This is a genomic window from Pseudomonas sp. PDM02, from assembly GCF_014852285.1.
GTDB classification, from domain to species: domain Bacteria; phylum Pseudomonadota; class Gammaproteobacteria; order Pseudomonadales; family Pseudomonadaceae; genus Aquipseudomonas; species Aquipseudomonas migulae.
The window spans coordinates 226,143-283,813 of sequence record NZ_JACVBL010000002.1; the positions used below are offsets into that span (position 1 = coordinate 226,143).

The following is a 57,671-nucleotide window of genomic DNA, read 5'->3' on the forward strand; positions in this document are numbered from 1 at the left end:
CACACCGCATTCGCGAGCAAGCCCGCTCCCACAGTTGTTTTGCGAGGCGGCAAGTTAGCGGTAAACGCCGTCCTTGCCGTGCGCAGTCGTTGCGCGGTTACTGCGCACGCTGATCATCAACTTGATATCAATCCAGTCAATGCCCTGAGCTTTCAGCTTCGGCAACTCGCGCTCCAGCACTGCCAGCGTCTGCGGATACGGATGCCCGATCATCACCGCCGAACCCTGTTTATGCGCCAGATTGATCGCGGTCTGTAGCTGGGTGAAGATCGCCGCTTCAGTTCGCTCATCATCCAGAAACACATCCCGCGAAACACTCGCCAACCCAATCTTCTGCGCTTCGGCCGCTGCCACGGTTTGCGCGCTGGTGCGGCTGTCGACGAAGAACTTGTGCCGCCGCTGCAACTCCGCCATCAACCAGGCCATGGCGGGTTGCTGTGCGGTCATGCGACTGCCCATGTGGTTGTTGATGCCGCTTGTGTACGGGACCATTTTGAATGCCGCGTCGAGGCGCTTCGCAAGCTCTTCGATGGGCAGCTCGGGATGCCAGGCGAACGGCCCCGTGGCGGGGTCCATCGGCATGTGCAGGATGACGATCTTGCCGGCGCGATGAGCTTCGCGAGCGAATTCGGTGGCGTGGGGTGTGTCGGGCATGATCGCCGTGGTCACGGGGCCGGGCAGGGCCAGCACGCGGCGATCCCGGGGCAGGTTCTGCCCCAGGTCATCGATGATCAGGCTGATGTAGGCTTTTTGAGGGGCGGGCGCCGCGTGAGCAACACCCGCCAGACAGCACAGCAGACCGAGAACCAACCGCAGGCGCATCTCAGCGGCCGGAGGTGATGCTCAACCCTTTGAGCAGGCTCAGGGCTTGGGCCAACTGGTAGTCATCATCCTGCGGCATCGCCTTGGCCTTGGCGCTGGAGCCGGTCGGTTTGTCGGCGCCGCCGTTGCCATTGCCCAGGTGACCTTGCAGATCGGCTTCCTTGAAGTATTCGCCGTCCTGCTCGCTGGTGATCTTGGCCTTGCGCACTTCGATGTCCGGGACGATGCCCTGGGCCTGGATCGAGCGGCCGTTCGGCGTGTAATACAGCGCCGTGGTGATCTTCAGCGCGCGGTCGTTGTTCAGCGGCAGCACGGTTTGCACCGAGCCCTTGCCGAAACTGGTGGTGCCCATGACCACCGCGCGTTTCTGATCCTGCAGGGCGCCGGCCACAATTTCCGAGGCCGAGGCGCTGCCGCCGTTGATCAGCGCAACCATCGGCACCGCTTCGCTTTCGTCTTTGCCGGTGGCGGAGAAGCGCAACTCGGAGTTGGCGATGCGGCCCTTGGTGTAAACGATCAGGCCCTTGGTGATGAAGTGGTCGACCACTTCCACCGCTGCCTGCAGCACGCCGCCCGGGTTGTTACGCAGGTCGAGGATGATGCCTTTGAGCTTCTTGCCGTTGTCCTTGCGCAACTTGGCCAGGGCCTTGGAGACTTCTTCGCCGGTCTTGACCTGGAACTGAGTGATGCGGATGTAGCCGTAGCCGGACTCCAGCAACTGGCTCTTCACGCTCTTCACCTGAATGATGGCGCGGGACAGGGTCACGTCGAACGGCGTGCCGCCATCGCGAACCAGGGTCAGGGTGATTTTCTGGCCGATCTTGCCGCGCATCTTGTCCACGGCTTCGGTCATGCTCTGGCCGCGAGTCGGCTGGCCGTTGATCTTGACGATGAAGTCGCCGGCCTGAATGCCGGCCTTCGAGGCGGGTGTGTCATCGATAGGCGAAACCACCTTGATGAAACCGTCTTCGGCGCCGACTTCGATGCCCAGGCCGCCGAATTCGCCGCTGGTGCTTTCCTGCAACTCAGCGAAGTCTTCCGGGCCCAGGTAGGCGGAGTGCGGGTCGAGGTTGCTGAGCATGCCCTTGATGGCGTTTTCCAGCAGGGTCTTGTCGTCCACCGGTTCGACATAGGCTGCCTTGATCCGGTCCATGACCTCGGCAAAGGTGCGCAACTCTTCCAGCGGCAACGGCGCCTTGGTCGTCGCAGCAGTGCCCGCAGGCGCGACCGCCGGAGCCGGTTGAGCAGCGAACGCCAGAGGCGCGCCGATCACCAGTGCGATCGTCAGGGCCAGCGAGGTAAGACGGGACAAATGCAGCATGTCGAACGAACTCCTAATGTAGGTGACTCAACGCCTATCCTTGCGCGCGGCACCATTGCGCCGGATCACTCGGGTGACCCTGCTGACGAATTGCGAAATACAGTGCTGGAGTGTCCTGCCCGCCGCTGTTACCGACAGTGGAGATGGACTCACCGGCTTTCACCACGTCACCCGCAGACTTGAGCAGCGTCTGGTTGTGACCGTAAAGACTCAAAAAACCGTTGCCGTGGTCAAGGATCACCAGCAAGCCGGCACCGCGCAGCCAGTCGGCAAACACCACGCGACCACCATGCACGGCATGCACCTGGCTGCCGGCGGAGGCGCTGATCATCACGCCGTCCCATTTGGTGCGGGCGTCGTCGCCACGGGTTTCGCCAAAGCGTGCCAGCAGTCGACCATCAACCGGCCATGGAAGTTTTCCCCGGCTGGAAGCAAACGGGCCGCCAAACGTCTCGCCTGAGCTTGATACCAGGGCGCCGGGTGTCGATTTAACGGGTTTGCGTGGGGCGTCAGTGGCGTCTGCATCTGCTGCCGCCTGAGCCTCACGTAAACGCTTTTTTTCGGCTTCCTGCTGGGCAATCAGCGCTTTTTGCCGCGCTTCTTCTGCCTCACGAGCCTGGCGGGCCAGGGTTTCTTCGATGGTTTTAAGGACTTTAGACAGGTCTGCCTGATCCTGCTCGCGGGCGGCCAGTTTCTGATCGCGAGCCTTTACGTCATCGCTGAGCTTGGCGAGGACCTGCTGGCGTTCCTGACGGACTTTGTCGAGTTCATCGCGCTGGCTGTCGAGGCTGCTCTTTTGCACCAGCAACTGCGCTTGTTGTAGGGCGATGTCTTTTTCGACATTGGCCAATTGACGCAAGGTTTCGTTGAAACTCTTCAACTGCTCCAGGCGGGCCTGGCTCAGGTAATCGTAATAGGTGAGGGTGCGGGCGAATTTTTCCGGATTCTGCTGGTTGAGCAGCAGCTTCAAATACTCCTGACGGCCGTTCTGATAGGCCGCGCGGGCCTGAATGGCGATCAGTCTTTGCTGTTCAATGCGCGCGCTCTGGAGTTTTTTTTTCTCACCATCGAGACGCTGCAGCTCGGATTCGCTTTTTTTCAGCTCTTTTTGCAGGGCTTCGACCTGCTTCTCGAGCTTGCCCATCTCGGTCTCGGTGCCCTTGAGGTCTTTCTGCACCCCGGATTTCTCTTCCTGGAGCTTGCCCAGCAGTTTTTTCAGCTCGGCGATGTCCTGACGCGTGGCGTCCAACTGTTGTTGGGTTTGCGCGCGCTCGTCAGCAAAGGCCGGTTGGAGCAGGCAAGTCAGGGCAAGGGCTATCAGGACGCGAAGCATAGAGGCGGGCGACACCAGGGAAAGGGACGGCCTAGTATGCCCGCCCCACGCTGCAAAAAAAACGCCCAATTGGGGCTGTGTGATAACCGGCCCGAAAAACCACGCAATACCAATGTGGGAGCGGGCTTGCTCGCGAATGCGGTGTGTCAATCAAGGTTGATGTCGACTGACACACCGCTTTCGCGAGCAAGCCCGCTCCCACAGGGTTTTTCGGTGTTTGAGCGACCGGGTTACACCAGGATCGAAGTCCCGGTCATTTCAGCCGGTTTTTCCAGGCCCAACAGCTTCAGCATGGTTGGCGCCACATCCGCCAGCACGCCGCCTTCACGCACCTTCAGGTCACGCTTGCCGACATAAATGAACGGCACCGGCTCGGTGGTATGTGCGGTATGCGCCTGGCCGGTGGTTTCGTCGGACATCTGCTCGACGTTGCCGTGATCCGCTGTGATCAGCGCTTCGCCGCCGACTTTGTCCAGCGCATCGACGATGCGGCCGACGCACAGGTCCAGGCATTCCACGGCTTTCACCGCTGCTTCGAACACGCCGCTGTGGCCGACCATGTCGCCGTTGGCGTAGTTGACCACGATCACGTCGTAACGCTGGTTTTCGATGGCGTCGACGATGCGGTCGGTGACTTCCGGCGCGCTCATTTCCGGCTGCAAGTCATAAGTAGCGACTTTCGGCGACGGGATCAGGATGCGTTCTTCGCCCGGGAACGGTTCTTCACGGCCGCCGGAGAAGAAGAAGGTCACGTGGGCATACTTCTCGGTTTCGGCGATGCGCAGCTGCGTCTTGCCGTTTTTCGCCAGGAAGTCGCCGAGCACGTTGTCCAGGCTGCCGGCGGCGAAGGCCGATGGCGCGGGGATGCTGGCGGCGTATTGGGTGAGCATGACGAAACCGGCCAGTTTTGGCTGGCGCGCACGTTCGAAATCCTTGAAACCGTCTTCGACGAACACGCGGGTGAGCTCGCGGGCGCGGTCGGCGCGGAAGTTCATGAACACTACGGCGTCGCCGTCTTCGACTTTAACCGGCTCACCGATGGAGGTGGCTTTGACGAATTCGTCGCTCTCGCCACGCTCGTACGCGGCTTGCAGGCCTTCCTGGGCGGTGGCGGCGTTGAATTCGCCATTGCCGTCGACAATCAGGTTGTAGGCTTGGGACACGCGGTCCCAGCGGTTGTCGCGGTCCATGGCGAAGTAACGGCCAATAATGCTGGCGATCCGGCCTTTGCCGAGGGCCTGGAAGGTCGCGTCGAGCAGTTCGATCGACGACTGGGCGCTTTTCGGCGGCGTGTCGCGGCCATCGAGGAAGGCGTGCAGGTAGATTTTTTCCGCGCCGCGTTTGGCAGCCAATTCGGCCATGGCAACCAGGTGATCCTGGTGGCTGTGAACGCCGCCATCGGACAGCAGGCCCATGAAGTGCACGGCTTTGCCGGCGGCAACGGCTTTATCCACAGCCGCGCAGATGGTCGGGTTCTCGAAGAACTCGCCGTCGCGGATCGATTTGGTCACGCGAGTAAAGTCTTGATACACAACGCGGCCGGCACCGAGGTTCATGTGGCCGACTTCGGAGTTGCCCATCTGGCCATCCGGCAGGCCGACGTCCATGCCACTGCCCGAGATCAGACCGTTCGGCACGGTGGCCCACAGACGGTCCAGTACGGGCTTCTTCGCCGCATAGATGGCGTTGGATTCAGGGCTCTCACTGTGACCGAAGCCGTCGAGAATAATCAGGACCAAAGGTTTAGGCGTGGTAGTCATGGATTCCACTCGTGGCTGAGTTAAAAGAGGGCAATGGAAAAGGGAGTGGCAGTTTAAAGCGAAGTTCCGACGGCGTCACCGCCGGACGGGGTTTGGCCCACCATAGTGGCTGTGTATACTGGCCGACATTTTAACGCCCTGGAACCTCCTTCGATGGTTGCTCACCTGATTGAATTTGCCACTAACCACTATCTGCTCGTCGGTATCTTCGTGGTACTGCTGGCGTTGCTGATCGCCTATCAGATGCAAGGCGGCGGCCGCAGCCTGAGCACCGGTGAACTGACCGGCCTGGTCAACAAGGACGCGGGCGTTGTGATCGACATTCGTCCGGTCAAGGATTTCGCCGCCGGTCATATTGTTGGCGCGTTGAACATTCCTCACGACAAACTGGCCGCTCGCGTGGCCGAACTGGAAAAGCACAAGGCCAAGACCATCATCCTGGTCGACGCCATGGGCCAGACCGCCGGCACTCACGCTCGCGAACTGATGAAGTCCGGCTTCACCGCCGCCAAGCTGTCCGGCGGTATTTCCAGCTGGAAAGGCGACAATCTGCCGCTGGTGAAGTGATATGAGCAACGTCGTCGTCTATTCCAGCGATTACTGCCCTTACTGCTCGCGAGCCAAGTACCTGCTCGAGAACAAAGGCGTGGCCTTCGAAGAGATCAAGGTCGATGGCAAGCCGCAGGTGCGCGCCGCCATGGCCCAGAAGGCCGGGCGCACGTCCGTGCCGCAGATCTGGATCGGTGAGCGCCACGTTGGCGGTTGTGATGATTTGTTTGCCCTTGAGCGCGCCGGCAAGCTCGACGCCATGCTCAAGGCCTGAATGCCTTCCCTATAAGACCCCAAGATCAGAAAGGATCTGAGATGACTGACCAACAGAACACTGCAGCTAGCGAAGAAGAAACCGCACCGCAATTCTCCTTGCAGCGCATCTACGTACGTGACTTGTCGTTCGAAGCCCCGAAAAGCCCGGCGATCTTCCGCCAGCAGTGGGAACCAAGCGTCGGTCTGGATCTGAACACCCGCCAGAAGGCACTGGAAGGCGACTTCCACGAAGTCGTGCTGACCCTGTCCGTGACCGTGAAAAACGGTGAAGAAGTAGCGTTCATCGCTGAAGTGCAACAGGCCGGGATCTTCCTGATCAAGAACCTGGACGACGCTTCGATGAGCCACACCCTCGGCGCGTTCTGCCCGAACATCCTGTTCCCGTACGCTCGCGAAACCCTGGACAGCCTGGTGACCCGTGGTTCGTTCCCGGCCCTGATGCTGGCTCCGGTGAACTTCGACGCGCTGTACGCACAAGAACTGCAACGCATGCAGGCGGCTGGCGAGACTCCAACCGTTCAATAAGCTGCGCAGCGACACCCGTGTGGGAGTGAGCCTGCTCGCGATGGCGGTGTGTCAGATGACTTCAATGTCAGCTGACACACCGCCATCGCGAGCAGGCTCACTCCCACATTTGTTATGGGGTGTTACTTGAATCCGAGCTGGCGCCAGCCCTCGTAGACGGCAACCGCCACAGTGTTCGACAGGTTCAGGCTGCGACAGCCTTCGCGCATCGGCAAACGCAGGCGTTGTTCGCCGGGCAGGGCATCCAGCACTTCCGCCGGCAAGCCTCGGCTTTCCGGGCCGAACAGAAAGGCATCGCCCTCGGCGAAGCTCGCGTCATGGAACGGCCGCGAACCCTTGGTGGTAAACGCGAACACCCTTGGATGACCAAGGCTCTCCAGGCAACTGGCGAGGTCCGCATGGCGTTGCAGGGTGGCATACTCGTGGTAATCGAGGCCGGCCCGGCGCAGGCGCTTGTCGTCCATCTCGAAGCCCAGCGGTTCGATCAAATGCAGGTGGCAGCCACTGTTGGCGCACAGCCTGATAACGTTGCCGGTATTCGGCGGAATTTCTGGTTGAAAAAGGATGACGTGAAACATGCACGGCTCCGAAGGTAAAGATGACGGGCATTCTACGCCGCAAGCGGATCCCCGTTCGAAACTATTCCCGCGCGTGATGGGTTCGCTGGCGATTGTCGGGGTAATGGTGGGGCTGATGATCGGTCGCCTGACCACGCCCGACCCCAGTGAATTGCAGCAAATCGAAGTGACGAACGACGGCCTGGTGGTGTGGTTCAACAACGAACCCAAGTCCCACGGCGAGTTTATCGACGGCAGCCTGGCGTTGCTGTTCGAGGCGGAGGGCAAGACGCAGAAAGGTCAGCTCAAGCTCAACGACAAGAACGTGAACTGGCGGGTGCGATTGAGTGATGGGGGGTTGTTGCTGTCGGTGGTGGCGGCCCGGCCACTGCAAGGCGAGTGGGCCGGTAGCGAGGTCGATGACCGCTGGCGGCTGGAGATCCATCTCCGGGAGCAATAAAAGAGGGAATCCCCGGCCTGCCTGTACCAAGGTTCCCAAAACGGCAGGGCTCGCGCATTGCATCGTGAGCCCGGTGTAAAGAAGGAACCCCTGACCTGCCTGTATCAAGGGCCCCAAAACTGTTTGGGCTCGTCGCAAGTGCGGTGTGAGCCCGATGTAAAGAGGGGAATCCCCGGCCTGCCTGTACCAAGGTCCCCGAAACCGGGTAGTGAACTGAATCACTGAATGGACTATTGCAGGGGGCGTGCCAGGTTTTAACAGCTTGAAACAATCTCGCGCTCTGAAACGCCGAAAGCCCTGTATTGCGGGGCTTTCGTGTTTTTTCGTCAGGGGTTCGATTGTGAACGCAGGTGGGGTTTTGGATCGGTTGGTGTGCGCGATTGCGGTTCACGGTGCATTCAGGCGGTGCACGTTGGCCCCAAAAGCTTCGCGGGCAAGCCTAGCTCCTACAGGATTTCTACCAACCTGTAGGAGCGAGGCTTGCCCGCGAATGGATCTATGCAACGATGATGATCTAAAGGCTAATTAACCCTCATCCCCCTCATCATCATCCCCACCATCCACCTTCATCCCCAGTTCCTTGATCTTGCGCGTCAGGGTATTACGCCCCCAACCCAGCAAAACCGCAGCATCACGACGGCGGCCAGCGGTGTGCTTGAGTGCAGTCTCGATCATGATCCGCTCAAACGCCGGCACCGCGCTGTCGAGCAGGCTCGACTGACCACGCGCCAACGCCTGATCGGCCCACTGGCGCAGCGCTTGCTCCCAGTTGGTCACCGGCGCCGAATCCTGCGGCAGGCTCAGCAGCTCTGGCGGCAGGTCGCTGATGTGCACTTCGCGACCCGAAGCCATCACCGTGATCCAGCGGCAGGTGTTTTCCAGCTGACGGACGTTGCCGCCCCACGGCAGGTTCTTCAGGTATTCCTCGGTTTCGCTTTTCAACAGCTTCGGCTCGACCGCCAGTTCTTGCGCGGCGCGGCTGAGGAAGTGTTTGGCGAGGGTCGGGATGTCTTCGCGACGGTCCGACAACCGTGGAATATGAATGCGGATCACGTTGAGGCGGTGGAACAAGTCTTCACGGAATTTCCCGGCGTGCACCAGGGTTTCCAGGTTCTGGTGAGTCGCGGCGATGATCCGCACGTCGACTTTGACCGGCACGTGGCCGCCGACGCGGTAGAACTCGCCGTCTGCCAGCACGCGCAGCAAACGGGTCTGCGTGTCCGCCGGCATGTCGCCGATTTCATCAAGGAACAGCGTGCCGCCATCCGCCTGTTCGAATCGTCCGCGACGCAGGTTGGCCGCACCGGTGAACGCGCCTTTTTCATGGCCGAACAGCTCGGATTCCATCAGGTCTTTCGGGATGGCCGCCATGTTCAGCGCAATGAATGGCGAAGCCGCCCGTGGACTGTGACGGTGCAGGGCATGGGCGACCAGCTCTTTACCCGTACCCGATTCACCGTTGATCAGCACGGTAATGTTGGAGTGGCTCAAGCGCCCGATGGCGCGAAACACTTCCTGCATCGCCGGCGCTTCGCCGATGATTTCCGGGGTGCGGGTCAGGGCGACCGGGACTTCCAGGCCTTGCTGTTCCTGGGCGTGCTGGTTAGCGCGCTTGACCAGGGACACCGCTTCGTCGACATCGAACGGCTTGGGCAGGTATTCGAACGCGCCGCCCTGATAGGACGCGACAGCGCTGTCCAGATCGGAGTGCGCAGTCATGATGATCACTGGCAGCCGTGGGTGTTGCTCGCGAATCCGCGCCAGAAGGTCCAGACCGCTGGCACCCGGCATGCGAATGTCGGAGATGATCACGTCCGGCTGCTGGCGCGCCAGGCGGCTCATCACGCCATCGGCGCTGTCGAAGCTTTGCGTGGTCATGCCTTCCTGCTGCAAGGCTTTTTCCAGGACCCAACGGATAGAACGGTCGTCATCGACGATCCACACGGTTTCACTACGGCTCATGTCGATGTGGCTCCTTGTTCCAGTGGCAGAAAGATCGAGAAGGTGGTGTGGCCTGGATGGCTGTCACATTCGATCAGGCCCTGGTGCTGGCTGATGATGTTCTGGGTAATGGCCAGGCCGAGCCCGGTACCGTCCGGGCGCCCGCTGACCATGGGAAAGAAGATGGTTTCCTGAAGTTCCGCAGGAATACCGGGGCCGTTGTCGATGATTTCGATCTTGGTCACCAGGCGATGGCGCACGTGGCCGATGGTGAACTGGCGCATGGCGCGGGTGCGCAGGCTGATGCGACCCAGGCGCAGCTCGTTCTGGCTGCTGATGGCCTGCATTGCGTTGCGCACGATATTCAGGACGGCCTGAATCATCTGTTCGCGGTCGATCAACACGTCGGGAATGCTTGGGTCGTAATCGCGCACCAATGTGATGCAGCCCTGGCTTTCGGCCTCGACCAAGTGGCAGACGCGTTCCAGCACTTCGTGGACGTTGCACATGGCCAACGATGGCAACTTGTTGGAGCCGAGCATGCGATCGACCAGGTTTCGCAGGCGGTCGGCTTCTTCAATGATGACGTTGGTGTAGTCGCGCAGGCTTTCTTCCGGCAGCTCGCGGGCGAGCAGCTGGGCCGCACCGCGAATCCCGCCGAGCGGATTCTTGATCTCGTGAGCGAGGCCGCGCACCAGCATCTTGCTGGTTTCCTGCTTCGACAGCTGCGCCTCTTCCTTGGTGATCCGCAGCAAGCGGTCACGCGGGTGGACTTCCAGCAGCAGCATGGTGGCGCCGTTGGCCAGGATCGGTGTGACCGCGTAATCGACGGTCAGCGTCTGGCCGGTCAGGGCGGTGAGCATCGCTTCGCGTTTGGTGAACGGATGCGCCTGCTCGACCGCCTGGCGCAGGGAATTCAGGGCTTCGGTGGATTCGGTGAACAACTCACTGATGAACTGCCCATGGCTGCGCTGGCCACTGATGGCCAGCAGCATCTCCGCCGCCGGGTTCATGTACTCGAGGCGCAGTTCGGCGTCGAGCAGGATGGTGGCGGTGGTCAGGTTGTCGAGCAGCAATCGATGCAGTGCGTCGCTAATGGTCATCAGGACCTCTTTTGGAGCAGGGCATGCGCGTGAATAACGCGCCGATATCAGGAAAATGCAAAAACCAAACCAAGGCTCCGAAAAGAAGCGTTAAAGGCCTGAAACGGGCGTTTGACGCTCGTTTGCGTGGCGTTCTGCCAGCTTTTGCGGGTACTTTCGAACCAAAATGGGTTGATATTTGGGTACGGTGCAACCCATTGCACCAATATAGTGCGCAAAGCTGAACGTGGTTAGAAGAAACGCAGGAAGGGATTTTTGGGCTCGATGGGCTTGTCCTTGAGCGGACATTCCGGTCGTTGGCCGTAGTCGGTCAGCGCGCAGGGTTTGACCTGGCGTTTTTGTGCGAGGGAAATGCGCAGCATATGGAAGGGTTGACTGGCGGTGCGCTCGACGATGCGGCCGTGTTCGTCGAGGATTTCCACGGACAGGTTGTGGCTGCCACGATCGATGTTGCTCAACGCGAACACAGGGCTCGGACCAGGTTCAGCCGTGGGCTGCCCGTCCAGCAACAAGCGGTAGCGATGGCCTCGTTGCAGGCCGGGTTCGCTGGTGATGCTGACGATCAGTTCGCCGGCGCTGCTGCGGATTGTGGCGTCGGGCTCGGGCACCAGCACTCGCAGCATGTCGTAGCGGAACAGGGGTTTGGTTTCGGTTCGCTTCTCGGCAATCACCGGCGCTGCGCCGGTCGGGTTGGCGGACATGCGGTTGCTCGTCGCCAGCGGCACGCGTCTGGCGTTGCCGGAGCCAGGCTGGTCGGTGAAGACCCGATTGCCCTGTGCGTCGATGTAAGTGAAGACTTCGGCCGATGCGGACAACGCGATCAGGCAGGCGGCCAGCAGCCATAACCTCACGGCTTGTGCACCCGCTGAACCGTGAAGGTTACGGTCGGACTCTGCTGCACGATATCTTCCCCGTCGATCACCTGCACCGCGAGGCTGTGAGTGCCGCGATCAATGTTGACCAGTTGCAGGATCGGCACGTTGCTCGGCTGGCCGTAAGGCTGGTCGTCCAGCAGCAGCCTGAAAAGATGCGGGCCTTGCAAGCGCGGTTTGATCAACACGTTGACGGTGAAGGTACCGTTGTTGGCTCGCAGCGCTTCGGTGGTGGGCAGGTTGGTCAGCTCCAGCACCTCGTAGGCGCTGCGAGGTTGTTCGCCGCTGGTGGCTTGTGCGGGTGGGGTGGGAGGCGCTTGGCGCTCGACGCTGTTGAGCGGCGGCAGTTCGACCGGCTGAGCCTTCACACCGTCGGGTGGTTGATTGCTGTAGGCAGTGTTGCCGGCGGCGTCGGTGTACTTATAAATCTGCGCGGCGGCGGGCAGGGCGATCAACAGCAGGATGAACAGAAAACCACGACCCATAAAATCGACCAGAAACGAACGCGTTGGGTTGCAGCATAGGTCAGGGTTGGTGATTGACCCAAGTTGTAAACATTTGGGCATGATTTGCCGTCATCTCCCAAGCGCAACGAATCCCCTGTGGGAGCGAGACCGGCTTGCCGGCGATGGCGGCGGATCATCCAGCATCAGTGTTGAAGGAACGAATGCTATCGCCGGCAAGCCGGTCTCGCTCCTACATTGGTTTATCGCTGGTTGCGAAATCAGCGAATGAATTTTTGCATGCGTCTTTCCATTTCAGGCGTCGGCGGCGCGCAGCGTTCCGGTATTTCCTTGCCTGTTTCGTCATAACGAATCGTGCAGCCTAGAAAGCCCCGATCGAAAAAGTAGCGGCTACTGACGACACCGTTAGGGTAGAAACACAACTGTTCGCCGTACAGTTCGGCGCCGTCATAGTTTTTAACCGACTGCTGGTTGATGGTCATCAGCGTGAAGCCTTTTTTGGCCAGCCTGCATAAGCCGCCGTCAGAGCCATAGTTGTTAACCGTGACCTGATCGTCCTCGCCGATAATCATTTCCTGCGTTTTTTTCCCCGTTTCAACGTTGTATTCGACGTAGTTTTGTCTGCGCCCGTACAGGTACTCGCTTTCGCTTTGCAGTCTCCCTTGCTTGAAAACACGAAACTTCCCACAGAGAGCGACCTTCGGCCCATTCTCGTCGAAGCTGCACGAGTTCGTTTCCAAAGCGACGGCGCCTTTGGCATCACGATCTATCCAGGTCCCGAGGAATTGACCATTCCTATACGCGCCCTCGCTCGCGAGTGTGCCGTCGTCGAGGTAGTCGCGATAAGGGCCGTCGAGTACGCCGTCGCGCCAGGTCATCTCTTTAATGAGGCGGCTGCCATCAGCGCTGAAATGCTGTGCCGGTCCGTGCGGTTTTCCATTTTCATACTGCTCACGGAAGGTGGGCTTGCCATTCGCGGCGTAGCCTTCTCGAACTCCTGCAAGCATGTTGGCCTTGTAGTGCTCCACCAGCGTCAGCGTGCCATTGGCGTCGGTATCACGCAGCTCGCCTTCCTTCTTGCCATCGATGAAGTTCACACGTTGCGTATGCCCCTCTTTGGTTCTGAGTATCCAGGGACCACTTTGCAGGCCATTTTCATAGGTGCCTTCACCCGCACCGGTCAGCCAGGGGCCTTGGCGTTTGTCGTTCTGATAGTCGCCACGCTCAGTGACCACGCCATTGCGGCGCTGTTCGCTGGCCCCCTGAAGTTGGTCATGCAGATAGGTGACGAAGCCGCTGGACTCGGGCTCATCGTCTTCGGGCGGCGCGGTCCGCCAGCGACCTTCGCGCAAGTCATTTTCGTAATTGCCGACTTGCAGTTCCTCTGGCGTCCAGATACTCCATCGGCCGTGACGTTTTCCGTCGACGTAGGGGCCGCTCGAGCGATTCTCCCAGCCTTTCTGAAAGGTCCACTCACCGGTCCGCAGATTGTTTTTGTACTGGCCGATGGAGCGCAAAAGTCCAGAGTTAAAGGTCACGGCATAGCCATCACGCGTGGCGTCATACTGAGTCGGATCGGTTTCCCAGGCGATGCTGTAGATCTGATAGTTGTAAGCCGTCCGGTCGCCATAGTCGCGAACTGGTTTATCCGTGCCGCGCCAGTAGGTCACTGTCAGGAAGCGCCCGTCTTTCTTCTGAAAGGTTTTTTTGTAGGTACTGATGCTGTCACTGGCTGGATCATCGGGGACGGGCTTTTTCTGCTCATCGAAATAGCTTACGAGCGTGCCTGCAGTGTGATCGATTTGGTCAAATTCGGTGACCCCGGATTCTTCATAGTTAATGCGGTAGTCAAACGGGCTCAGCTTTGCCAGCGCCTTGCGGACCATTAGCACATTAAGGTTTTTCTGATCTTTGGCAATGCGGTCGAGAGCGGGTTGCAGGCGGTCAAGTCTGACGTAGATCTGCGGGCTTTCGTAGAAGCGGTAGGCGCGAATGCCATAGCGGTTTTTAGTCTTGAACAGCACGAACATCGTGGTGTGTTCGTTGTCCAGCGCGGTATTGAATACGGCCTCGATGGAGGCGTCGCCATATGTGTCGAGCGCTTGCGGCTGGCTGTCTGGGCTCTGACAAAGGCAGTAATACCCGGTGACGCCGGCGGTTTCCTTGATGAAGGCCAGCGTTGCCTGACTTTCCTGGAGGCTGTCGATCACTGGGTGCGCCAGCGGCTTTCCCTCATAAAAAGACGCCGATTGCGCGGAACTCAAACACAGGCTGGCAAGCAGGCAGAGGTAACACAGCCACTTCATACGAATCCCTTCGTCAAGGCGCCGGGCGGGCGCGAGAGCGGCGGATTATCCATGGATGTGTGTTCAGGGGAAACGAGCACCCACAAAAAAGGCCTCCCGAAGGAGGCCTCTTTTTTGTCACGCCGCTTGCGCAGGCGCTACCGGATCAGCAGCTGTAGTACAGCTCGTATTCCAGTGGGTGTACGAAGGTACGTACCTTGATTTCTTCTTCGCTTTTCAGAGCGATGTAAGCGTCGATGAAGTCATCGGAGAACACGCCGCCTTTGGTCAGGAACGCACGACCTTTGTCCAGCTCTTCCAGGGCTTCTTTCAGGCTGCCGCAAACTTGTGGGATCTCTTTCGCCTCTTCAGGCGGCAGGTCGTACAGGTTTTTGTCAGCTGCATCGCCAGGGTGGATCTTGTTCTGGATACCGTCCAGGCCAGCCATCATCAGTGCTGCGAAGCACAGGTATGGGTTGGCAGCTGGATCCGGGAAGCGTGCTTCGATACGGCGGCCTTTCGGGCTCGACACGTAAGGAATACGGATCGAAGCGGAACGGTTACGGGCCGAGTAGGCCAGCATCACTGGAGCTTCGAAGCCTGGAACCAGACGCTTGTAGGAGTTGGTCGCCGGGTTGGTGAAGCCGTTCAGGGCCTTACCGTGTTTGATGATGCCGCCGATGAAGTACAGAGCGGTATCGGACAGGCCGGCATAGCCTTCACCTGCGAAGGTGTTCTTGCCGTCTTTCCAGATGGACATGTGCACGTGCATGCCCGAGCCGTTATCGCCGTACAGAGGCTTAGGCATGAAGGTAGCGGTGCGGCCGTAGGCATCGGCCACGTTGTGCACGACGTACTTCAGGGTTTGGGTTTCGTCGGCTTTCTTCACCAGGGTGTTGAACTTGACGCCGATTTCGTTCTGGCCGGCAGTTGCCACTTCGTGGTGGTGAACTTCGACGGTCAGGCCCATTTCTTCCAGTGCGTTGCACATGGAGGTACGGATTTCGTGGTCGTGGTCGAACGGTGGAACCGGGAAGTAACCGCCTTTGATGCCTGGACGGTGGCCACGGTTGCCGCCTTCCACGTCCTGGTCGGACATCCACGAGCCTTGTTCAGAGTAGATCTTGAACATGGAGCCGGAGATGTCGGACTTGAACTTCACTTGGTCGAAGATGAAGAACTCTGGCTCCGGACCGGCATACACAGTGTCGCCGATGGCGGTGGATTTGAGGTATTCCTCTGCGCGCTTGGCGATCGCACGTGGGTCGCGATCGTAGCCTTGCATGCTCGAAGGTTCGATGATGTCGCAGACCAGGATCAGGGTCGGCTCTTCGGTGAACGGGTCCAGTACGGCAGTGCTGTCGTCCGGCAGCAGGATCATGTCGGAGGCTTCGATGCCTTTCCAGCCAGCGATGGAGGAACCGTCGAACATCTTGCCGACTTCGAAGAAGTCTTCATCCAGCGCGTCGCGAGCCGGCATGGTCACGTGGTGCTGGGTGCCTTTGGTGTCCGTGAAGCGCAGATCAATCCACTTGACGTCATGATCTTTGATGAGTTGAACCGACTTCGACATAGTGTCCTCCGGGTGGCTTCGGGCTTAGTAGTGGATGCCCTTAGAATGTGGGTGATGCCGGCGCGAATACTCTGCCAAGGCAACCTGCCTCACAAGGGAGCAAATTGCATGCCAGTGCCCCACCATGGGTTTTTTGCCCCAATATCACGCTTATAAAGGTGTAATGCGCATTAATGGAGAAAATCCCGCCCTACAATGTGGCGCTAAAATCAATAAATGACCTGTTTTGGTGCATGCAAAACCTTCTGCACATTAACTGGTTAAACCTTGAGCAATTTCCGCTATAATCCGCGCCCCCCTTTTTCGGCAGGCCTCGCGCGCGCTGTTTCCATGAAATTAATCGTAAAAGTCTTCCCAGAGATCACCATCAAGAGCCGCCCGGTACGGATGCGTTTCATCCGCCAGTTGGCCAAGAACATCCGTGCCGTGCTCCGCGATCTGGATCCGGCCGTGGTGGTGAACGGCGTGTGGGACAACCTCGAGCTGGAAACCCGCGTCAGCGATCCCAAGGCTCTGAAGGAGATGGGCGAGCGTCTGAGCTGCATGCCGGGCGTCGCGCACTTCCTGCAAATCGATGAGTACCCGCTGGGTGATTTCGACGACATCGTTGAAAAATGCAAGCAGCACTACGGTGATGCGCTGGCCGGCAAGATTTTCTCGGTGCGTTGCAAACGCGCCGGCAAGCACCCATTCAGCTCGATAGATATTGAGAAATACGTCGGCAGCCAGTTGCGCCGCCAGTGCGGTGCCGCCGGGATCGACCTGAAAAAGCCTGAAATCGAAGTCCGAATCGAAGTTCGCGACCAACGGTTGTTCGTGATCCACAGTCAGCACAACGGCATCGGCGGTTATCCGCTGGGTGCACTGGAACAGACACTTGTGCTGATGTCCGGCGGCTTCGACTCCACTGTGGCGGCCTACCAGATCATGCGTCGCGGCCTGATGGCCCACTTCTGCTTCTTCAATCTGGGCGGAAGGGCCCACGAGCTGGGCGTGATGGAAGTCGCGCACTTCATCTGGAAGAAGTACGGCAGCTCCCAACGCGTGTTATTTGTCAGTGTGCCGTTCGAGGAAGTACTGGGAGAAATTCTCGGTAAAGTCGATAACAGTCATATGGGCGTAGTATTGAAGCGTATGATGTTGCGCGCTGCGACCCAAATTGCCGATCGACTGCAAATCGAAGCGCTGGTGACCGGGGAGGCGATCTCCCAGGTGTCGAGCCAGACATTGCCGAATCTGAACGTGATCGACTGCGTGACCGAGAAGCTGGTGCTGCGCCCGCTGATCGCCAGTCACAAGCAGGACATCATCGATCTGGCCAACGAAATCGGTACCGCCGATTTCGCCCGGCACATGCCGGAGTATTGCGGGGTCATTTCAGTCAACCCGAAGACGGCTGCCAAGCGCCACCGGGTGGAGCATGAAGAGAAAGAATTCGACATGGCAGTCCTTGAGCGTGCGCTCGAGAACGCCAAACTGGTGCCGATCGATCGCGTGATCGACGAATTGGGCCAGGATTTGCAGATCGAAGAAGTCAGCGAAGCACTGGCGGGCCAGATCATCATCGACATCCGTCACCCGGATGCCGCTGAAGACGAGCCGCTGGAACTCGGTGGCATTGAGGTACAGACGATGCCGTTTTATGCATTGAACGCTCGTTTCAAGGAACTGGACCCTACTCGCCAGTACCTGCTGTATTGCGACAAAGGCGTGATGAGTCGCCTGCATGCCCACCATTTGCTCAGTGAGGGGCATGCCAATGTGCGCGTTTATCGACCGAGCTAAGAGCCCGGGGCTGTTTGCCTGTGGCCTGCGTCATCGGCCCCCCGACTCTGCCGTCAAGCTGTAACGGCAAGGCCTGACTCTACTGTTAATCGCTGCCAAGACTTGTCAGCACACCGAATCCTCTGATCGAGATACACAAGTGATCGAAAATCTACGCAACATCGCCATCATTGCTCACGTTGACCATGGTAAAACCACCCTGGTAGACAAACTCCTGCGTCAATCCGGCACTCTGGAGCGCAACGAGCTCAACGACGAGCGCGTGATGGACTCCAACGACCAGGAAAAAGAGCGCGGTATTACCATTCTGGCGAAAAACACCGCCATCAACTGGAACGGCTACCACATCAACATCGTGGACACCCCGGGCCACGCCGACTTCGGCGGCGAAGTTGAACGCGTAATGTCGATGGTTGACTCCGTTCTGCTGCTGGTTGACGCTCAAGACGGCCCTATGCCGCAAACCCGTTTCGTGACCAAGAAGGCTTTCGAAGCCGGCCTGCGTCCGATCGTGTGCATCAACAAGGTTGACCGTCCAGGCGCGCGTCCGGACTGGGTTCTGGACCAGATCTTCGACCTGTTCGACAACCTGGGTGCCACCGAAGAACAGCTGGACTTCAAAGTCGTCTACGCCTCGGCCCTGAACGGCATTGCCGGTCTGGACCACACCGACATGGCTGAAGACATGACCCCGCTGTACCAGTCGATCGTCGACAACGTACCTGCGCCGAAAGTTGACCGTGAAGGCCCGTTCCAGATGCAAATCTCGGCACTGGACTACAACAGCTTCCTGGGTGTTATCGGTGTTGGCCGTATCGCTCGTGGTAGCGTCAAGCCGAACACTCCGGTTGTCGCCATCGGCGCCGACGGCAAGAAACGCAACGGCCGTATCCTGAAGCTGATGGGTCACCACGGTCTGCACCGTATCGACGTTGAAGAAGCGTTTGCCGGTGACATCGTGTGCGTGAGCGGTATGGACTCGCTGTTCATCTCCGACACCCTGTGCCAGCCGGACAACGTCGAGGCGATGAAGCCTCTGACCGTTGACGAGCCAACCGTTTCCATGACCTTCCAGGTAAACGACTCGCCATTCTGCGGTAAAGAAGGCAAGTTCGTGACTTCCCGTAACATCAAGGAACGTCTGGACAAAGAGCTGCTGTACAACGTTGCACTGCGCGTTGAAGAAGGCGACTCGGCTGACAAGTTCAAGGTTTCCGGCCGTGGTGAGCTGCACCTCTCGGTACTGATCGAAACCATGCGTCGCGAAGGCTTCGAAATGGGCGTTGGTCGTCCTGAAGTGATCATCCGTCAGGTTGACGGCGTGAAGCAGGAACCGTTTGAAAACGTCACCATCGACACCCCTGAAGAATCCCAGGGCAAGGTCATGGAAGAGATGGGTCTGCGTAAGGGCGACCTGACCAACATGGTGCCGGATGGCAAAGGCCGTGTGCGTCTGGAATACAACATCCCTGCTCGTGGTCTGATCGGTTTCCGTAACCAGTTCCTGACCCTGACCAACGGTGCAGGCATCCTGACCTCGATCTTCGATCGCTACGACACCATGAAGTCCGGCGACATGTCCGGTCGTCAGAACGGTGTTCTGGTATCGGTAGAAACCGGCAAGGCTCTGACCTACTCCCTGGAAACCCTGCAGGCACGTGGCAAGCTGTTCGTTGAACACGGTCAGGAAATCTACAACGGTCAGATCGTTGGTCTGAACAGCCGTGATAACGACATGGGCGTCAACCCAACCAAAGGTAAGAAGCTCGACAACATGCGTGCTTCGGGTAAAGACGAAACCATCGCTCTGGTTCCACCTGTTCGCTTCACCCTGGAACAGGCCCTGGAATTCATCCAGGACGACGAGCTGTGCGAAGTTACGCCTAAGTCGATCCGCCTGCGTAAGAAGATCCTGGACGAAGGCGAGCGTACCCGCGCTGCCAAGAAAGCCAAGAACTGAGTTTTAGTTCAGGCTGAATGAAAACGCCCCCGGTCGAAAGGCCGGGGGCGTTTTTGTTTGTCTGCGATTTGTGTGGTGTTTTCACCGGCCCCTTCGCGGGCAAGTCGGATCGCCGCATCGCTCGCTCCTACAGGTTATGCGCTGCCCTTGTAGGAGCGAGGCTTGCCCGCGAAGGCGCCCGTTCAGGCGCCCATATTCCGGATCAGAATTTCTCGAGAGGCCGACGGCTGCTGCTGGTCTCGCGCGCCACTTCCTTCGGCTTGTAAGCGCAATACCCCGGTCGCGGCCCGATCTTCGGGTGGTTGCGGCAAGTATCCGGGCGCTTTTCATAAATAGTGCACAGACGGCTCTTACGATCCAGGTACAGGCAATCGTTGTTGCTCATGCGCTGGAGGGTGAAGATCTCGGTCTTCTGGCTGTAACGCTCGACGATCCCTTCCTTCTGCAAACGCTTGGCGATGTTCTTCGCCGGTTCGCCGCGCTCGAACTCGTCGACGATGCCGATGCGGATCAGATCCTTGATCTTGACCTCGACCGGCAGGGTGCAGCAGCTGGATATGCAGGAACCGCACATCGGCGCAGAGTATTTGGCCCAGGTATCGAGACGATCGATCTCTGCGGCGGCGATCAGGTTGGGCTTCATCATCGGTTGTTACCAGCGTGTGCATCAGGGCGCGCGATCATACCGGGACTGGTGGATTTTTGAACAACCTTTCGCCAGATTTTTTTAACTGCGGTCAACAACACGTGAATTCCGGCACGGCCCCTGCATTGATTCAGGTACACGACAAGGTAATGCCGACCTATCTCGCACTAACAGGAAAAACTGCCGAACCAGAGCCTCTACCGCCTGTCAGACCGTCTAGGCTCAGACAACTCAAAGCTCGCTCGAGGTCTTATCGATGACTCAAGAACCACTTGTTCGCGAAGCAGAGGTGGCCGCATTCCGCGACGCCGTCTTGACCAAACTCACCTACGCGGTGGGTAAAGACCCGGATCACGCCTTCGACCACGACTGGTTCGAAGCCATTGCGTTGGCGGCGCGCGATCACATGGTCGAGCACTGGATGGACCACACCCGGCAGATCTACCGCAAAGGTCAGAAGCGGGTTTATTACCTCTCCCTGGAATTTCTCATCGGCCGGCTGCTCTACGACAGTTTGAGCAACCTCGGCCTGCTCGACGTCGCCCGCGAAGCGCTGACCGAGCTCGGCGTCGACCTCGAACGCATCCGCCTGCTGGAGCCCGACGCAGCCTTGGGCAACGGCGGCCTCGGTCGTCTGGCGGCGTGCTTCATGGAAAGCATGTCGACCCTCGGCATCGCCGGCCACGGTTATGGCATCCGTTACGAACACGGCTTGTTCCGCCAGGCGATTGTCGATGGCTGGCAGCAGGAACAGACCGAACACTGGCTGGATTTCGGCAACCCGTGGGAATTCGAACGGCCGGAAGTGGTTTACCCGATCGGTTTCGGCGGCAGCGTCGAAACCGTGACCGACTCAAACGGCAAGTCCAAGCAAGTCTGGTCCCCGGCGGAAACCGTGCGCGCCATTGCTTATGACACCCCGGTAGTCGGCTGGCGCGGGGCGAGCGTCAACACGCTGCGCCTGTGGCGTGCCCGCGCGATGGAAGATTTGCACCTTGAGCGCTTCAACGCCGGCGACCACCTCGGCGCGGTCGCTGAAGTGGCGCGGGCGGAAAGTATCTCCCGCGTGCTGTACCCGGCGGACAGCACCGAGGCCGGCCAGGAACTGCGCCTGCGCCAGGAATACTTCTTTGTCGCGGCATCTCTCCAGGATTTGCTGCGCCGTCATCGCAACATGCACACCTCGGTGCTGACCCTGGGCGACCACGCGGCAATCCAGCTCAACGACACTCACCCGTCCATTGCCGTGGCCGAGCTGATGCGCCAATTGGTCGATGTCTACGACGTGGCGTGGGACGCCGCGTGGCAGGTCACCGTCGACACGCTTTCGTACACCAACCACACGCTGTTGCCGGAAGCGCTGGAAACCTGGCCGGTCGGTTTGATGGAGCGGATGCTGCCAAGGCACATGCAGATCATTTACCTGATCAACGCCCAGCACATCGACTCGCTGCGCGCCAAAGGCATCCATGATTTTGACGTGCTGCGCGCGGTATCGCTGATCGAAGAGGACAACGGTCGCCGTGTGCGCATGGGCAACCTGGCGTTCCTTGGCTCCCACAGCGTCAACGGCGTGTCCGGGCTGCACACCCAACTGATGCGCAAAACCGTGTTCTCGGAACTGCACAAGCTCTACCCGGAGCGGATCAACAACAAGACCAACGGCATTACTTTCCGCCGCTGGCTGTATCAGGCCAACTCGGAATTGACCTCGATGTTGGTCGATGCCCTCGGCCCTGATCTGTTGGATAACCCGGAAGAGCGCTTGCTCGATCTGGAGCCGTTCGCGGAAAAAGCCGCGTTCCGCAAGGCCTTCGCCGAACAGCGCCTGCACAGCAAAAAAGCGCTGGCGTACATCATTCACGAGCGCCTTGGGGTTGCGGTCAACCCGGCGGCGATGTTCGACGTGCAGGTCAAACGGATCCACGAATACAAACGTCAGCTGCTCAACTTGCTGCACACCGTCGCGCTGTATCAAGCGATTCGCGCCGAGCCGGAAATCGACTGGGTGCCGCGAGTGAAAATCTTCGCCGGCAAGGCCGCCGCGAGTTATCACCAGGCCAAGCTGATCATCAAACTGACCAACGATATCGCCCGGGTGGTGAACAACGACCCGACCGTGCGCGGCTTGCTCAAAGTGGTGTTCCTGCCTAACTACAACGTCAGCCTGGCGGAGAGCATCATTCCGGCGGCGGATTTGTCCGAGCAGATTTCCACCGCAGGCTTCGAAGCGTCGGGCACCAGTAACATGAAGTTCGGCCTCAACGGCGCGCTGACGATTGGCACGCTGGACGGTGCCAACGTGGAAATGTGCGAGCGCATCGGCGCCGAGCACATGTTCATCTTCGGCCTCAGCGCGCAGCAGGTTGAAGCGCGCAAACAGAATCATGAGTTCAATGCGACGCCGGATATTGCCGCGTCCCATCGGCTGAATGACGTGCTGCAAGCGATTCGTGGCGGGGTGTTCTCGCCGGATGATCCATCCCGTTACACCGGCTTGATCGATTCGCTGATCGACTACGACCGCTTCCTGGTCTGCGCCGATTTTGATTCCTACTGGGACGCGCAGATGCGTGTTGAAGCCCATTGGCACGATTCGAACGAGTGGTGGCGTTCGGCGGTGTTGAACACGTCCCGGATGGGCTGGTTCTCTTCTGACCGGACCATTCGCGAGTACGCGACGGATATCTGGAAGGCATTGGAGTAACTTTTAGCCACAAATGTGCGCAAGGTCCGACGGTTGTTGGACCTGACCGATATACTAAGCACCAGTTTGCCAGATGTTTCAGTGATGTCCTTGCGGGCATCTTCGCGGGCAAGCCTCGCTCCTACAGAGTTTTCGCATAACCTGTAGGAGCGAGGCTTGCCCGCGAAAGCATCAGCGCAGACACCGCAAGGCAATGGGCCGCTTAGGGATATCGACCATGCAATGGATGTTCATGCTGATTGGGCTGGTGCTGGGCTGGATACTCGACGAGTCGTTCAGCGACGCGCTGTTGGGGGCGTTACTCGGGTTGGGTATCGGCCAGGCCATTCGCATCGGCCGTTTGGGTTCGCAGGCGGCTGAACAGCGCGCTTTGCTGGAGCAGGCGCAGGTGGCGCTGAATGCGGTCCAGCAACGCCTGGCCACGCTGGAGGTGTCTGGCGTCAAGGCGCCTGAAACCAGCGAGCCGCTTGCCGAGGAACCGCTTGCCAGCGAACCGGCCCCGTCCCCCGTATTCATTCTCGAAGAAGTCCCTGTCTCGACCCCGGAGATGGTCTGGGAACTCCCGCCCGAACTCGACCCGATCACCGCGACAGCGACGCAAACCAGCCGCCCGCTGCCCGACGATGCCTGGAAGCCCGAGCCGGTTGCCCGCGAACCCGCCGTCCCGCGTGGCCCGAACTTCATCGAGCGCGCCATCAGCGGTGCCCGTAACTGGCTGTTCGGTGGCAACACCGTGCTGCGGGTCGGTGTGGTGCTGTTGTTCCTCGGTCTGGCGTTTCTGCTGCGTTATGCCACCGAAGGCATGGTGGTGCCGATCGAACTGCGTTACGCCGGGGTGGCGGCGGCTGCGTTGGCCCTGCTCGGTCTGGGCTGGTGGCTGCGTCATCGCAACACTAACTATGCGTTGATGCTACAAGGCACCGGGATCGCTGTGTTGTACCTGACGGTGTTCGCGGCCATGCGTTTGCATCCGCTGCTTGATCCGACGGCGGCGCTCGGGCTGCTGGTGGCGGTGACGGTGTTCTCGGCCATTCTGGCCATCACTCAAGACTCGCTGGCACTGGCGTGCGTCGCCGCGTTGGGCGGTTTCGCCGCGCCGATCCTGACGTCCACCGGCGCCGGCAACCATGTCGCGCTGTTCAGCTATTTCGCCTTGCTCAACACCGGCATTCTCGCCATCGCCTGGTTCAAGGCCTGGCGGCTGCTCAACCTGATCGGCTTTGTCGGCACCTTCGGCATCGGTTTCGCCTGGGGCCTGCGCTCCTACACGCCGGAGCTGCTGTGGAGCACCGAGCCGTTCCTGATTGTGTTTTTCCTGATGTACCTGGCCATCGGGCTACTGTTTGCACGGCGCAAGTTACTGGAAATGAGCGACGCGCCCGAGGACGACAGTCGCAAGGCGCTGCTGCACTGGTCGGCGCGCAAAGGCGACTACGTCGACGGCACGATGCTGTTCGGCCCGCCGCTGGTGGGTTTCGGTTTGCAGTTCGCGCTGGTCCAGCATCTGGAGTTCGCTGCCGCTTTCAGTGCATTGGCGCTGGGCATGATTTACATGGGCCTGGCCCGCCTGCTGATGGGTGGCCGAGCGTTGTTGCTAGCGGAAACCTGTCTGGCGTTGGGCGTGATCTTCGCCAGTCTGGCGATCCCGTTGGGGCTTGATGCGCGCTGGACAGCGGCCGCTTGGGCGGTGGAAGGTGCCGGGATTTTCTGGCTCGGATTGCGTCAGCAACGCCCGCTGGCGCGCGCCTTTGCGTTGCTGCTGCAACTGGGCTCGGCGTTGGCGTTCCTCAGTGAGCTGCGGTTCGGCGAAAGCAGCCTGCTGGAAGGTGCGCCGCTGGGCGCGTTGATGCTCGGCGTGGCGCTGCTGTTCAGTTTCTACCAACTGCGCAACGCCTTGCCTGAGCAGACGTTGGCGTGGGAGCGCAAAGGCTTGCCGGTGCTGGCCTGCCTCGGTTTGACCTTCCTCTATCTGCTGGCGCCGCTGTTCTTCTTTACCCACGGCACGGCGATCAGTTGGGCGCTGGCCGGCCTGGCGACGTTGTTTGTCGGTCTGCGTCTGCAATCGCGCACCTTCCTCTTCACCGCGTTCGCTGTGCAATTACTGGGCGGCGCGTTGTTCCTGCTGCGCCTGCAAGGTGCGAGCGGTGAGTCTGGCGCGGTGTTCAGCGCGGGTTGGAGCGGTTTGCTCAGCGCGTCGCTGATCGGCCTGGCGTTGATCGCCGGTATGTTGCTGGCCGCCCGCGATGACATGGTGCGCAGCGATGCTCGGCTGTTGCGCGGTTTGTCGGTGGTGTTGCTGGCCGGCCTGGTGCTGATCAACCTCGCTGTTCTGTTCGTGCTGCCATGGCAAACCGCAAGTGCGGTGTGGGCGGCCAGTGGTCTGTTCATTATCTGGCTGAGCCTTTATCTGAAGCAGCGCGTGAGTTTCGTCTTCGGTCTGCTGTTGCAGGTGATTGGCGGGGCGGCGTTCCTGTTCGCCGGGCCGGACCTGCTGGGGCCGCTGGCCAGCGAAGGGTTGAAACCATTGGCGCATAGCGGATTCTGGACGCCGTTGGTGCTGGGGCTGGCGGCGTTGGTCGGCGCCTGGCGCTTGCAGCTCGGCAACCATGCTTCGGCGTTCGATGTCCTGAGTTTGCAGCGTTTGTCCGAAGTGCTGCTGGTGTGGGGCGCGGGTTGGTGGGCGTTGGCGTGGATCAGTGAAGTGCTGCGTTTTGCACCGATGAATCTTCAGGCGACGTTGCTGCTGGCAGTCGCGGCGCTGAGCGTCGCGCTGTGGGCCGTGTTGGCGTTGCGCCTGAAATGGCCGTCGCTGGGTTTGCTCTGCACTTTGCTGATTCCTGTGGCGGGTGTGGTATTGCTCGGGGCATGGCACGCGCGTTACCACCCGGCGGCTGACTTCGGCTGGCTCGCCTGGGCGGCGGTGTTCGTCGTGCATTTCATCTCGCTGCGGCGTCTGGCGCCGATGTTGCCGGCTCGTGCCCTGAGTACGGCTCATGTGCTCGGTTGCTGGCTATTGATCGGTGTACTGGCGCTGGAGTTGCGTTACGGCTTGCTGCTGTTGTCCGAGCAATACAACGCCTGGCGTTGGCTGGGTTGGGCGATTCTGCCGAGTGTTTATCTGGTGTTGATGGCCGCACCGCGTGCCTGGCCGTGGCCGGTGTCGGCTTATCCGCGCGAGTATCGACTGTACGCGGCGGCACCGCTGGCCTTGCTCATGCTCGGCTGGTTCTGGCTGGCGAACATTGTCAGCGACGGCACCGCCGAGCCGCTGCCCTATGTACCGCTGATCAATCCGCTGGAGTTGGGGCTGCTGTTTGCGCTGTTCGGCGTTTACGTGTGGGCCCGCAGCGCCGTGACGCAATTGGCACTCCGCAAGGACATCTTCGATCACGCCACGCAGCTGATCGCGGGTGTTTCGCTGTTCGCGTTTTTCACCGCGCTGGTGAATCGCACGGCTCACCATTGGGGCGGCGTACCGTTCGAGCTGGATTTGCTGCTCGCGTCGATGCAGGTGCAGGCCGGTCTGTCGATCGTCTGGACCTTGATGGCGCTGAGTCTGATGATCGGTGGCCATCTGCGTCATCGTCGCGAAGTCTGGCTGATTGGCGCGGCGCTGATCGGCGTGGTGGTCGCGAAACTGTTCTTTGTCGAATTGAGTAACCGTGGCGGACTCGCCCGGATCGTCTCGTTTATCGGTGTTGGCGTGTTGCTGTTGGTGGTGGGCTATTTCGCCCCGTTGCCGCCCAAGCGCGTCGATGCTGCGCCGGAATCTGAAAAACCGGCCCCGGAAACCGAAGGAGTGTCGTCTTGAGTCAGAAGCTGAACCTGGTCTGGTTGGGCGCTGTTGCGTTGGGCGTGGCGCTGTCGGCCAACGCGCAGGAAAAACCGGCGGACTTCGCCACGCAAGTGCCGTTGACCGTGAGCGGCGAAGGTCCGTGGTATCGCCTCGAATTGCCCTTGGCCGTGCAGCTGAATGCGCGACAAACCGACCTTAGCGATGTGCGCGTGTTCAACGCGGCCGGTGAGGCTCAGGCCTACGCCGTGGCGCGGGAGACCGCGAAAACCGGCGAAACCCCCACCCTGACCGACGTGAAATGGTTCCCGTTGTACAACTCGGCGGACGCCACCGAGCGCGCGCCGAGTGTGCGGGTGCAATCGAGCGCCAATGGCACGCTGGTCGAAGTGCAGCCGTCGAGTCAGCTGGAGGTGGGCGAAGAAGTGCTGAGCGGTTGGCTGCTCGACGCCAGCGGCATCAAGGCACCGTTGCAGCAATTGATCCTCGACTGGACCAGCGAACGCGATGGCTTCCAGCGTTTCAGCATCGAAGCCAGCGACGATTTGCAGCATTGGCAGTCGTGGGGTGACGGGCAGGTGGCGCGGCTGACGTTTGCCGACGAGCGGGTCGAGCAGCATGAGGTCGGCTTGCCGGGACAATCAGCGCGTTATCTGCGTTTGTTGTGGAGCACGCCGCAATCGGCGCCGATATTGACCTCGGCGCAACTGCAAAGCGCCAGCACGCGCAGCCTGCCGCTGCCATTGGTCTGGTCGCAGCCGTTGGCGGGCGCCAGCGTGAAGGCGGGTGAATACACCTGGCAATTGCCGATGGGGTTGAACGTCGAGCGCGTGCAGGTCGAGCTGAATCAGCCAAACAGCCTGGCGCCGGTGACGTTGTCCGGTCGTCGGGAAAGCAGCCTGCCGTGGCAGCCGTTGAGCAGTGGTTTGCTCTATCGCCTGACCCAGAGTGGCCAGGACGTGGTGCAGAACGAATTGCAGTTGCCGGGGCAAACCGTGCAGCAGTTGAAGTTGACGGTGGACGAGCGCGGCGGTGGCTTGGGCGCTGAGGCGCCGACGGTGCGTTTCGCTGTGCGTTCGACGCAACTGGTGTTCCTGGCGCGCGGCGCCGGGCCTTATACGCTGGCGTTGGGCAATGCGACGGTGAAAGCGGCGAACCTGCCGCTGGCAACGCTGATTCCGGATTACAGCGCGGCGAAGTGGGCGGCGTTGGGCAAGGCGACGGTGTCGGGCGGGGTGGTAGAGACGCCGAGCTCCACACTCACATCCGTTGCACAGGCTGAACCGAACTGGAAGAAGTTCGGGTTGTGGGCGGTGTTGTTGCTGGGTGTTTTGTTTTTGGCGGCGATGGCGTTCAGCTTGTTGCGTAAACCTCCGGCCAATTCCTGAGAAAGGCTGGCGCTGCGCGCCATTCGCGGGCAAGCCTCGCTCCTACAGGTGTACGCGTTCCACTGTAGGAGCGAGGCTTGCCCGCGAAGACTGACTGTCAGGCACCAAAAATCCCAAAACTGCCGCCCGTCGCCGGCCCACATCCGGCCGGTTTCGATCTACGCTAAACCCGGCACATGAACTCTGTTGGACGTATCACGTCTGATAGGAGGAAATACGCCCCGACTCGCGTTAAACTGCGCGGGTTTTTAGCCCCCCATTCCACCGGAGCCTTCCATGTCCCGCGTTACCCTGAGTCGCTATTTGATTGAGCAGACCCGTAGCAACAACACCCCTGCCGATCTGCGTTTCCTGATCGAAGTGGTGGCGCGCGCCTGTAAAGAAATCAGCCACGCCGTCTCCAAAGGCGCCCTGGGTGGTGTTCTGGGCAGCATGGGCACTGAAAACGTCCAAGGTGAAGTGCAGAAGAAGCTGGACGTGATGTCCAACGACATCCTGCTCGAAGCCAACGAATGGGGCGGTCACCTGGCCGGCATGGCGTCCGAAGAAATGGACAATGCCTACCAGATCCCGGGCAAATACCCGAAAGGCGCGTACCTGCTGGTATTCGACCCGCTGGACGGTTCGTCGAACATCGACATCAACGCGCCGGTCGGTACGATCTTCTCGGTGCTGCGTTGCCCGAACGAATACCTGACCCAGAACGAGCCTTTGAACGAAAAGGCCTTCCTGCAGCCAGGCGCTCAGCAGGTTGCCGCCGGTTACGCGATCTACGGTCCACAGACCATGCTGGTGTTGACCCTGGGCAATGGCGTCAAAGGCTTCACCCTGGACCGTGAAATGGGCAGCTTCGTACTGACCCATGAAGACATCACGATCCCTGAGTCCACTCAGGAATTCGCGATCAACGCCTCCAACCAGCGTCACTGGGAAGCGCCGGTACAGCGTTACGTCAGCGAATTGCTGGCTGGCGATGAAGGCCCGTTGAAAAAGAACTACAACATGCGCTGGGTTGCCGCGATGGTTGCCGACGTGCACCGCATCCTGACCCGTGGCGGTCTGTTCATGTACCCACGCGACAGCCGTGAGCCGTCGAAGCCGGGCAAACTGCGCCTGATGTACGAAGCCAACCCGATGTCGTTCCTGGTTGAACAGGCGGGCGGCGCGTCCACCGACGGCCACCAGCGCATCCTCGACATTCAACCGGAAGGCCTGCACCAGCGCGTAGCGGTGTTCCTCGGTTCGAAAGAAGAAGTCGCACGCGTCACGGCTTACCACAAGGAATAAACATGACCGCGCCCTGGCAGCCGTTGCTCGAATGGTGGTTCGGAAATTCCGAATCGTCGAATGAAGTAGCGGCTGAGAAGGGCAGGTTATGGTTCGGCAAGCACGACAGCCAGGACCTCGAAGCGCAGACGCGTTTCGGGGACTGGGTCGAGCAGGCACTGGCCGGCGGATTGACTGACTGGGCGCAACGCCCGGAAGGTTGGCTGGCCTTGGTGCTGCTGCTCGATCAACTGCCGCGAATGATCTTTCGCGAAACACCCAAATCCTTTTCCGGCGATCTCAGGGCTCAGGCACTGGTGGCGCAAGGCATAGCTGCGGATTTCGATCGGCAGTTGAAGCCGATTCAGCGGGTGTTCATCTATCTGGTGTTCGAGCACTGCGAGAATCTGGCGGTGCAGAATGAGGCCGTCTCACGCTATATCGATCTGGTGGCGCAACAGCCAGAGGGCGACCGGAAACTCTTTAGCAACTATCTGAGCTACGCCGAGAAGCACCAGCAGGTGATTGCGCGGTTTGGGCGGTTTCCGCATCGCAATGCGGTGTTGGGAAGGGAGTCTACGGCTGAGGAGTTGGCGTTTCTTTCGCAGCCAGGTTCAAGGTTCTAAATCTTCATTGCGGCTGATGCCGTCATCGCGAGCAAGTCGAATCGTCGCACCGCTCGCTCCTACAGGGGTAGCGTGAACCTGTAGGAGCGAGCGGTGCGACGATTCGACTTGCCCGCGAAGGGGCCCGCAAGAGCGCCTTAAATCCTGAAGCTACCGACCAACTGCTTAAGACGCGCCGCCTGCTGCTCCAGATCGGAACACGCCCGCAACGTCGCCTGCAGGTTCTCCACCCCTTCCTGGTTCAGCGTGTTGATCTCGGTAATGTCGACGTTGATCGACTCCACCACCGCAGTCTGCTCTTCCGTCGCCGTGGCCACGGACTGGTTCATCCCGTCGATCTCGCCAATACGCTGCGTCACGCTACCCAGACGCTCGCCCGCCTGATTGGCGATGCCGACGCTGCTTTCACTCTGACGCTGGCTGTCGGTCATGGTACTCACCGCTTCACGGGCACCGACTTGCAGTTCCTCGATCATCTTCTGCACTTGCTGCGCCGAGTCCTGGGTGCGATGCGCCAGGTTGCGTACTTCGTCGGCCACCACGGCAAAACCGCGCCCGGCTTCACCGGCACGGGCGGCTTCGATGGCGGCGTTCAGCGCCAACAGGTTGGTCTGCTGCGAGATGCTGGTGATCACTTCCAGAATCTGCCCGATGTTCACCGTGTTGCTGTTGAGCGTTTCGATGTTGCCGCACGAATCGCTGATCTTCGCCGAGAGCTGCTGCATCGCCGCGATGGTTTTATCCACCACTTGCTGACCGTCTTCGGCCAATGCGCGCGCGTCGCTGGAATGCTGCGAGGCGAGGGCGGCGTTCTGGGCAATTTCCTGAGCGGCGGCACCTAGCTCATTGATGGCGGCGGCCACGCTGCTGGTGCGCGAGGCTTGCTGATCGGAGTTGAACATCGACGAGTTGGACGCGGCGACAACACGCAAGGCGACTTCGTTGACCTGGCCGGTGGCCGAGGACACTTCGCGGATCGAGGTGTGAATACGCTCGACAAAGCGGTTGAACGAAGTGCCCAGCGCGCCGAACTCGTCGTGACCGTGAATGGTCAGGCGCTTGGTCAGGTCGCCTTCACCTTCGGCGATGTCATGCATGGCGCGGCCCATGGTCAGCAGCGGCTGCATCAGGAAGCTGATCAGCATGCCCAGCAGCGCGATGATGATCAATACGGCGATAACCATGGCGATGATCGCCGAGGTGCGGAATTCGCTGAGCATCGAGAACGCGGTGTCCTGATCCAGCACCAGCGCCACATACCAATCCGCCGACGGCACGCCGTTGACGTGGGTGAAGGAGATGAACTGGCGCTTGCCGTCGATCTCGACCTCTTTCATGCCCGGGCTGACTTGCGGTGCGCCGTTCGGGTAGGCCTCGGCGAGGTTCTTGAGCACCAGTTTGCTGTCCGGGTGGATCAGGATCTTGCCGTCGGCGCTGACGATAAACGCATGGCCGTGACCGCCGAAGTTCAGCGAGTTGATGATCGCGCTGACGCTGGACAGGTCAATGTCAGCGCCGGCGACGCCGATCATCTGGTTCTGATGCTTCACCGGTGTGGCCACGGTGATCACCAGTTTGCCGGAGGACGCAGCGATGTACGGTTCGGTGACGATGGTCTGTTGCGCGCCGTTGGCCGCCTTGTACCAGCCACGTGCGCGAGGGTCGTAATCGGCGGCGCGATTGCCGGCCGGAACCGAGAACATCACGCCGTCGGTGCCACCGAAGTAGCTCAGCTGGAAATTGCTGGTGTAGGCCGGCAGGTCGATGGCGCGCTTGAGGCTGGCCTGGGCGCTGCCGTCCACGGCGATCTGTTGGGATAACGATTGCAGCAGCTGGATGCGGCTTTCCAGCCAGGTTTGAATGTTGCTGGTGGTCAGGCTGCCGAGTTCCTGCATCGACGATTCGGTACTGCTGCGCAAGGTCTGGCGCTGGCGGTAATCGTTGAAGAGGATGAAACAGGCGAATGCAACGGCCACCACGAGGGCAGCAGCCAACAAGATTTTGTGGCTGAACTTCATGTTTCTGGTCATTAAATGAACTACCGCGGAGGTGCTGGTCGACAAGGGGTGTCAATTTGCCACAGGAACGGGCTTTGCGCTGCTTTTATGTCGACTGAGCGGCGCCAAAGATTAGGCGAATTCTGTCAAAACCGACGAAATGCTCAACAACACGAGAAAGTGGCTGATTTTTCGGCAAAAGGCAGACGAGCGGCCCAATAAATAGGCGCTCGGTCAGGGAACCAGACAGGGGTTTTCTCTTCTAAGCTTCAGCTTGGCTGTCATGCCATTCCCCTTTGTCCCAGGAGCTACACAATGTCGCTGCGTTCCATCGCCCTGCTTTCGTTCTGCGTCTTGCTGGCCGCGTGCGGCAAAATCAATCAGGAAAACTACTCCAAGTTGTCGACAGGCATGGCCAAGGCCGAGGTGGAAACCTTGCTGGGCAAACCTACCGACTGCGCGGGCGCGCTCGGCATGTCCAGTTGCACCTGGGGCGACAAGAACAGCTTTATCAGCGTGCAGTACGCCGGTGACAAAGTGTTGATGTTTTCCGGCCAAGGCCTGAAGTAAACCGGGGCGATACGCCCACGGGAGAAAAACAATGAAGCGGTTATTGATCCTCCTTTTTGCCAGCCTGGTATTGGCCGGCTGCGCCACTTCTGGTGAAAATCCGTTGGCGCCGAAAACGGTCAACAGCGTCAATCTCAAGAAGTACCAAGGGACCTGGTACGAGTTGGCGCGTCTGCCGATGTATTTCCAGCGCAACTGCGCGCAATCCGAAGCGCATTACACGCTCAAGCCGGACGGCAACATCCTGGTGCTGAATCGCTGCCTGACGGCGGATTGGCAGTGGGAAGAGGCCAAGGGCACGGCTTATCCACAGGTGCCGGGCAAGACCGACAAGTTGTGGGTCGAGTTCGATACCTGGTTTTCGCGGTTGATACCGGGCGTGGCGAAGGGCGAATACTGGGTGTTGTTCGTCAGCGAAGACTACAAGACTGCGATCGTCGGCGACCCGAGCCGCCGCTATCTGTGGCTGCTGTCGCGAACCCCGACGGTCAACGGTGTAGTGCGCGAAGAACTGCTGAGCAAGGCGCGCCAGCAGGGGTATGACACCACGCGGCTGATCTGGCGTGCGACGGATACGCAGATGGCCAAGACCTCTAACTGATCACGCATAACCCTGTGGGAGTGAGACCGGCTTGCCGGCGATAGCGGAATGTCAGTCAACACTTCTGTTGAATTTGACGGCCCTATCGCCGGCAAGCCGGTCTCGCTCCCACATTTGCTTGGTGTCAGCCCAAGAGGTCGCGCAGGACTTGGGTGAACGCGCGGTTACTTTCCTCTTCTGCGGCATGTCGCCCATCGCGCACAACCCACTGGCCATTGACCAGCACATCGCGCACCTGGCGATCGCCGCCGGCAAACAACCAACGATTGAGAATCCCGTCGCCACTGGCGGTCGCCAGGTACGGATCGTTGCCGTCCAGCACCAGCCAATCTGCCCGTTTGCCAACTTCCAGTGCACCGATCGGCTGCCCCATCGCCTGCGCGCCGCCGTCGAGTGCCGCGTCGTACAGCGTACGGCCGACCATCGGCTGATCCGCGCCATACAACCGGTTGCGCCGCTGATCGCGCAGGCGCTGGCCGTATTCCAGCCAACGCAATTCTTCCACCACGCTCAGCGACACATGGCTGTCAGAACCGATGCCCATGCGCCCACCTTGAGCGAGGAAGTCCACCGCCGGGAAAATCCCGTCGCCGAGGTTGGCTTCGGTGGTCAGGCACAAACCGGCAATGGCGCGACTCTTGGCCATCAGCGTCACTTCTTCCGGGTTGGCGTGGGTCGCGTGGACCAGGCACCAGCGTTGGTCGACTTCGGTGTTTTCGTACAGCCATTGCAGCGGCCGGCGGCCGCTCCAGCTCAGGCAGTCGTCGACTTCCTTCTGCTGCTCGGCGATGTGAATGTGCACCGGGCACTGCTTGTCGCTGGCCGCCAGCACTTCGCTGATCTGCTGCGGTGTTACCGCGCGCAACGAGTGGAAACACAGACCCAGCGATTGGGCCGGTTGCTGCGCCAGGATCGGCTGCAAGCGCGACTGGAGCTTGAGGTAGTTTTCAGTGCTGTTGATAAAGCGACGTTGGCCGTCGTTCGGCGTCTGGCCGCCGAAACCGGAATGGCTGTAGAGCACCGGCAGCAGGGTCAAGCCGATGCCGGCCGAGCTGGCCGCCTGGCTGATGCGTAGCGCCAGTTCGGCCGGATCTGCATAGGGTTGGCCACTTGTGTCGTGGTGCACGTAATGAAATTCCGCCACCGAGGTGTAACCGGCCTTGAGCATTTCGATGTACAGCTGCCGGGCAATTACGCCGAGCTGGTCGGGGCTGATTTTTCCGACGAGACGGTACATCAAATCGCGCCAGGTCCAGAAACTGTCGTTCGGATTGCCTGCCACTTCCGCCAACCCGGCCATCGCTCGCTGGAACGCGTGGGAGTGCAGATTCGGCATGCCTGGCAGCAGCGGACCGCTTAGCCGTTCGGCGCCATCTGCGTGGGAATCGGCCTGGATATGGGTCAAAACGCCGTCGGCGCTGACCTCAAGACGTACATTGTTGGCCCATCCACTAGGCAGCAGCGCGCGTTCGGCAAAGAAGGCGGACATGGTTCAGCACCCCATCGTGTGTTATTTGTATATACATATACAGACGTTTGCCTGCCCGGTAAACTCCGGCAAGCTAGCAACCTCTCTTCAACGAACAAGGATTAACCGTGCCGACTCCGCCTGCAGTGTCACCGTTGGCCGCGAACATGGGCGACAGTCCGGCGCCCTTGTACGCCCGCGTCAAACAGATGATCACCCAGCAAATCGACAGTGGAAACTGGCCGCCGCACTACCGCGTTCCGTCGGAAAGCGAGCTGGTCAGCCAACTCGGTTTCAGCCGCATGACCATCAACCGCGCGTTGCGCGAGATGACTGCCGACGGTCTGTTGGTGCGTATGCAAGGCGTCGGTACGTTCGTCGCCGAACCGAAAAGCCAGTCCGCGCTGTTCGAAGTGCACAACATCGCCGACGAAATCGCCTCCCGTGGCCATCGCCATACCTGCAAGGTCATTACCCTTGAAGAAGAGGCCGCCGGTTCCGAGCGCGCCCTGGCGCTGGACATGCGTGAAGGTCAAAAAGTCTTCCACTCGCTGATCGTGCATTTCGAAAACGATATTCCGGTGCAAATCGAAGACCGTTTCGTCAACGCGCTGGTCGCCCCGGACTACCTCAAGCAGGACTTCACCCTGCAAACGCCTTACGCCTATCTGAACCAGGTCGCGCCGCTGACCGAAGGCGAGCATGTGGTCGAGGCGATTCTGGCCGAGGCCAGCGAGTGCAAATTGCTGCAGATTGAGAAAGGCGAGCCGTGCCTGCTGATTCGTCGCCGCACCTGGTCTGGCCGTCAGCCGGTGACCGCCGCCCGTTTGATCCACCCTGGTTCCCGTCATCGTCTGGAAGGTCGGTTTCATAAATGAGTCAGATAAAGGTTTTACGTGCCGTTGATTACCCGCGCATGCCGTGGAAAAACGGCGGCGGCAGCACTGAAGAAATCACCCGCGATGCGGGTACTGGCCTGGATGGTTTCGGCTGGCGCCTGTCGATTGCCGATATTGGTGAGTCGGGTGGCTTCTCGACGTTCACTGGCTATGAGCGAGTGATCACCGTGCTGCAAGGCGACGGCATGACCTTGCGCGTCGACGGCCAGGACACGCATCCGTTGTTACCGCTGGAACCGTTTGCGTTCAGTGGCGAGAGCCAGGTGTCGTGCACGCTGCTTGGCGGGGCGATCCGCGATTTCAACCTGATTTATGCGCCGCAGCGTTACAGCGCACGGTTGCAGTGGCTGGATGGCGAACAACGGTTTTTCAGTTCGGCGGGCACGGTGTTGGTGTTCAGTGTCGGCGAGGCGCTGGAATTGCAGGTCGGTAACAACACCCAGCAATTGGGTCGCCATGACTGCCTGCAACTCGACGGTAATAACGGCCTGCTGGAAGTCTCCAGTAAAGGCCCATGCTGTGTGGTCGAGCTGACTGCACGCTGATCCAAAATCCTTTCGCGGGCAAGCCTCGCTCCTACAGTGGACCGCAGATCCCCTGTAGGAGCGAGGCTTGCCCGCGAAGTTTTTCCACCGATCAAATCCGTTCCCTAATGCGCACCACTTTGTTACCGAACGCCCCAGCGTGGCGCAAAACCACGCTCAAGTAACAACAGTCCTCCCCTCCGCAAAATCCTCCCGAAAAATTTCATCTTCTCCAAAACCCTTGATCCAGGGGGCTTCCAGCCTTCCAGAAACTTTTCTTGAACACCCATCCAACAAGTTGGCCGCTTGATTGCATATGCTTGTATGTACAAGTAAAGACGTATGCGTATGAGTCGATCGAGACTCTCCGCAGCGTCCACTGATTCGCTTGTGTCGCGTTGACGCGCACAGGCTGGCTTACCCACCGCCAGGGTTGGTTTGAATTGATCGCTGAGGAGTCTTTTTCGTGACTGACAATACCCAGAAACCTACTAAGTTTCGTGACGTTGAAATCCGTGCCGCCCGCGGTAATAAGCTGACCGCCAAGAGCTGGCTGACCGAAGCGCCGCTGCGCATGCTGATGAACAACCTCGACCCGGAAGTCGCCGAGAACCCTAAAGAACTGGTGGTTTACGGTGGTATCGGTCGTGCGGCGCGTAACTGGGAATGCTACGACAAGATTGTCGAAAGCCTGACCAACCTGAACGAAGACGAGACCCTGCTGGTGCAATCCGGCAAGCCGGTCGGCGTGTTCAAGACCCACAGCAACGCTCCGCGCGTACTGATTGCCAACTCCAACCTGGTGCCACACTGGGCGAGCTGGGAACACTTCAACGAACTCGACGCCAAAGGCCTGGCCATGTACGGCCAGATGACCGCCGGCAGCTGGATCTACATCGGTAGCCAGGGCATCGTTCAAGGCACCTACGAAACCTTCGTCGAAGCCGGTCGCCAACACTACAACGATGACCTCAAAGGTCGTTGGGTCCTGACCGCAGGCCTGGGCGGCATGGGCGGCGCTCAACCTCTGGCTGCAACCCTGGCCGGCGCTTGCTCGCTGAACATTGAATGCCAACAGGTCAGCATCGATTTCCGTTTGAACAGCCGCTACGTCGACGAGCAAGCCAAAGACCTCGACGACGCCCTGGCCCGCATCGAGAAATACACCAAGGAAGGCAAAGCGATTTCCATCGCCCTGCTGGGTAACGCCGCTGAAATCCTGCCGGAACTGGTCCGTCGCGGTGTGCGCCCGGACATGGTCACCGACCAGACCAGCGCCCACGACCCGCTCAACGGTTACCTGCCGGCCGGCTGGACCTGGGAAGAGTATCGCGCTCGCGCCAAGACCGAGCCTGCTGCCGTGGTGAAAGCCGCCAAGCAATCGATGGCCGTGCACGTTAAAGCGATGCTGGATTTCCAGAAAATGGGCATCCCGACTTTCGACTACGGCAACAACATCCGTCAGATGGCTCAGGAAGAAGGCGTGGAAAACGCATTCGACTTCCCAGGCTTCGTACCGGCTTACATCCGTCCGCTGTTCTGCCGTGGCATCGGCCCGTTCCGTTGGGCTGCACTGTCGGGCAACGCCGAAGACATCTACAAAACCGACGCCAAGGTCAAAGAGCTGATCCCGGACGACGCCCACCTGCACAACTGGCTGGACATGGCGCGCGAGCGCATCAGCTTCCAGGGTCTGCCGGCGCGTATCTGCTGGGTTGGCCTGGGTCTGCGCGCCAAGCTTGGTCTGGCATTCAACGAAATGGTACGCAGCGGTGAATTGTCCGCGCCAATCGTGATCGGTCGCGACCACCTGGACTCCGGTTCGGTGTCGAGCCCGAACCGCGAAACCGAATCGATGCAAGACGGTTCCGATGCCGTGTCCGACTGGCCACTGCTCAACGCCTTGCTCAACACCGCGAGCGGCGCGACCTGGGTTTCCCTGCATCACGGCGGCGGCGTCGGCATGGGCTTCTCCCAGCACTCCGGCATGGTGATTGTCTGCGACGGTACTGACGAAGCGGCCGAGCGTATTGCCCGCGTTCTGCACAACGACCCGGCCACCGGCGTTATGCGTCACGCCGATGCGGGTTACCAGATCGCGATCGACTGCGCCAAGGAACAAGGGCTGAACCTGCCGATGATTACCGGTAAATAAAACAGCCTTAGGCACTACGCAAAACCTGTAGGAGCGAGGCTTGCCCGCGAAGGCGTCTTTACTGACCCACCGCGGTTCGCGGGCAAGCCTCGCTCCTACAGGAGATCACCAACCCGGAAGAACAATCCACAGAGGTTGAATCATGGCTGTTAACAACGATCGTGCAGGCAGCAAACCGTTGATCGAGAAACGCTCGATCGACTACATCCCGGAAGCGGAAAGACACGGTCGTCTGTTCAGCCAGTTCACGCTGTGGATGGGTGCCAACCTGCAAATCACCGCGATTGTCACCGGGGCCCTGGCCGTGGTGCTGGGTGGTGACGTGTTCTGGTCGTTGATCGGTCTGTTGATCGGTCAACTGCTCGGCGGCGGGGTGATGGCGCTGCATGCTGCGCAAGGGCCCAAGCTTGGCCTGCCGCAGATGATCTCCAGCCGTGTGCAGTTCGGCGTTTATGGCGCGGCGATCCCGATCGTGCTGGTATGCCTGATGTACCTGGGTTTCACCGCAACGGGCACCGTGCTGTCCGGTCAGGCGTTGGGCCAGTTGTTTGGCGTCAGTGACACCGTCGGTATCCTCATCTTCGCCAGTGTCATCGTGCTGGTCACGGTGCTGGGCTATCGGGTGATCCATTGGATTGGCCGTATTGCCAGCGTCATTGGTGTGATTGCCTTCGTTTACCTGTTCAGCCGTTTGATGAGCCAGACTGACGTTGGCGCACTCCTGCAAATCCGCCACTTCAGCTGGAGCAGCTTTCTGCTTGCGGTGTCGCTCGCGGCGTCCTGGCAGATCGCCTTCGGTCCTTACGTGGCTGACTATTCACGCTACTTGCCGAGCAAGACTTCCTCGGTGAAAACCTTTTTCGCCGCGGGTGCAGGTTCGGTCATTGGCGCGCAGGTGGCGATGATCCTCGGCGTGTTTGCCGCCGCCTCGGCCAATGGGCAATTCGCCGGTCACGAAGTGGCCTACATCGTGGGTCTGGGTGGTACCGGTGCCACTGCTGCGCTGCTGTACTTCAGCATCGCGTTCGGCAAGGTCACCATCTCCACGCTGAACTCCTACGGCAGCTTCATGTGCATCGCGACCATCATCAGCGGTTTCCGTGGTGACCTGAAAGTAACGCGCTTGCAGCGTCTGTTGTTTGTACTGGTCATCGTCGGTACGGCGACCCTGATGGCGTTGCTCGGCCAGCACTCGTTCCTCGGTGCGTTCAAGTCCTTCATCCTGTTCTTGCTGGCGTTCTTCACGCCATGGAGCGCGATCAACCTAGTGGACTACTACTGCATCACCCGCGAGCGCTATGACGTGCCGGCGCTGTCCGATCCGAACGGTCGTTACGGTCGTTGGAACGTTCTGGGTATCAGCGTCTATGTTTTCGGTGTGCTGGTTCAGCTGCCGTTCATCTCCAGCAAGTTCTATACAGGTCCGCTGGTGGCCGCTCTGGGTGATGTGGATATCTCCTGGATCATCGGCCTGGTGATTCCCGCCGCCCTGTATTACGTGTGTGCAAAAAAATGGCACGGCACAGTGCCCGATCAACTGATCCTGCCGGTCGAGCGGGACGTTATTACCGAACAAAAGCTGAATGTCGGTCGCGCTGCGGCGCAGGCCTGATTGGACGTGGACAGGGCTGGATGCCTCTTGACTGCCGTAAGCCAATTCATGATTAGGAGCGTCACAACAATGAAATCGAACAAGACCCTGCTGACCACATTGCTTTCCATGGGCCTGCTGGCCAGCGCCGGCGCCACTCAGGCAGCCGGTTGGTGCGAATCGGGCAAACCGGTGAAATTCGCCGGCCTGAACTGGGAAAGCGCCATGCTCCTGACCGACGTGCTGCAAGTCGTGCTGGAGAAAGGCTACGACTGCAAGACCGACAGCCTGCCGGGCAACTCCATCACCATGGAAAACGCCCTGAGCAGCAACGACATTCAAGTGTTTGCCGAAGAGTGGGTCGGCCGCAGTGAAGTCTGGAACAAGGCCGAGAAGGCCGGCAAAGTTGTCGGTGTCGGCGCGCCAGTCGTGGGCGCAGTCGAAGGCTGGTACGTGCCGCGCTACGTGATCGAAGGCGACGCCAAGCGCAAACTGGAAGCCAAGGCGCCGGACCTGAAAAACATTGCCGACCTGGGCAAGTATGCCGCCGTGTTCAAGGACGCCGAAGAGCCAGCCAAGGGCCGCTTCTACAACTGCCCGGCGGGCTGGACCTGTGAGCTGGACAACAGCGAAATGCTGAAAAGCTACGGCCTGGAAAGCAGCTACACCAACTTCCGTCCGGGCACCGGCCCGGCACTGGATGCCGCAGTGCTGTCGAGCTACAAGCGTGGCGAGCCGATCCTGTTCTACTACTGGTCGCCAACGCCGCTGATGGGCCAGGTTGACCTGGTGAAACTCGAAGAGAAGCCGGGCGTGGACAAGCGCGTGACCATCAAGGTCGGCCTGTCCAAGACCTTCCACGAGCAAGCCCCGGAACTGGTGGCCGTGCTGGAAAAGGTCAACCTGCCGATCGACCTGCTGAACCAGAACCTCGGGCGTATGGCCAAAGAGCGGATCGAGTCGCCAAAACTGGCCAAGATCTTCTTGAAGGAACATCCTGAAGTCTGGCACGCATGGGTGAGCGAAGACGCAGCCAAAAAGATCGACGCGGCCTTGTAGGTTGAGCTTCTCCGACTGCCGTCAGCGGCAGTCGGATGCTTGATCGCAACCCCTTGATTGAGAGTCTCTTATGTTTCCCGAAAGCTTTACCTTTTCCATCGCCGACTGGGTCAACGGTTGGGTCGATTCGCTGGTTACCAACTACGGCGATGTGTTCCGCAGCATCTCCGACACCCTGTTGTGGGCCATCGTCAATCTTGAAGGGCTGCTGCGTGCGGCGCCCTGGTGGCTGATGCTGGCGATCGTGGCGGGCGTTGCCTGGCACGCGACCCGCAAGGTCGTGACCACCTCCGTGATCGTCGGTTTGCTGTTCCTGGTGGGCGCGGTCGGCCTCTGGGACAAGCTGATGCAGACCCTCGCGCTGATGATGGTCGCGACGGTCATTTCGGTGCTGATCGGCATTCCGCTGGGCATTCTCTCGGCACGCAGCAATCGCCTGCGTTCGGTGCTGATGCCGTTGCTGGACATCATGCAGACCATGCCGAGCTTCGTGTACCTGATCCCGGTGCTGATGCTGTTCGGCCTGGGCAAGGTCCCGGCGATTTTCGCTACCGTGATCTACGCCGCGCCGCCGCTGATCCGCCTGACTGATCTGGGTATCCGCCAGGTCGACGGTGAAGTGATGGAAGCGATCAACGCCTTCGGTGCCAACCGCTGGCAGCAACTGTTTGGCGTGCAATTGCCGCTGGCCCTGCCGAGCATCATGGCCGGGATCAACCAGACCACCATGATGGCCCTGTCGATGGTGGTGATTGCCTCGATGATCGGTGCTCGTGGCCTGGGTGAAGATGTGTTGGTGGGGATTCAGACCCTCAACGTCGGACGCGGCCTTGAAGCCGGTCTGGCGATCGTGATTCTGGCAGTGGTGATCGACCGCATTACACAGGCGTACGGTCGTGCACGGCATGAGGTGAGCAAATGAGCAACGCAGCCATCAGCAAGATCGAAGTCAAAAACGTCTTCAAGATTTTCGGTAACCGTTCCAAGGAAGCGCTGGGCATGATCGGCCAGGGCAAGACCAAGGATCAGGTGCTGGCCGAAACCGGTTGCGTAGTCGGTGTGAACGACCTGTCGTTGAGCATCGGCAGCGGCGAGATCTTCGTGATCATGGGCCTGTCCGGTTCCGGAAAATCGACCCTGGTGCGCCACTTCAACCGCCTGATCGACCCGACCAGCGGTGCGATCCTGGTGGATGGCGTGGACATCCTGCAGTACGACATGGAAGCCCTGCGCGAATTTCGACGTCGCAAGATCAGCATGGTGTTCCAGAGCTTCGGCCTGTTGCCGCACAAGACCGTGGTGGACAACGTCGCCTACGGCCTGAAAGTGCGTGGCGAGAGCAAGCAGATGTGCACCGAACGCGCGCTGCACTGGATCAACACCGTGGGCCTCAAGGGCTACGAAAACAAATACCCGCATCAGCTCTCGGGCGGCATGCGTCAGCGTGTGGGCCTGGCGCGTGCGTTGGCGGCGGACACCGACATCATCCTGATGGACGAAGCCTTCAGTGCGCTCGATCCGCTGATTCGCGCCGAGATGCAGGACCAGTTGCTGGAGCTGCAAAAGACCCTGCACAAGACCATCGTCTTCATTACCCACGACCTCGACGAGGCCGTGCGCATCGGCAACCGCATCGCGATCCTCAAGGATGGCCGCCTGATTCAGGTCGGCACCCCGCGAGAGATCCTGCATTCGCCGGCGGATGAGTATGTCGACCGGTTCGTACAGCGGCGGGCGGCGGTGGTTTAAAGGTTTGCGGCGTTTGTGCCGGCCCCATCGCGAGCAGGCTCGCTCCCACACCTGTAGGAGCGAGGCTTGCCCGCGAAGGCGCCGGTGAAGCTGCATCAATATTCTGGTTGTACGGTTGAGGTTAATGATGTCCCAGGCTGAAAAAATCGTTATCGCCGATGCCCCGTTGCGTTGGCAGGATGTGGTCGCGGTAGCCCGTCACGGCGCACAACTCGAGCTGTCGGCCCAGACCTGGGCACGCATCGACAATGCCCAGGCGATCGTCCAGCGCATCGTCACCAGCGGCGAACGCGCCTATGGCGTCAACACCGGTCTGGGCGCGCTTTGCAACGTATCGCTCAAAGACGAACAGCTCAGCCAACTGTCACGCAACACCTTGCTCAGCCACGCCTGTGGCGTCGGCGCACCACTGGCCGACGAGCAGACCCGCGCGATCATGTGCGCAGCGATCCGCAACTACTCCCAGGGCAAATCCGGCATTCACCGGCAAGTGGTCGAAGCCTTGCTGGCGCTGCTCAATCGGGGCATCACCCCGCAAGTGCCGTCCCAGGGCTCGGTCGGTTACCTGACCCACATGGCACACATCGGCATCGCACTGCTGGGTGTCGGCAATGTCAGCTATCGCGGGCAGATTGTTTCCGCTCAACAGGCGCTGGCTGAAGAAGGCCTGCAACCTGTTCAACTCGGCGCCAAGGACGGTTTGTGCCTGGTCAACGGTACGCCGTGCATGAGCGGCCTCAGCTGCCTGGCGATTGCCGATGCGACGCGCCTGCTGCAGTGGGCCGACGTGATCAGTGCCATGAGCTTCGAAGCCCAGCGTGGCCAGATCGCTGCGTTCGACGCCGAGATCATCGCGCTCAAACCGCATCCGGGCATGCAACAGGTCGGGATCAACCTGCGGGCGCTGCTCGATGGCAGCGAAGTGATTGCCAGCAGCAAAGGCATTCGTACGCAGGATGCGCTGAGCATCCGGTCGATCCCGCAAGTCCACGGCGCCGCACGGGATCAACTGACCCACGCGATTCAACAGATCGAAACCGAGCTTAACGGCTGCACCGACAACCCGTTGCTGCTGGGCACACCGGACAACTTCCGCGTCATGTCCCAAGCCAACCCGCACGGTCAGTCCGTGGCCCTGGCAGCTGATTTGCTGGCCATCGCCATGGCCGAAATCGGCTCCATCGCAGAACGACGTCTGGACCGTTTGATCAACCCGCACGTCAGCGGTTTGCCGGCGTTCCTGGTGGCCAATCCGGGGGTGAACTCCGGGATGATGATCGTGCAATACGTCGCCGCTTCGCTGTGTGCGGAAAACCGCCAGTTGGCGCAACCGGCGGTGCTCGACAACTACGTCACTTCCGGCTTGCAGGAAGACCACCTGAGCATGGGCACCAACGCCGCGCTGAAGCTGCATCGCGCGCTGGAAAACTGCACGCAGATCCTCGCCATCGAGTACCTGCTGGCGGCCCAGGCTTTTGAATTCCTCAAAGAGCAACGCTTCGGCGCCGGCACCGATGCGGCGTGGCGTCTGCTGCGTGAGCGTGTTCCGGCCTACGACCAGGATCGCTGGCTGGCGCCGGACATCGCCGCCGCTGCCGGCGTATTGAAAGACTCGAATTTGCTGCACAAGGCTTTACCGAATCTGAACTGATTTCCACACAACACCAACGTGCCAAGGCGCGACTCCCAAAAAGCGAGTCGCGACGGACAACGGATATCTCCGGAGCGTCTGGTGAGTCTTCTTCGTTTATGAAGAATAAAAACTCTCAAAAGGAGCACAAAATGACTGCACTAAACCTGATCCCCGGCCAACTGAGCCTTGCCCAACTGCGTGATGTCTATCAGCAACCGGTCAAAATCACCCTCGATAACAGCGCTGCTGCCCAGATCGAAGCCAGCGTTGCCTGCGTGGAACAGATCCTCGCCGAGAACCGCACCGCTTACGGCATCAACACCGGTTTCGGCCTGCTGGCCTCGACCCGCATCGCCAGCGAAGACCTGGAAAACCTGCAGCGCTCGCTGGTGCTGTCCCACGCTGCCGGCGTCGGCGAGCCGATCAGCGACGCGTTGGTGCGTCTGGTCATGGTGCTCAAGGTCAACAGCCTGAGCCGTGGTTTCTCCGGTATTCGTCGCGTGGTCATCGACGCGCTGATCGCCCTGATCAACGCCGAGGTTTACCCGCACATTCCATTGAAAGGTTCGGTCGGTGCTTCCGGCGACCTGGCGCCATTGGCCCACATGTCGCTGGTGCTGCTGGGTGAAGGCAAGGCTCGTTACAAAGGCGAGTGGATGGAAGCGACCGAAGCGCTGAAAGTCGCCGGTCTGACCCCGCTGACCCTGGCCGCGAAAGAAGGCCTGGCGCTGCTCAACGGTACTCAGGTGTCCACCGCTTACGCATTGCGCGGCCTGTTCGAAGGTGAAGATCTGTTCGCGGGCGCCCTGGCCCTGGGCGGCCTGACCGTCGAAGCGGTGCTGGGTTCGCGCTCGCCGTTCGACGCCCGCATCCACGCCGCCCGTGGCCAGAAAGGCCAGATCGACGCCGCTGCCGCTTACCGCGACTTGCTGGGCGAGCGCAGTGAAGTGTCCGATTCGCACGAGAACTGCGAAAAGGTCCAGGACCCGTACTCCCTGCGCTGCCAGCCGCAAGTCATGGGCGCCTGCCTGACCCAGTTCCGTCAGGCTGCCGAAGTCTTGGCCGTCGAAGCCAACGCCGTTTCGGATAACCCGCTGGTGTTCGCTGCTGAAGGTGACGTGATCTCTGGCGGTAACTTCCACGCCGAACCTGTCGCGATGGCCGCCGACAACATGGCCCTGGCCATCGCTGAAATCGGCTCGTTGAGCGAACGCCGCATCTCGCTGATGATGGACAAGCACATGTCGCAACTGCCGCCGTTCCTGGTGGCCAATGGCGGCGTGAACTCCGGTTTCATGATCGCCCAGGTGACCGCTGCGGCACTCGCCAGCGAGAACAAGGCGTTGTCCCATCCGCATTCGGTGGACAGCCTGCCGACCTCCGCCAACCAGGAAGACCACGTGTCGATGGCTCCGGCTGCCGGCAAGCGTCTGTGGGAAATGGCGGAAAACACCCGCGGCGTTCTGGCGGTGGAATGGTTGGCCGCGGCTCAAGGCCTTGACCTGCGTGAAGGTCTGAAGACCTCGCCAAAACTGGAAAAGGTTCGGGCGATTCTGCGTAAAGAAGTGCCGTTCTATGAGAAGGACCGTTTCTTTGCGCCGGACATCAATGCGGCTAGCGAGTTGTTGGCGACGCGTTGCCTGAATGAACTGGTGACGGCGAAGTTGCTGCCTAGTCTGTGATGGCCTCTTCGCGGGCAAGCCTCGCTCCTACATTGTAGGAGCGAGGCTTGCCCGCGAACCGATTTTGAACATTGTGGAGATTACGGGATGAAAACTCTCTGGCAACACTGCCACGTCGCAACCATGGCGCAAGGCGTCTACTCGATCATCGAGGACGCGGCCATCGTGACGTCCGGTGCGCACATTGAGTGGATCGGCCCACGTGCTGAACTGCCGGCGGGTGAATATCCGGCCGTCAACGATTTGAACGGGGCCTGGGTTACGCCGGGCCTGATCGACTGCCACACCCACACGGTGTTTGGCGGTAACCGCAGCGGTGAATTCGAACAGCGTCTGCAAGGCGTCAGCTATGCGGAAATCGCCGCAGCTGGTGGCGGCATCGCCAGCACCGTGCGCGCCACGCGCGCGGCCAGTGAAGACGAGTTGTTCGCCAGCGCCGCCAAGCGGTTGAAGAGTTTGATGCGCGATGGCGTGACCAGCATCGAAATCAAATCCGGCTACGGTCTCGACCTGGCCAACGAACGCAAGATGCTGCGCGTGGCCCGCCGTCTCGGGGCCGAACTGCCGATCAGTGTGCGCAGCACCTGCCTGGCGGCCCACGCCTTGCCGCCGGAATACAAGGATCGCGCCGACGACTACATCGATCACATCTGCGCCGAGATGCTCCCGGCCCTGGCCGCCGAAGGGCTGGTGGATGCGGTGGACGCGTTTTGCGAATACCTGGCGTTCTCGCCGGCACAGGTCGAGCGCGTGTTCGTCACTGCGCAAAAACTGGGCTTGCCGGTGAAGCTGCATGCCGAGCAACTGTCGTCATTGCACGGTTCGAGCCTGGCGGCGCGTTATCACGCTCTGTCCGCCGATCACCTGGAATTCATGACCGAAGAAGACGCCATCGCCATGGCCGCGTCCGGCACGGTCGCCGTGTTGTTGCCCGGCGCGTTCTACTTCCTGCGCGAAACCCAATTACCGCCGATGGATGCGTTGCGCAAACACGGGGTGAAAATCGCCATCGCCAGCGACCTCAATCCCGGCACGTCACCGGCGCTGTCGCTGCGCCTGATGCTGAACATGGCTTGCACCTGTTTCCGCATGACCCCGGAAGAAGCCCTGGCCGGTGCGACGATCCATGCCGCCACCGCGCTGGGCATGGCCGACACCCATGGTTCGCTGGAAGCCGGCAAGGTCGCGGACTTCGTCGCCTGGCAAATCGATCGTCCCGCCGACCTGTCGTACTGGCTGGGCGGTGACCTGGAAAAACGCGTCGTGCGTCACGGCGTCGAAACAAGCGTTTAGGAGAGCAGTTGTGGATAAGGTTCTGAACTTCAAACAAGGCCGCGTGCCGCTGCTGATCAGCATGCCCCACGCCGGCGTGCGCCTGACCCCGGCGGTTGAAGCCGGGTTGATCCCCGACGCGAAAAGCTTGCCGGACACCGACTGGCACATCCCGAAACTCTACGAATTCGCTGCCGAACTGGGCGCCAGCACCCTGGCTGCCGAGTACTCGCGCTTCGTCATCGACCTGAACCGCCCGTCCGACGACAAACCTTTGTATGTCGGCGCCACCACCGGTTTGTACCCGGCGACGCTGTTCGACGGCATTCCGTTGTTCCGTGAAGGCATGGAGCCGTCGGCGGCTGAGCGCGCCACGTATCTGGAGCAGGTCTGGACGCCGTATCACAGCACCTTGCAGAACGAGCTGGCGCGTATGAAAGCCGAATTCGGCTATGCATTGCTGTTTGATGCGCACTCGATCCGCTCGATCATCCCGCACCTGTTCGACGGCAAGCTGCCGGACTTCAACCTCGGCACGTTCAACGGCGCCAGTTGCGATCCACAGTTGGCGACTCAACTGGAAGCGATCTGCGCCAGGCACACCGATTACAGCCATGTGCTGAACGGGCGCTTCAAGGGCGGCCACATCACCCGGCACTATGGCAATCCGGCGCAAAACATCCACGCCGTGCAACTGGAGTTGGGCCAGTGCACGTACATGGAAGAGTTCGAGCCGTTCCGTTATCGCCCGGACCTGGCAGAGCCGACGCAAGTGGTGCTCAAGGAGCTGCTGCAAGGGCTGCTGTCCTGGGGCCAAAAACACTACAACGCCTGACCCTGGTGGGAGCGGCGGTGCGACGATTCGACTTGCTCGCGAAGGCGGTGTGTCAGACACCATTGATGTCGACTGACACACCGCTTTCGCGAGCAAGTCGAATCGTCGCACCGCCGCTCCCACAGGTAACGCGTTCACTTTAGTCGCCACCGTGCAAATCTCGGTCGCCACAGTTCGCTTTTACCCTCTCGACGCTGCGTAATGTTCTGGACACGGTGCATCAAGACACCGGACCCATAATAATTCTGCCGCACGAGATCATTCCCAATGAAAAGACTGTTGACCTGCTGTCTCTCAATCCTCTGCGGTACCGCTCTTCTGAGCACCCCTGTTCTGGCCAGTGACGATGCTTCCTGCAAAGCCGTGCGCATGGGCGTGGTCAACTGGACCGACGTCATCGCCACCAGCGGCATGGCCGACGTGTTGCTCAACGGCCTTGGCTACGAAAGCAAGCAAACCAGTGCCGTGCAGCAAATCATCTTCGCCGGCATCCGCGACAAGCGCCTGGACATCTTCCTCGGTTACTGGAAACCGGCGATGGACAAGAACATCGCGCCGTTCCTGGCCGCCAATCAAGTGAAGGTCCTGGAAAAACCGAGCCTGGCCGACGCCCAGGCAACTCTCGCCGTGCCGGAATACGTGGCCGAGGCGGGGCTGAAAACCTTTTCCGATATCGCCAAATTCAAAGACAAGCTCGGTGGCAAAATCTACGGCATCGAGCCGGGCAGTGGCGCCAATACCACGATCAAAACCATGATCGAGTCCAATCAGTTCGGCTTGAAGGATTTCAAACTGATCGAGTCCGGTGAGGCCGGCATGCTTGCCGCTGTGCAACGGGCGGTGAATCGCAAGGAGTTCGTGGTGTTCGTCGGCTGGACTCCGCACCCGATGAACATCAACATGAAAATCGCTTACCTGACCGGCAGCGAAGATGTTTACGGGCCGAACGAAGGCGCGGCGACGGTCTCCACCGTGACGTCTCCGGACTACGCCGAGCGTTGCCCGAACGTGAACCGCTTGCTGGAGAACCTGACGTTCACCGCCGCCCAGGAAAGCCAGCTGATGGTGCCGATCATGGAGCGCAAGACGCCGCAGGACGTGGCCAAGCAGTGGCTGCGTGATCATCCGCAAGACCTGCAGCGCTGGTTGGCCGGTGTTAGCAGTTTTGATGGCAAGGATGGCGTTGCAACCGTCCAGGCCAGCCTGAAAAACTGACCGTAACGCAAAACCCCTGTGGGAGCGAGCCTGCTCGCGATGGTCTGTCAGCTACATTGATGTCGCCTGACACTCCATCGCCGGCAAGCCGGTCTCGCTCCTACAGGGGTTATCCCACTGTCCACAAATCCTCGGCAGCAGGCCCATGGCTCCTTACCTTCTTTCCAACGAAATGACGGCATTCGTCGAGAAAACCGTCAGCTTCAACGCCACCGACACCAGCCTCGCCGGACTGCGCCAGGCCTACAGCGAGATGTGCCGGGCGTTCACCCCGCCGCGTCCCGCCGGGCTATACGTAGTGGACTTTGTATTGGCCGGTGTACCGATTCGGTCCTATCAGCCCGCAGCTTTGCCATCGACCGACGGTAGCCCGTGCATTGTGTATCTGCACGGTGGCGGTTGGGTGGTGGGGGATCTGGATTCCCACGACTTCATCTGCGCCGAGCTGGCGTCGACGCTCGGCGTGTTGGTGATCGCGGTCGATTATCGTCTGGCGCCGGAGCATCCGTTTCCAGCGGCGTTCGATGACTGCCTGAAGGTCTGGCGAGCGCTGCGCTCCGGGCCGTTTCAACTGGACCCCGCACGTACGCTGGTGGCCGGCGACAGCGCCGGTGGCAATCTCGCCGCCGCGCTGTGCCTGGCACTGCGCGATGCGGGCGAACCACTGCCGGCGGCGCAAGTGCTGATCTATCCCGGCCTCGGTGGCGATCACCGTTTGCCTTCACGCAGTGAATGCAGTGACGCGCCTCTGCTCAGCAGCAGTGACGTGGATTGTTATCACGCCTTGTATTTGCGCGGCACTCAAACGCCTGGCACCTATGCCATGCCGTTGCTCGCCGGGGATTTGCGCGGATTGCCGCCGGCATTGATCGCGGTGGCGCAGTTCGACCCGCTACGCGATGACGGCGTGCTGTACGCCGAGCGCCTGAACGCTGCAGGCGTGGCCGCGACGCTTTATTACGGGGAAGGGCTGGTTCATGGCTGTCTGCGGGCGCGGGGTCAGGTCGCGGAGGTCGATGCGCTCTACGAAACGCTGCTCGGCTATTTGGCAAAAAAACGGGTGGCAAAACTCTGACTCTGCATGGACATGCTCATTGACGTAAATCGGGTTTATGATGCCCAACGGCAGAATAATAGAAGTCCCCCCAGGGATGACCTCGACCCCTTACGGAGCGCGCAATGCAGACTTTGTACCCGCAGATCAAACCCCACGCCCGGCACGATCTGGCTGTCGATGAAACCCACACCCTGTATGTAGACGAAAGCGGTTCACCGGAAGGTTTGCCGGTGGTGTTCATCCACGGCGGCCCCGGTGCCGGGTGTGATGCACAGAGTCGCTGCTTTTTTGATCCGAACCTGTATCGCATTGTCACCTTCGACCAGCGCGGTTGTGGTCGATCCACGCCCCACGCCAGCCTGGAAAACAACACCACCTGGGATCTGGTCGCCGACCTTGAGCGGATTCGCCAGCATCTGGGCATCGATAAATGGGTGCTGTTCGGCGGCTCGTGGGGCTCGACCCTGGCGCTGGCCTACGCGCAAACCCATCCGGAGCGTGTGCACGGCCTGATCCTGCGCGGGATTTTTCTCTGCCGTCCGCAGGAAATCGAGTGGTTCTATCAGGCGGGCGCCAGTCGTCTGTTCCCTGATTACTGGCAAGACTACATTGCGCCGATCCCGCTGGATGAGCGCGAAGACTTGCTCGGCGCTTTCCACAAGCGCCTGACCGGCAACGATCAGATCGCCCAGATGCACGCGGCCAAAGCCTGGTCTACCTGGGAAGGGCGGACCGCGACCTTGCGTCCGAACCCGTTGGTGGTTGATCGTTTCTCTGAACCGCAACGGGCGTTGTCCATCGCGCGCATCGAATGTCACTACTTCACCAACAATGCGTTCCTTGAGCCGAATCAGTTGATCCGCGACATGGGCAAGATCGCCCATCTGCCGGGCGTGATCGTTCACGGTCGCTACGACGTGATTTGCCCGCTGGATAACGCCTGGGAACTGCATCAGAACTGGCCGAACAGTGAACTGCAGGTCATCCGTGATGCCGGGCATGCCGCCTCCGAACCCGGCATTACCGATGCCTTGGTACGCGCCGCCGATCAGATGGCCCGGCGCCTGCTCGACCTGTCCCCAGCAGAAGCATGAAGGGCCTGTTGCAGCGCGTGCGTGGCGCGCGCGTCGAGGTAGCGGGGGAGGTGGTCGGTGCCGTCGATCAGGGTTTGCTGGTACTGGTGGCGGTCGAGCCCGAGGACACTCGGGCCAGTGCCGACAAACTTCTGCATAAGCTGCTTAACTATCGTGTGTTCAGTGACGCCGAGGGCAAGATGAATCTGTCCCTGGCGGATGTCGGGGGCGGGTTGCTGCTGGTCTCTCAGTTCACCCTGGCCGCCGACACCAAAAACGGGTTGCGCCCGAGTTTTTCAACCGCTGCCCCTCCGGCGCTGGGCGAGGAGCTTTTCGACTATCTATTAGAGAAAGCGAAACAGGTGCATGGCACAGTGGCATCAGGTAGATTCGGCGCGGATATGCAGGTGCACCTGGTCAATGATGGCCCGGTAACCTTCCTGTTACAGACCTGAAAGCGCTTGAAACAAGTTTTTAAGCGCTTTTTCACTGAAAACAGGGGTTTTTCGCGAGAAATACTTTGTTGCGCCTGATGCGTTGTAACGCGGCCTGCTAGATAATCGCGCGCTACGGGGATCAGCGTTCGTTGGTCCGTTTTGACTTAGGTAGAGACTTGTCCTGGGCCTGTTGGGGAATCATTTAGCCCCATAGGAGTCGGAACAATGCTCGCCAACTTGGCAAGAGTGGTTTGTAGGGACGGGTTTTTCATCCCGTTTACCTCACAGGCCCTTTAACTGGCCGTTGGTTTTTTGATCTGTTTTCGGCGAGGGTTGCTCGTGATTGTTAGTCCCTGTAATGCACCAAGATTGTCAGCCAAACGGCTACGAAGCGCACTGGTAGCGGGCTCTGCACTGCTCTGCCTGTTCGGCGCCGGCCAGCTTTGGGCATTCAATCTGGATGATGTATCGGTCAAGGCAAAAGAGCTGGCCGGGCAGAAATTCGAAGCCCCGCGCAGTAACCTGCCGAACGAATTCCGTGAGATGAAATTCGCGGACTATCAGAAAATTCGTTTCCTGACCGAAAAAGCCGAATGGGCCGATCAGAAAACCCCGTTCAAGCTTTCGTTCTATCACCAGGGTATGCATTTCGATACTCCGGTGAAAATCAACGAAATCACGGCCAACACCGTCGAAGAGATCAAATACGACCCGTCTCGTTTCGATTTCGGCGACCTGAAATTCGATCCTAAAGCCACCGAACAACTGGGTTATGCCGGTTTCCGTGTGCTGTACCCGATCAACAAGGCCGACAAGCAAGACGAAATCATGACCATGCTGGGCGCGAGTTACTTCCGCGTTGTCGGCAAGGGTCACACCTATGGCTTGTCCGCTCGCGGCCTGGCAATCGATACCGCGTTGCCGTCCGGCGAAGAATTCCCGCGTTTCCGTGAGTTCTGGATTCAACAGCCGAAGCCGGGCGACAAGCACCTGGTGATCTTCGCGCTGCTGGATTCGCCACGCGCCACCGGTGCCTATCGCCTGACCCTGCGTCCGGGCAGCGACACCATTGTCGACGTCAAGGCGCAGATGTTCCTGCGTGACAAGGTCACCAAGCTTGGCGTTGCGCCGCTGACCAGCATGTTCCTGTTCGGCGCCAACCAGCCGTCGAAAGTGCTGAACTACCGCCGCGAACTGCACGATTCCAGCGGCCTGTCGATCCATGCCGGCAACGGCGAGTGGATCTGGCGTCCGCTGAACAACCCGAAACACCTGGCGGTGAGCAACTTCTCGATCGAGAACCCGCGCGGTTTCGGCTTGCTGCAACGTGGCCGTGACTTCAGCCACTACGAAGACCTCGACGACCGCTACGACAAGCGCCCAAGTGCCTGGATCGAGCCAAAAGGCGATTGGGGCAAGGGTTCTGTCGATCTGGTCGAAATTCCGACTGCCGATGAAACCAACGACAACATCGTTGCCTTCTGGAGCCCGGAAAAACTGCCTGAGCCAGGTCAGCCGCTGGAATTCGGCTACCGCCTGCACTGGACCATGGACGAAGCGGCGATTCACGCACCGGACAGCGCCTGGGTCAAACAGACCTTGCGCTCTACCGGCGACGTCAAGCAGTCCAACCTGATTCGTCAGCCGGACGGCAGCGTTGCCTATCTGGTGGATTTCGAAGGCCCGTCCCTGGCAGCGTTGCCGGCCGATACAGACGTTCGCAGCCAGGTCAGCGTGGGTGATAATGCCGAGCTGGTCGAGAACAGCGTGCGCTACAACCCTGAAACCAAGGGCTGGCGCCTGACCCTGCGCATGAAGATCAAGGATCCGGGCAAGTCCACCGAGATGCGTGCCGCACTGGTGCAGAACATCGTGCCTGCCGATCTGGCCAAGACTTCGATCCCATCGTCCACCTCTTCTGTTGCCAAGGCCGACAAAGTGGCCGCCAAGCAAGCGGAGAAAGCGGACAAGGACGCGAAGGCCGCCGAGGCCAAGCAGGCCGAAGCCAAGCCAGTTGCAGATGCCAAGGACAAGGCGAACAACAAAGACGCCAAGCAGCCTGTCGCTGCCGACGCGGCCCCAGCCACACCGGAATCGGCACCGACTGAAGAAGTCCTGACCGAGACCTGGAGCTATCAGTTGCCTGCCGATGAGTAATTCTCAAGTTCAGCCAGAAACTCTTGCCGAGTATCTGGCGCATCTGCCGATGACCGACGAGCAGCGCGCGGAACTCGCGGGCTGCAAATCGTTCAGCGAACTTCACGAGCGTCTGTCGTCCTCGACGTTCGATGCACCGGTCGAGGCGGCTCAAGCCTCGGTCGGCCGTCGCTTGACCCTGAGCACCGCTGAAGAGCTGGAAGAGGCGGAAATGCTGGTGCTCGACGCCAGCGGGCGTGTTTGCCTCAAGGCAACCCCGCCGATCCGCCGGACCAAAGTCGTGCCGGAGCCTTGGCGCACCAATATTCTGGTGCGTGGCTGGCGGCGTCTGACCGGTCGCACCAACCCGCCGGCTCCGCCGAAAGACGAGAACGTGCTGCCGGCGGCCCGCTGGCGTACCGTGGGTTCGATCCGTCGTTACATCCTGCTGGTACTGATGCTCGGTCAAACCATCGTCGCCGGCTGGTACATGAAAGGCATCATGCCGTACCAGGGCTGGTCGTTCGTCGACCTCAACGAAGTCCTGCATCAGCCGCTCCTGCAAACCGTCACGCAAGTGCTGCCGTACGCGCTGCAGACCACCATCCTGATCATGTTCGGGATTCTGTTCTGCTGGGTCTCGGCCGGTTTCTGGACCGCACTGATGGGCTTCCTCGAGTTGCTCACCGGTCACGATAAATACCGCATCTCCGGTAAAAGTGCCGGCAACGAGCCGATCCCCAAAGACGCGCGCACCGCACTGGTGATGCCGATCTGCAACGAAGACGTGCCACGGGTGTTTGCCGGTCTGCGCGCGACGTTCGAGTCGGTCGCTGCCACAGGTGACCTGGACCGCTTCGACTTCTTCGTCCTCAGTGACAGTAACGATGCCGACATCTGCGTCGCTGAACAGCAGGCCTGGCTGGACGTCTGCCGCGAAGCCAAGGGTTTCGGCAAGATCTTCTATCGCCGCCGTCGCCGTCGCGTAAAACGCAAAAGCGGCAACCTCGACGACTTCTGCCGTCGCTGGGGCGGTGACTACAAGTACATGGTCGTGCTCGACGCTGACTCCGTGATGAGCGGCGAATGCCTGACCAGTCTGGTGCGCCTGATGGAAGCCACGCCGGACGCCGGGATCATCCAGACCGCGCCGCGTGCGTCGGGCATGGATACTCTTTATGCGCGCATGCAGCAGTTTGCGACTCGCGTGTATGGTCCGCTGTTCACCGCCGGTCTGCACTTCTGGCAGTTGGGCGAATCGCACTACTGGGGCCACAACGCGATTATCCGCATGAAGCCGTTCATCGAGCACTGCGCCCTGGCGCCGTTGCCCGGTAAAGGCGCGTTCGCCGGCGCGATTCTGTCCCACGACTTCGTTGAAGCCGCGCTGATGCGCCGTGCCGGTTGGGGCGTGTGGATTGCCTACGACTTGCCGGGCAGCTACGAAGAGTTGCCGCCGAACCTGCTGGACGAACTCAAGCGTGACCGTCGCTGGTGCCACGGTAACCTGATGAACTTCCGCCTGTTCCTGGTCAAGGGCATGCACCCGGTTCACCGTGCGGTGTTCCTCACCGGCGTGATGTCTTACCTGTCGGCGCCGTTGTGGTTCTTCTTCCTCGTGCTGTCGACGGCGCTGCTGGCGGTCAACACGCTGATGGAGCCGCAGTACTTCCTTGAACCGCGTCAGCTCTACCCGCTGTGGCCACAATGGCACCCGGACAAGGCCATCGCGCTGTTCTCGACCACTATCGTGCTGCTGTTCCTGCCGAAGCTGTTGAGCATCATCCTGATCTGGGCCAAGGGCGCGAAAGAGTTCGGTGGCAAGTTCAAGGTGACCCTGTCGATGCTGCTGGAGATGTTGTTCTCCATGTTGCTGGCGCCGGTGCGGATGATTTTCCACACCCGTTTCGTACTCGCCGCGTTCCTCGGCTGGGCCGCGACCTGGAACTCGCCGCAACGTGACGACGACTCCACGCCATGGAGCGAAGCGGTCAAGCGCCACGGTCCGCAAACCCTGCTGGGCTTCTTCTGGGCCCTGTTGGTGATCTGGCTGAACCCGAGCTTCCTCTGGTGGCTGGTGCCGATCGTCGGTTCGTTGATGCTGTCGATCCCGGTTTCCGTGATCTCCAGCCGTGTCGGCCTGGGCCTGAAGTCCCGTGACGAGAGCCTGTTCCTGATCCCTGAGGAATACAATCCGCCACAGGCGTTGCTGGCAACTGACCAGTACACCCATGAAAACCGTTGGCATGCGCTGAAAGACGGCTTCATCCGGTCGGTGGTCGATCCACAGCAGAACGCCCTGGCGTGTTCGCTGGCGACGTCGCGCCACGGTCAGGCCGAGCCAATCGAGTGGCTGCGGATCGAGCGGGTTCGCCATGCATTGAAAGTCGGGCCTGACGGTCTGAACAACAATGAGCGTGTGCAACTGCTGAGCGATCCGGTAGCACTGGCTCGTTTGCATGAGCAGGTCTGGAGCGAAGGTCATCCCGAGTGGCTGGAAGCCTGGCGCAAATCGGTGAAATCCGATCCCCATGCGCCGTTGCTGCCGCTCAAGCCGCTGAGTGCACAACCGCAGTTGGCATAATAAAGAACCCCGCGAAAGCGGGGTTTTTTTTGCCTCATCGTTCCCAAACACTTGTGCAAACGAGCGAGTACGTTAGCATCCGTCCCCGAATTGGTGCGCCCGGATAATTTTTGTCCGTATCGATGCGTTTCCTGAGGGGAGCCGCCGTTTGCGCGCCTCATAACGCACTGGTTTTGGGGACATGAAGATGAAGAAGTATCTCTCGATGCTGCTGGTCGGCGTCACGGCATTGGTTGCAGTCAGCGCGGCGCAGGCCGGTGCCATCGATGACGCGGTCAAGCGCGGCACGCTGAAAGTCGGCATGGACCCGACCTACATGCCGTTCGAAATGACCAACAAGCGCGGCGAGATCATCGGCTTCGAAGTCGACATCCTCAAAGCCATGACCAAGGCCATGGGCGTCAAGCTGGAGCTGGTGTCCACCGGCTACGACGGCATTATCCCGGCCCTGCTCACCGACAAGTTCGACATGATCGGCAGCGGCATGACCCTGACCCAGGAACGCAACCTGCGCCTGAACTTCAGCGAACCGTTCATCGTGGTCGGCCAGACGCTGCTGATTCGCAAAGAGCTGGAAGGCACCATCAAGTCCTACAAAGACCTGAACACCGCCGACTACCGCATTACCTCCAAGCTCGGCACCACCGGCGAGATGGTCGCCAAGAAGCTGATCTCCAAAGCCAAGTACCACGGCTACGACAATGAGCAGGAAGCAGTGCTCGACGTGGTCAACGGCAAGGCCGACGCCTTTATCTATGACGCGCCTTACAACGTCGTGGCGGTGAACAAGGTCGGCAACGGCAAACTGGTGTTCCTCGACAAGCCGTTCACCTACGAGCCGCTGGCCTTTGGTCTGAAGAAGGGTGACTACGACAGCATCAACTTCATCAACAACTTCCTGCACCAGATCCACGAAGACGGCACCTACGATCGCATCCATGACAAGTGGTTCAAAGACACCGCTTGGTTGAAGGATATGGAATAAGGCCCGGTCAGATAGACCGCGTCGCTCCCATTCGCGGGCAAGCCTCGCTCCTACAGGATATGACTTTGTAGGAGCGAGGCTTGCCCGCGAAGGCGGCCTCCCTGGCGACATAGAATCCGGAACCTGCAATGAAACAG

General features: G+C 60.1%; 46 protein-coding genes and 2 pseudogenes (1 of these 48 only partly in view). 32 read left to right on the forward strand and 16 right to left on the reverse strand.

The window, feature by feature from the left end; all coding sequences use genetic code 11:
• Positions 1-54: 54 nt before the first annotated feature.
• The 5 genes and pseudogenes from IB245_RS04595 to gpmI all read right to left on the reverse strand — a co-directional run bounded on the left by IB245_RS04595 (position 55) and on the right by gpmI (position 5,236).
• Positions 55-822, reverse strand: coding sequence for a divergent polysaccharide deacetylase family protein (locus IB245_RS04595; protein ID WP_192226825.1), 768 nt, complete (start codon positions 820-822; stop codon positions 55-57).
• Position 823: 1 nt separating this feature from the next.
• A complete protein-coding gene (locus tag IB245_RS04600) occupies positions 824-2,143 on the reverse strand; it encodes a S41 family peptidase (RefSeq protein ID WP_008024923.1) in 1,320 nt (439 codons plus the stop codon).
• A 34-nt stretch (positions 2,144-2,177) separates the two neighbouring features.
• Positions 2,178-3,476 (reverse strand): murein hydrolase activator EnvC family protein, encoded by a 1,299-nt coding sequence (locus IB245_RS04605; protein ID WP_008024921.1) that lies wholly within the window; start codon positions 3,474-3,476, stop codon positions 2,178-2,180.
• 115 nt (positions 3,477-3,591) lie between these two features.
• A pseudogene (locus tag IB245_RS29235) lies at positions 3,592-3,678 on the reverse strand (metal ABC transporter ATP-binding protein); the annotation flags it as partial.
• A 28-nt stretch (positions 3,679-3,706) separates the two neighbouring features.
• A complete protein-coding gene (gpmI, locus tag IB245_RS04610) occupies positions 3,707-5,236 on the reverse strand; it encodes a 2,3-bisphosphoglycerate-independent phosphoglycerate mutase (RefSeq protein ID WP_008040999.1) in 1,530 nt (509 codons plus the stop codon).
• A 153-nt stretch (positions 5,237-5,389) separates the two neighbouring features.
• Here gpmI and IB245_RS04615 point away from each other — a divergent pair, with 153 nt between their 5' ends.
• From IB245_RS04615 to secB, 3 genes are read left to right on the forward strand one after another with little or no spacing between them, the layout of a single operon-like run.
• A complete protein-coding gene (locus IB245_RS04615) occupies positions 5,390-5,803 on the forward strand; it encodes a rhodanese-like domain-containing protein (RefSeq protein WP_008024918.1) in 414 nt (137 codons plus the stop codon).
• 1 nt (position 5,804) lies between these two features.
• Entirely contained in the window at positions 5,805-6,059 is a 255-nt protein-coding gene (gene grxC, locus IB245_RS04620) for a glutaredoxin 3 (RefSeq protein ID WP_008024917.1), read from the forward strand.
• Between the two features lie 41 nt (positions 6,060-6,100).
• Positions 6,101-6,586, forward strand: coding sequence for a protein-export chaperone SecB (secB, locus tag IB245_RS04625; protein ID WP_007897410.1), 486 nt, complete (start codon positions 6,101-6,103; stop codon positions 6,584-6,586).
• 122 nt (positions 6,587-6,708) lie between these two features.
• On the opposite strand, the gene IB245_RS04630 is transcribed toward secB, so the two are convergent.
• Entirely contained in the window at positions 6,709-7,164 is a 456-nt protein-coding gene (locus IB245_RS04630; RefSeq protein ID WP_008024914.1) for a tRNA (cytidine(34)-2'-O)-methyltransferase, read from the reverse strand.
• Here IB245_RS04630 and IB245_RS04635 point away from each other — a divergent pair.
• Positions 7,163-7,603, forward strand: a complete 441-nt coding sequence (locus IB245_RS04635) for a hypothetical protein (RefSeq protein WP_032828573.1) — start codon at positions 7,163-7,165, stop codon at positions 7,601-7,603. The genes IB245_RS04630 and IB245_RS04635 overlap by 2 nt on opposite strands.
• 525 nt (positions 7,604-8,128) lie before the next feature.
• Here IB245_RS04635 and ntrC read toward each other — a convergent pair.
• From ntrC to glnA, 6 genes are all read right to left on the reverse strand, one after another.
• Positions 8,129-9,565, reverse strand: a complete 1,437-nt coding sequence (gene ntrC / locus IB245_RS04640; protein ID WP_008024910.1) for a nitrogen regulation protein NR(I) — start codon at positions 9,563-9,565, stop codon at positions 8,129-8,131.
• Positions 9,562-10,647 carry a nitrogen regulation protein NR(II) gene (glnL, locus tag IB245_RS04645; protein WP_008024908.1) on the reverse strand — a complete coding sequence of 362 codons (1,086 nt, stop codon included), beginning with the start codon at positions 10,645-10,647 and terminating at the stop codon, positions 9,562-9,564. Before glnL ends, ntrC begins: the two co-directional genes overlap by 4 nt.
• A gap of 230 nt (positions 10,648-10,877) precedes the next feature.
• Positions 10,878-11,498 (reverse strand): DUF4124 domain-containing protein, encoded by a 621-nt coding sequence (locus IB245_RS04650; protein WP_192226826.1) that lies wholly within the window; start codon positions 11,496-11,498, stop codon positions 10,878-10,880.
• The gene (locus IB245_RS04655) at positions 11,495-12,004 is read right to left on the reverse strand and encodes a DUF4124 domain-containing protein (RefSeq protein WP_192226827.1); all 510 of its coding nucleotides are present in this window, start codon (positions 12,002-12,004) and stop codon (positions 11,495-11,497) included. The genes IB245_RS04650 and IB245_RS04655 overlap by 4 nt, the downstream gene beginning before the upstream one ends.
• A 239-nt stretch (positions 12,005-12,243) precedes the next feature.
• Complete coding sequence (locus IB245_RS04660; protein WP_192226828.1) at positions 12,244-14,289, reverse strand: toxin-antitoxin system YwqK family antitoxin; 2,046 nt, start codon at positions 14,287-14,289, stop codon at positions 12,244-12,246.
• A 145-nt stretch (positions 14,290-14,434) separates the two neighbouring features.
• On the reverse strand, positions 14,435-15,841 hold the full coding sequence (glnA, locus tag IB245_RS04665) for a type I glutamate--ammonia ligase (protein ID WP_192226829.1): 1,407 nt from the start codon (positions 15,839-15,841) through the stop codon (positions 14,435-14,437).
• A 330-nt stretch (positions 15,842-16,171) separates the two neighbouring features.
• Between glnA and thiI the strand changes: the two genes are divergently transcribed.
• Positions 16,172-17,626, forward strand: a complete 1,455-nt coding sequence (gene thiI / locus IB245_RS04670) for a tRNA uracil 4-sulfurtransferase ThiI (protein ID WP_008040995.1) — start codon at positions 16,172-16,174, stop codon at positions 17,624-17,626.
• Between the two features lie 139 nt (positions 17,627-17,765).
• On the forward strand, positions 17,766-19,586 hold the full coding sequence (typA, locus tag IB245_RS04675) for a translational GTPase TypA (RefSeq protein ID WP_008028025.1): 1,821 nt from the start codon (positions 17,766-17,768) through the stop codon (positions 19,584-19,586).
• Positions 19,587-19,788: 202 nt separating this feature from the next.
• On the opposite strand, the gene IB245_RS04680 is transcribed toward typA, so the two are convergent.
• Positions 19,789-20,229, reverse strand: a complete 441-nt coding sequence (locus tag IB245_RS04680; RefSeq protein ID WP_085988407.1) for a YkgJ family cysteine cluster protein — start codon at positions 20,227-20,229, stop codon at positions 19,789-19,791.
• A gap of 259 nt (positions 20,230-20,488) precedes the next feature.
• Here IB245_RS04680 and IB245_RS04685 point away from each other — a divergent pair, with 259 nt between their 5' ends.
• From IB245_RS04685 to IB245_RS04705, 5 genes are all read left to right on the forward strand, one after another.
• Positions 20,489-22,939: a glycogen/starch/alpha-glucan phosphorylase gene (locus IB245_RS04685; RefSeq protein ID WP_008028030.1), complete on the forward strand. Its 2,451-nt coding sequence runs from the start codon at positions 20,489-20,491 to the stop codon at positions 22,937-22,939.
• A gap of 217 nt (positions 22,940-23,156) precedes the next feature.
• A complete protein-coding gene (locus IB245_RS04690; protein WP_192226830.1) occupies positions 23,157-26,750 on the forward strand; it encodes a DUF2339 domain-containing protein in 3,594 nt (1,197 codons plus the stop codon).
• Positions 26,747-28,120 carry a DUF3999 domain-containing protein gene (locus IB245_RS04695; protein WP_192226831.1) on the forward strand — a complete coding sequence of 458 codons (1,374 nt, stop codon included), beginning with the start codon at positions 26,747-26,749 and terminating at the stop codon, positions 28,118-28,120. The genes IB245_RS04690 and IB245_RS04695 overlap by 4 nt, the downstream gene beginning before the upstream one ends.
• Positions 28,121-28,396: 276 nt before the next feature.
• A complete protein-coding gene (locus IB245_RS04700) occupies positions 28,397-29,407 on the forward strand; it encodes a class 1 fructose-bisphosphatase (protein ID WP_008040991.1) in 1,011 nt (336 codons plus the stop codon).
• A 2-nt stretch (positions 29,408-29,409) separates the two neighbouring features.
• Positions 29,410-30,012, forward strand: a complete 603-nt coding sequence (locus IB245_RS04705; protein ID WP_192226832.1) for a DUF924 family protein — start codon at positions 29,410-29,412, stop codon at positions 30,010-30,012.
• A 137-nt stretch (positions 30,013-30,149) separates the two neighbouring features.
• Here the strand turns inward: IB245_RS04705 and IB245_RS29290 are convergent, their stop codons facing one another.
• Both IB245_RS29290 and IB245_RS29295 read right to left on the reverse strand, forming a co-directional pair.
• Positions 30,150-30,914 carry a methyl-accepting chemotaxis protein gene (locus IB245_RS29290; protein ID WP_371927683.1) on the reverse strand — a complete coding sequence of 255 codons (765 nt, stop codon included), beginning with the start codon at positions 30,912-30,914 and terminating at the stop codon, positions 30,150-30,152.
• Between the two features lie 93 nt (positions 30,915-31,007).
• Positions 31,008-32,042 (reverse strand): annotated as a pseudogene (locus tag IB245_RS29295) (cache domain-containing protein); the annotation flags it as partial.
• A gap of 282 nt (positions 32,043-32,324) precedes the next feature.
• Here IB245_RS29295 and IB245_RS04715 point away from each other — a divergent pair.
• Positions 32,325-32,579 (forward strand): hypothetical protein, encoded by a 255-nt coding sequence (locus IB245_RS04715; protein WP_008028040.1) that lies wholly within the window; start codon positions 32,325-32,327, stop codon positions 32,577-32,579.
• Between the two features lie 31 nt (positions 32,580-32,610).
• On the forward strand, positions 32,611-33,180 hold the full coding sequence (locus IB245_RS04720; protein ID WP_192226834.1) for a lipocalin family protein: 570 nt from the start codon (positions 32,611-32,613) through the stop codon (positions 33,178-33,180).
• Between the two features lie 124 nt (positions 33,181-33,304).
• Here IB245_RS04720 and IB245_RS04725 read toward each other — a convergent pair whose 3' ends face one another.
• Positions 33,305-34,669: a formimidoylglutamate deiminase gene (locus tag IB245_RS04725; RefSeq protein ID WP_008036578.1), complete on the reverse strand. Its 1,365-nt coding sequence runs from the start codon at positions 34,667-34,669 to the stop codon at positions 33,305-33,307.
• A 146-nt stretch (positions 34,670-34,815) separates the two neighbouring features.
• On the opposite strand from IB245_RS04725, the gene hutC reads away from it, so the two are divergent.
• From hutC to IB245_RS04820, 19 genes are all read left to right on the forward strand, one after another.
• Entirely contained in the window at positions 34,816-35,526 is a 711-nt protein-coding gene (gene hutC, locus IB245_RS04730; RefSeq protein ID WP_172435301.1) for a histidine utilization repressor, read from the forward strand.
• Positions 35,523-36,092 (forward strand): HutD family protein, encoded by a 570-nt coding sequence (locus IB245_RS04735; RefSeq protein WP_008036585.1) that lies wholly within the window; start codon positions 35,523-35,525, stop codon positions 36,090-36,092. The genes hutC and IB245_RS04735 overlap by 4 nt, the downstream gene beginning before the upstream one ends.
• A 445-nt stretch (positions 36,093-36,537) precedes the next feature.
• Positions 36,538-38,226, forward strand: coding sequence for a urocanate hydratase (gene hutU, locus IB245_RS04740; RefSeq protein ID WP_192226835.1), 1,689 nt, complete (start codon positions 36,538-36,540; stop codon positions 38,224-38,226).
• A 142-nt stretch (positions 38,227-38,368) separates the two neighbouring features.
• On the forward strand, positions 38,369-39,838 hold the full coding sequence (locus IB245_RS04745) for a purine-cytosine permease family protein (RefSeq protein WP_192226836.1): 1,470 nt from the start codon (positions 38,369-38,371) through the stop codon (positions 39,836-39,838).
• Positions 39,839-39,907: 69 nt separating this feature from the next.
• On the forward strand, positions 39,908-40,876 hold the full coding sequence (locus tag IB245_RS04750) for an ABC transporter substrate-binding protein (protein ID WP_008025265.1): 969 nt from the start codon (positions 39,908-39,910) through the stop codon (positions 40,874-40,876).
• A 70-nt stretch (positions 40,877-40,946) separates the two neighbouring features.
• The gene (locus IB245_RS04755; RefSeq protein WP_008025264.1) at positions 40,947-41,798 is read left to right on the forward strand and encodes an ABC transporter permease; all 852 of its coding nucleotides are present in this window, start codon (positions 40,947-40,949) and stop codon (positions 41,796-41,798) included.
• Positions 41,795-42,625, forward strand: a complete 831-nt coding sequence (locus tag IB245_RS04760; RefSeq protein WP_008036590.1) for a quaternary amine ABC transporter ATP-binding protein — start codon at positions 41,795-41,797, stop codon at positions 42,623-42,625. Before IB245_RS04755 ends, IB245_RS04760 begins: the two co-directional genes overlap by 4 nt.
• Positions 42,626-42,752: 127 nt before the next feature.
• Entirely contained in the window at positions 42,753-44,276 is a 1,524-nt protein-coding gene (gene hutH / locus IB245_RS04765; protein ID WP_192226837.1) for a histidine ammonia-lyase, read from the forward strand.
• A 131-nt stretch (positions 44,277-44,407) separates the two neighbouring features.
• Positions 44,408-45,940, forward strand: a complete 1,533-nt coding sequence (gene hutH / locus IB245_RS04770) for a histidine ammonia-lyase (protein ID WP_008025261.1) — start codon at positions 44,408-44,410, stop codon at positions 45,938-45,940.
• Positions 45,941-46,027: 87 nt separating this feature from the next.
• Positions 46,028-47,233, forward strand: a complete 1,206-nt coding sequence (gene hutI, locus IB245_RS04775) for an imidazolonepropionase (protein WP_192226838.1) — start codon at positions 46,028-46,030, stop codon at positions 47,231-47,233.
• 10 nt (positions 47,234-47,243) lie between these two features.
• Positions 47,244-48,047 carry an N-formylglutamate deformylase gene (gene hutG, locus IB245_RS04780; RefSeq protein WP_192226839.1) on the forward strand — a complete coding sequence of 268 codons (804 nt, stop codon included), beginning with the start codon at positions 47,244-47,246 and terminating at the stop codon, positions 48,045-48,047.
• 267 nt (positions 48,048-48,314) lie between these two features.
• Entirely contained in the window at positions 48,315-49,262 is a 948-nt protein-coding gene (locus tag IB245_RS04785; RefSeq protein ID WP_008036596.1) for a choline ABC transporter substrate-binding protein, read from the forward strand.
• Between the two features lie 145 nt (positions 49,263-49,407).
• Positions 49,408-50,337, forward strand: coding sequence for an alpha/beta hydrolase (locus IB245_RS04790; protein ID WP_192226840.1), 930 nt, complete (start codon positions 49,408-49,410; stop codon positions 50,335-50,337).
• A 104-nt stretch (positions 50,338-50,441) separates the two neighbouring features.
• The gene (gene pip / locus IB245_RS04795) at positions 50,442-51,413 is read left to right on the forward strand and encodes a prolyl aminopeptidase (protein ID WP_008025251.1); all 972 of its coding nucleotides are present in this window, start codon (positions 50,442-50,444) and stop codon (positions 51,411-51,413) included.
• Positions 51,410-51,847 (forward strand): D-aminoacyl-tRNA deacylase, encoded by a 438-nt coding sequence (dtd, locus tag IB245_RS04800; RefSeq protein ID WP_008025248.1) that lies wholly within the window; start codon positions 51,410-51,412, stop codon positions 51,845-51,847. The genes pip and dtd overlap by 4 nt, the downstream gene beginning before the upstream one ends.
• A gap of 321 nt (positions 51,848-52,168) precedes the next feature.
• Positions 52,169-53,986, forward strand: a complete 1,818-nt coding sequence (locus IB245_RS04805) for a glucan biosynthesis protein G (RefSeq protein WP_192226841.1) — start codon at positions 52,169-52,171, stop codon at positions 53,984-53,986.
• Positions 53,979-56,549: a glucans biosynthesis glucosyltransferase MdoH gene (mdoH, locus tag IB245_RS04810; RefSeq protein ID WP_032832668.1), complete on the forward strand. Its 2,571-nt coding sequence runs from the start codon at positions 53,979-53,981 to the stop codon at positions 56,547-56,549. Before IB245_RS04805 ends, mdoH begins: the two co-directional genes overlap by 8 nt.
• 187 nt (positions 56,550-56,736) lie before the next feature.
• Complete coding sequence (locus IB245_RS04815) at positions 56,737-57,534, forward strand: transporter substrate-binding domain-containing protein (protein ID WP_008025244.1); 798 nt, start codon at positions 56,737-56,739, stop codon at positions 57,532-57,534.
• Positions 57,535-57,662: 128 nt separating this feature from the next.
• Positions 57,663-57,671, forward strand: the start of a protein-coding gene (locus IB245_RS04820; protein ID WP_008025242.1) for an amino acid ABC transporter permease. 951 nt of this gene lie beyond the right edge of the window; 9 of the gene's 960 nt are visible here — the first part of the coding sequence; it begins with the start codon at positions 57,663-57,665; the stop codon falls past the right edge of the window.

What these genes read in the sequence shown, in the direction of transcription:
- IB245_RS04595 (WP_192226825.1), bottom strand. Translation starts at nt 822, where the DNA reads ATGCGCCTGCGGTTGGTTCTCGGTCTGCTGTGCTGTCTGGCGGGTGTT.
- IB245_RS04600 (WP_008024923.1), bottom strand. Translation starts at nt 2,143, where the DNA reads ATGCTGCATTTGTCCCGTCTTACCTCGCTGGCCCTGACGATCGCACTG.
- IB245_RS04605 (WP_008024921.1), bottom strand. Translation starts at nt 3,476, where the DNA reads ATGCTTCGCGTCCTGATAGCCCTTGCCCTGACTTGCCTGCTCCAACCG.
- gpmI (WP_008040999.1), bottom strand. Translation starts at nt 5,236, where the DNA reads ATGACTACCACGCCTAAACCTTTGGTCCTGATTATTCTCGACGGCTTC.
- IB245_RS04615 (WP_008024918.1), top strand. Translation starts at nt 5,390, where the DNA reads ATGGTTGCTCACCTGATTGAATTTGCCACTAACCACTATCTGCTCGTC.
- grxC (WP_008024917.1), top strand. Translation starts at nt 5,805, where the DNA reads ATGAGCAACGTCGTCGTCTATTCCAGCGATTACTGCCCTTACTGCTCG.
- secB (WP_007897410.1), top strand. Translation starts at nt 6,101, where the DNA reads ATGACTGACCAACAGAACACTGCAGCTAGCGAAGAAGAAACCGCACCG.
- IB245_RS04635 (WP_032828573.1), top strand. Translation starts at nt 7,163, where the DNA reads ATGCACGGCTCCGAAGGTAAAGATGACGGGCATTCTACGCCGCAAGCG.
- IB245_RS04630 (WP_008024914.1), bottom strand. Translation starts at nt 7,164, where the DNA reads ATGTTTCACGTCATCCTTTTTCAACCAGAAATTCCGCCGAATACCGGC.
- ntrC (WP_008024910.1), bottom strand. Translation starts at nt 9,565, where the DNA reads ATGAGCCGTAGTGAAACCGTGTGGATCGTCGATGACGACCGTTCTATC.
- glnL (WP_008024908.1), bottom strand. Translation starts at nt 10,647, where the DNA reads ATGACCATTAGCGACGCACTGCATCGATTGCTGCTCGACAACCTGACC.
- IB245_RS04655 (WP_192226827.1), bottom strand. Translation starts at nt 12,004, where the DNA reads ATGGGTCGTGGTTTTCTGTTCATCCTGCTGTTGATCGCCCTGCCCGCC.
- IB245_RS04660 (WP_192226828.1), bottom strand. Translation starts at nt 14,289, where the DNA reads ATGAAGTGGCTGTGTTACCTCTGCCTGCTTGCCAGCCTGTGTTTGAGT.
- glnA (WP_192226829.1), bottom strand. Translation starts at nt 15,841, where the DNA reads ATGTCGAAGTCGGTTCAACTCATCAAAGATCATGACGTCAAGTGGATT.
- thiI (WP_008040995.1), top strand. Translation starts at nt 16,172, where the DNA reads ATGAAATTAATCGTAAAAGTCTTCCCAGAGATCACCATCAAGAGCCGC.
- IB245_RS04680 (WP_085988407.1), bottom strand. Translation starts at nt 20,229, where the DNA reads ATGAAGCCCAACCTGATCGCCGCCGCAGAGATCGATCGTCTCGATACC.
- IB245_RS04685 (WP_008028030.1), top strand. Translation starts at nt 20,489, where the DNA reads ATGACTCAAGAACCACTTGTTCGCGAAGCAGAGGTGGCCGCATTCCGC.
- IB245_RS04690 (WP_192226830.1), top strand. Translation starts at nt 23,157, where the DNA reads ATGCAATGGATGTTCATGCTGATTGGGCTGGTGCTGGGCTGGATACTC.
- IB245_RS04700 (WP_008040991.1), top strand. Translation starts at nt 28,397, where the DNA reads ATGTCCCGCGTTACCCTGAGTCGCTATTTGATTGAGCAGACCCGTAGC.
- IB245_RS04705 (WP_192226832.1), top strand. Translation starts at nt 29,410, where the DNA reads ATGACCGCGCCCTGGCAGCCGTTGCTCGAATGGTGGTTCGGAAATTCC.
- IB245_RS29290 (WP_371927683.1), bottom strand. Translation starts at nt 30,914, where the DNA reads ATGTTCAACTCCGATCAGCAAGCCTCGCGCACCAGCAGCGTGGCCGCC.
- IB245_RS04715 (WP_008028040.1), top strand. Translation starts at nt 32,325, where the DNA reads ATGTCGCTGCGTTCCATCGCCCTGCTTTCGTTCTGCGTCTTGCTGGCC.
- IB245_RS04720 (WP_192226834.1), top strand. Translation starts at nt 32,611, where the DNA reads ATGAAGCGGTTATTGATCCTCCTTTTTGCCAGCCTGGTATTGGCCGGC.
- IB245_RS04725 (WP_008036578.1), bottom strand. Translation starts at nt 34,669, where the DNA reads ATGTCCGCCTTCTTTGCCGAACGCGCGCTGCTGCCTAGTGGATGGGCC.
- hutC (WP_172435301.1), top strand. Translation starts at nt 34,816, where the DNA reads ATGGGCGACAGTCCGGCGCCCTTGTACGCCCGCGTCAAACAGATGATC.
- IB245_RS04735 (WP_008036585.1), top strand. Translation starts at nt 35,523, where the DNA reads ATGAGTCAGATAAAGGTTTTACGTGCCGTTGATTACCCGCGCATGCCG.
- IB245_RS04745 (WP_192226836.1), top strand. Translation starts at nt 38,369, where the DNA reads ATGGCTGTTAACAACGATCGTGCAGGCAGCAAACCGTTGATCGAGAAA.
- IB245_RS04750 (WP_008025265.1), top strand. Translation starts at nt 39,908, where the DNA reads ATGAAATCGAACAAGACCCTGCTGACCACATTGCTTTCCATGGGCCTG.
- IB245_RS04755 (WP_008025264.1), top strand. Translation starts at nt 40,947, where the DNA reads ATGTTTCCCGAAAGCTTTACCTTTTCCATCGCCGACTGGGTCAACGGT.
- IB245_RS04760 (WP_008036590.1), top strand. Translation starts at nt 41,795, where the DNA reads ATGAGCAACGCAGCCATCAGCAAGATCGAAGTCAAAAACGTCTTCAAG.
- hutH (WP_192226837.1), top strand. Translation starts at nt 42,753, where the DNA reads ATGTCCCAGGCTGAAAAAATCGTTATCGCCGATGCCCCGTTGCGTTGG.
- hutH (WP_008025261.1), top strand. Translation starts at nt 44,408, where the DNA reads ATGACTGCACTAAACCTGATCCCCGGCCAACTGAGCCTTGCCCAACTG.
- hutI (WP_192226838.1), top strand. Translation starts at nt 46,028, where the DNA reads ATGAAAACTCTCTGGCAACACTGCCACGTCGCAACCATGGCGCAAGGC.
- IB245_RS04785 (WP_008036596.1), top strand. Translation starts at nt 48,315, where the DNA reads ATGAAAAGACTGTTGACCTGCTGTCTCTCAATCCTCTGCGGTACCGCT.
- IB245_RS04790 (WP_192226840.1), top strand. Translation starts at nt 49,408, where the DNA reads ATGGCTCCTTACCTTCTTTCCAACGAAATGACGGCATTCGTCGAGAAA.
- pip (WP_008025251.1), top strand. Translation starts at nt 50,442, where the DNA reads ATGCAGACTTTGTACCCGCAGATCAAACCCCACGCCCGGCACGATCTG.
- dtd (WP_008025248.1), top strand. Translation starts at nt 51,410, where the DNA reads ATGAAGGGCCTGTTGCAGCGCGTGCGTGGCGCGCGCGTCGAGGTAGCG.
- mdoH (WP_032832668.1), top strand. Translation starts at nt 53,979, where the DNA reads ATGAGTAATTCTCAAGTTCAGCCAGAAACTCTTGCCGAGTATCTGGCG.
- IB245_RS04815 (WP_008025244.1), top strand. Translation starts at nt 56,737, where the DNA reads ATGAAGAAGTATCTCTCGATGCTGCTGGTCGGCGTCACGGCATTGGTT.